Origin of the sequence: Fretibacterium sp. OH1220_COT-178 (assembly GCF_003860125.1) — a bacterium.
In the GTDB taxonomy this organism is placed as follows: domain Bacteria; phylum Synergistota; class Synergistia; order Synergistales; family Aminobacteriaceae; genus CAJPSE01.
This window is the reverse complement of the sequence record NZ_RQYL01000022.1, coordinates 1-56905: the sequence shown is the minus strand read 5'-3', so window position 1 is coordinate 56905 and position 56905 is coordinate 1. Positions and strand designations below refer to the sequence as shown.

The window sequence follows — 56905 nt, the reverse complement described above, 5'->3', positions numbered from 1 at the left end:
CGGAGGTCCTCTTCGTCAGCGCGGAGTGGCCCGCCTCGAGGATCGACCATTGGGAGGCCCTTTTGCGGGCCCGGGCCATAGAGAACCAGATGTTCGTCGTGGCCTGCAACCGATGCGGGACGACGGACGGCACCCGATTCGGCGGCCGCTCCATGATCCTGGGGCCGAAGGGAGAGACCCTCTTCCGCGCCGGCGAAGGGGAGGAGGCGGGCTTCGTCACCATCGATACGGACGAGGTGGCGAGGACCAGAAGTTTCCTTACGGTGTTCAAGGACAGGGCGCCGGAGGCGTACGGCGCTTTGACGACTCAAAAACAGGAAGGATGAGGACGGATGAAGAAGAGCACGTTGGCGGGATTTTTCGTTGTCATGTGGGCCGCTCTGTTGGGGAGCGCGGCGTTTGCGGCGCCGGTGAACATCAAGTTCGCTCATTCGGGCAGTCTGGAGCACCAGTACAACATCGGGGCGGAACATTTCAAGAAGCTGGTCGAGGAGGCCTCGGGCGGCGAGATGCAGATCACGATCTTCCCGCAGGGACAGCTTGGGGGAGAGCGTGAGCTGGCGGAGAGCGTCCGTATGGGGACGGTGGAGATAGGGGCCGTCGCCGCGAGCAACATGGCGGGCTTCGTCCCCGAGCTTCAGGTCTTCGGCATCCCCTTCCTGTTCCCGGGACGGGAGCAGGTCTACGCCGCTCTCGACGGTTCCATCGGGTCGGAGCTTGCGGAGTACATGCTGAAGAAGGGTTTTGCCAGCCTCTCCTTCTGGGAGGTCGGGTTCCGGAACATGACCAACAACGTCCGTCCCGTCAAGGTCCCCGCGGACATGAAGGACCTCAAGATCCGGGTGCAGGAGTCCAAGATATGGATCGAGTTCATGCGGCGCCTGGGCGCCGTCGCCACGCCCATCCCCTTTGGCGAGCTCTACACGGCGCTTCAGCAGAAGGTGACGGATGGGGAGGAAAACCCCATCGCCACGATCTACTCCATGAAGTTCTACGAGGTCCAGAAGTACATTTCCATGACGGGGCATACCTACGAGCCCGCACTGGTGATCGCCAACGCCAAGTGGCTGGAGGGCCTGGACCCGAAGCATCGGGAGATCCTGAAGGATGCCGCGGCGAAGACGGCGGCCTATCAGCGGGAGACCTTGGCCCAGCTGGAGAAGGAGCGCCTGGAGGCGATCCGGAAGACCGGCGTGGAGATCGAGGAGAACCCCGATAAAGCCGCGTTTGCCGAGGTGACGAAGGATCTTTACAAGGTCGTCTCCGATGTGGTCCCCGAGGCTCTGGTGCAGAGGATCAGGGACGAGGTCGCCAAAGCACGCTGAGATCTGGTCTTCATCTGGCACTGGGGGCCGGGAAACCGGCCCCCATTTTCGAGCGTCGCGTCCTTGCGGGGCGCGGCATGTCCACAGGAGCTGGTGAGGAGTGAGATCGATGCAGAAGTTGCGGCGGCTGTTCGCCGCCTTGTCGGGTTTTTGTCTGATGGTCGTCTTCGCCGTCACGCTGGGGCAGGTGGTTCAGCGCTACATATTCAACCTCCCCATGCCTTGGGCGACGGACATCATCCGGATTTTTTTCGCCTATTCGGTTTTCTTTGGCATGGCCGTCGGTGTCTTCAACAGAGCCCATCTCAACATCGACGTCCTGGTTCGGCTTTTTCCGGCCCCGCTCAAGCCATGCTTCGAGCTCCTCTCGAACGTCGTGGTCTTCGTCTTCCTGGGGGCGGTCTTTCTTTTCAGCATCCCCTTCGTGAAAGCCAACGCGGATCAAGTCACCCCCTATCTCCAGCTGTCCATGAGCTGGCTCTACGCGGTGATTCCCGTGACCGTCGGCTTCATGCTCCTGTTCCTGTTCGGCGACACCCTGCGGCTTCTGAGGTCGTTCTTCGTCCCAAGCCCGGGCTCCGAAGGACGGTGAGGCCGCCATGCTCTGGATAGCGGCGCTTTTTGGAGTCTTCCTTCTGGGGATCCCCATTTCCTTTTCCCTGGGCATCACCACTTTGGTCGGGCTGGCCGGGACCGGGCTTCCCCTCGAGGTGATCGTTCAGCGCATGTTCACCGGAATGGACAACTTCGCCTTCGTGGCCATCCCCCTCTTCATTCTGGCCGGAAACCTGATGGCGGTCGGAGGCATATCCAAACGCATCACCTCCTTCTCGGAATCGCTGGTCGGCCACTGGCCGGGCGGTCTGGGCATGGTCGCGATCGTCGCCTCCATGATCTTCGCCGCCGTTACGGGCTCTGCCATAGCGGCTACGGCGGCCATCGGGGCTCTTCTCATCTCCGAGATGATCGCCAAGGGGTATTCTCGTCCCTATGCCGCAGCCCTCGTTGCCACGTCAGGATCCATCGGGCCCATCATCCCTCCGAGCATCCCTCTGGTCGTCTACGGCGTCATCGTCAGCGGCTCCATAGCCAAACTTTTCATGGGCGGGGTCGTGCCGGGGATCCTGATGGGCGCGTTTCTCATGATTGCGAACTGGCTCATCAGCAAGCGCAGGGGCTACGTCGGGAGGGCGAAAAAGGCCGAATGGTCCGAGGTGCGGCAGGGGCTCAGGGATGCCCTCCTGGCTCTTTTCATGCCTGTGATCATCGTGGGAGGGATCGTCGGGGGCATTTTTACCCCAACGGAATCGGCATCCATCGCCGTGGCTTACGCGCTGCTCCTGGGTGGACTCGTCTATCGCGAGCTTTCCTGGAAAAAGATCGCCCAAGCCTTCACGGATGCGGCCGTCACCACCGGCATCATCCTGACCGTCCTGATGACGGCGAGCCTCTTCATCTGGTTCATGACCGTAAAGATGATCCCGCAGTCCATCACCCAGAGCCTCCTCTCGGTCATCGATACCCAGTGGGGCGCCCTCATGGCGATGAACGTCATCCTTCTCATTGCGGGGACGTTCATAGACACCACGAGCGCCATCACGATATTCGTCCCCCTGTTCCTGCCTCTGGTCAGGACCTTCGGCATCGATCTCGTGCATTTCGGGGTCATGGTCGCGGTCAACCTGACCATCGGAATGTGCACGCCGCCTTTGGGGGTCTGCCTCTTCGTCTCGTGCGAGATCGCGGAGACCAGCCTTGGGGAGATGTTCAAGGACCTGATCGTCATGCTCATCCCCCTCCTTGCCCTGCTGCTCATCATCACGTACATTCCGGCCACGGTCCTGTGGCTCCCCAATTTGTTGGGCCTGTGACCGGAACGGCTTTTCACGCATGAAGGAGCCGGCTCCCGAATCTGCGGGAGCCGGCTCCTTGGTTGCTGCGCAAAGAATATTTGCGGGTTAGAACAGCTTGTCCTTGGTCAGGACGGAGACGCCCGTGTCGACCATCTTGGGCGACAGCTCCTCGCCGGCCAGTGCCCTGGCCGCGGACTTCATGCCCTCGTATCCCATGACGACGGGGTTCTGGGCCATGGTGCAGAGCAGGTGCCCGTCCTTGATCAGGCCGAGGATCATGTCCGACTTGTCGAAGCCCACGCCGATGACCGCCCCGCCGGCCTCTTGGATCGCGTTGCCGACGCCGACGGTGGAACCCTCGTTGGCCCCGAACAGCCCCACGCAGCCCTGGGTGATGAAGTTGGCGGCCATGTCCTTGGCGCGTGCCGCGTCGCCGTCGCAGTACTGGGGCTCCAGCAACTTGAAGGCCGATCCCTCGAACGCGGCGCGGAAGCCCTTTTCGCGGGCCACGGTCGACGCGGTGGCCGCGTTGACGTTGATGATCCCGATGCTGCCCTCGGCCTTGCCGGCGGCCTTCAGGGCCTCGAGAAGCTGGGTCCCGGCCGTCTTGCCGGCCGCCTCGTTATCGGTCGCCAGCGTCTGGAGCCCGGGGAAGTCGGCGGGGGAGTCCACGTAGAGGATCTTGACGCCCTCCTTGGCCGCGGCCTCGAGCGCGGAGCTGATGGCGGTGGGGCCGTTCGCGGCGACCAGCAGCACCTCGGCGCCCCCGGCCACGGCGTTGTTGACGCACTCGATCTGCTTGGCGTCGTCCTTCACGTCCGGGGCCATCCAGGTGTAGTCGATCGTCCCCAGCTCCTCGACCGCCTTCTTGCATCCGGCGTCGACGTTGACCCAGTGCTGGTCCATCTGGTCCATGGTGATCAGGGTCACCTTGCGCTTGTCCGCGGCCAGGGCCGGAGCGGCCGCGAGACCGAAAAGCAGCGTGAAGCAGAGCAGCAAACCCGTAACTTTCCTCATGTACAACGCCTCCTCGAAAATTTTAGAATCGGCCGATCCCGTGGATGCGCACGGCGCCCCTTCGGCCTCGAGGGCACCGCAGGAATTCCGCAAAAAACGAACGCCCCGCGTTTTGGCGCCGCTCCCGGAGGAGAGGGCCGAAACTGCACCCCATCATAGCCGGAAGGGAGGGGGGGTAAAGCGTCGAAATGCGGAGGCGGGACTCTGTCATTCCTTCTGCTTTCCGCTCCGCCGCCTCTTGCCGCGGCTGCGGACCAGGACGTCCAGCAGCACGGAGACGACGACGATCGCCCCGATGGCGATGTTGCGGATGGCCACGGGAGCCCCCGCGAACTGGAGCCCGTTCTGGAGCACGCCCCAGATGGAGGCGCCGACCACGGTGCCCAGCAGCAGCCCCTGTCCGCCCAGCGTGCTGACGCCGCCGATGACGGAGGCCGCGACGGCGTAGAGCTCGTACATCGTCCCCGCGTCCATGGTCCCCATCCCGCTCGTGGCGCAGACGATCAGCCCCACGACGCAGGAGCAGAACGCGCTGACCAGGTAGGCCTTGGTGGTCGTGGAGACGACGTCCACGCCCGAAAGGCGCGCCGCCTCGACGTTGCTGCCCACGGCGTAGATGTGGCGGCCGGTCCGCGTCCGGCGCAGCAGGAAGTTGAAGACGAGCCAGAGCGCCGCGGCGATCCAGATGGTGTTGTAGACGCCGCCGGTGCGCCCGTAGTAGAAGAGGTCCCGGAACATCTGGGCGCCCTTGCCGATGGAGTCGGTGTTGTAGTTGTTGTTGACGATCTGCGCGATGCCGCGCGCCACGGTCATGGTCCCCAGAGTGGCGATGAAGGGCGGAAGCCTGAACTTCGCCACCAGCCAGCCGTTGGCGACCCCGACGGCCAGACAGGCAACGAGGGTGACCGCCACCGCGGCCCAGGGGTTCATCCCCTTGGTCATGAGGGTGGCGGAGATCATGCAGCTCATCCCGACCACGGAGCCGATCGAGAGGTCGATGTTGCCCGTGATGAGCACGTAGGACTGCCCGATGCCGATCAGCAGGATCGGCGCGATCTGGCGCAGCAGGTTGCTGACGTTCCGGCTGGAGAGGAAGACCGGGTTGAGCCCGCTGAACACCACGCAGAGCAGGATCAGGCCCAGCAGGGCCGTCCAGACCTGGCCCATGCCCCGGCCCGTCAGGGCCTGCAACAAAAAGGACTTACGCTGGTACAGCTCGTTTTCCGGCATCGTTCATCCCCCATTTGAAATTCAGGCCGTGAAGCGGGTGGCGCACTCCAGTATCCGCTCCTGCGTCGCCTCCTCCACCGGGAAGTCGCCGGTGATGCGTCCGCCGCACATCACCAGGACGCGGTCGGACACCCCCAGGACCTCCGGCATCTCGGAGGAGACGAACAGCACCCCGATCCCCCGCTGCTTCAGGTCGTTCATCAGGTTGTAGATCTCCGTCTTGGCCGCCACGTCGATGCCCCGGGTCGGCTCGTCGAACAGCACCACGCGGGAGTTGCGCGCCAGCCACTTGCCGATCACGACCTTCTGCTGGTTTCCGCCCGACAGGCTCTCCGCGGCCTGCTCCGGGCTCGCGAGCCGGACGCGCAGGGACCGCACCGTGTCGTCCGTCGTGCGGCGCTCCTTGCCTCGATCGACGACGCCCGAGCCTCCGGCCATGGCGTCCAGGTTGGGCAGGGCGATGTTCTCCCGGACGCTCAGGCGGGTGCACAGCCCGTCCTTCTTCCTGTCCTCCGGGGCCAGGACGATGCCCGCCTCGATGGCGTCGAGGGGCTTCTCGATCTTCACGGGCTCCCCGTCCAGCAGGATCTCCCCGCCGTCGCGCGGGTCGGCGCCGAAGATCGCGCGGGTCATCTCGGTTCGGCCCGCGCCCATCAGGCCGGCCACGCCGACGATCTCGCCCTCGTGGAGCTCGAAGCCGACGTCGCGCACCGCCCGGCCCGCGGAGAGCCCGCGGACCTCCAGGATCTTTTTGCCCTTCGGGCAGCGCACGCGCGGGAACTGCTCCGTGATCTCGCGCCCCACCATGTGGGCGATGAGCTCCGGCAAGGAGGTGTCCGCGAAATCGAGGGTCGTGATCCAACGGCCGTCGCGCAGCACCGTGACGCGGTCCACGATGTGCCTGAGCTCCTCCAGGCGGTGGGAGATGTAGACGATGCCCCGCCCGGATGCGCGCAGGGTGCGGATGATGGCGAACAGGTCGTCGATCTCACGCGAGGTGAGCGCGGAGGTGGGCTCGTCCATGATCAGGATGCGCGCGTCCTCGGACAGCGCCCGGGCGATCTCCACCATCTGCTGCTTGGAGACGGGGAGGTCCCCCACAGGGGTCGTGGGCGGGATGGCGATGTTGAGCCGTTCCAGGATCTCCGCGGCCCGGTCGTTCATCTCCCGGTCGGCGAGCCGGCCGCCCCGGACGACCTCGCGGCCCAGAAAGATGTTCTCCGCCACCGTCAGGTGCGTGCACAGGTTCAGCTCCTGGTGGATGATGGCGATCCCCAGCTCCTTGGCCCCCTTGGGGGTCAGGTCCCCGACCTCCCTGCCCAGCACGGTCATGCGCCCCTCGTCGCGCAGGTAGACGCCGCTCAGGATCTTCATGAGCGTGGACTTGCCCGCGCCGTTCTCGCCCAGGAGGGCATGGACCTCCCCCCCGCGCAGCTCGAACGAGACGTCGGCGAGCGCCGGCACGCCCGCGAAGCTCTTGGAGATATGCTCCAGCCGGACGATCGGTTCCGTCATGATTTCCACAGCTCCTCTCCCTCGTCGAGCCTCCTTTCGAAGAGGCTCATGGTGCGCTCGAAGGGCTCCGCCTCCGTCAGGTCCACGCCGGCACGCCTCAGGATGTTCAGGGAGTGGTCGCTGCCGCCGCTTTTCAGGAACGTCAGGTAGCGCTCCCGGGCCCCGTCCTCGCCCTTCAGGATGGAGTCCGCAAAGGCGCCCGCGGCCGTGAAGCCCGTCACGTACTTGTAGACGTAGAAGGCCGAGTAGAAGTGCGGGATCCGGGCCCACTCCGCGTGCAGGGCGGGGTCGATGGTCAGCTCCGGGCCGTAGTACCGGGCGTTGAGGTCCCCCCAGAGTTCGTTCATCCACTCCGGCGTCAGGGCGCCGCCCTCCTCGACCCGGGCGTGGGTGCGCCGCTCGAAGTCCGCGAACATGGCCTGACGGAAGAACGTCGTCCGGACCATGTCGTAGAAGTAGTTCAGAAGCCATTTCTTCTCCGACTCCGTCCCGCTCCGCTTCAGCAGGTGCCCCAGCAGCAGCGCCTCGTTGGTGGTGGAGGCCACCTCCGCCAGCAGGATCGTGTAGTCGGCGTAGACCTGGGGCTGGGCCGCGTGGGAGTACCACGAGTGCAGGGAGTGCCCCATCTCGTGGACCAGGGTGAAGACGTCGCGCAGGGTCCCGTTGTAGTTCAGCAGCACGTAGGGGTTCGTCCCGTAGGACCCCCAGGAGTAGGCGCCCTTGCGCTTGCCCTGGTTCTCTCGGACGTCGATCCATCGCTCCGAGAAGCCCCGCTTCAGGGCGGCGACGTAGTCCGGCCCCAGGGGCTCCAGGGCCCGGACCGCCAGGTCGCAGGCCTCCTCGTAGGGGATGTCGGCGAGGGGCTCCTCCGACAGCGGGACGTTCAGGTCGTAGTAGTGGAGCTCGTCGAGCCCCAGGGCGCGCCGGCGCAGGCCGACGCAGCGGTGCATGAGGGGCGCGAACCGGTCCGCGGTGCCCACCACGTTGTCGTAGACGCGCGTCGGGACGTTGTCGCCGAAGAGCGCCATGGCCAGGCTGTCCTCGTGGCGCCGGGCGCGGGCGTAGAACAGGTCGCCCTTCACGGAGCCCGAGTAGAGCGTGCCGATGGCGTTGCGGAACGAGGCGTAGGTCTCGTGGATGCCCAGGAAGGCGGCGCGGCGCACCGAGCGGTCCGGGGAACGGCTCAGACGGTAGTAGCGCTCCTCGGTCAGCTCGACCGTGTCCCCCTTCTCGTCGCGGACGTCGGGGAACTTCAGGTCCGCGTCCGTCAGCAGGGTGAAGGCGTTCTCCGGGACGGCGGAGAGCTCGCGCGTGCGGGCCAGGAGCTCCTCCTCGGAGGCGGAGAGCACGTGCTCCTTCTCCCGGAGGATCTCGGAGAGCAGAAAGTCGTAGAGCCGAAGGTCCTCGTCCTCGGCGATCCAGCGCCTGAGTTCGGCCTCGGGGATCGAGAGGACCTCGGGCCGGAAGAAGGCGCAGGCGGCGCCGTGGCGGGTCGCCAGGGTCTCGGCCCGGCCGGCCATCTCCATGTGGCGCGCGACGCGCAGGTCCTCGTGGCTCTTCATGTTGGCGTAGACGTAGAGCTTGCCGAGCTCCAGCGACACGGCCTCCTCGGCCCTCAGGTAGGACAGGAGCGCGGCCGGCCCCTCCCCCAGGCTCCCCGCGTGCTCCGCCAGGGCGTCGATCCGCGGGGACAGGTCGGCGAAGGCCGCCTCCCAGGCCTCGGGGGAGGGATAGATGGCCTCCAGGTTCCATCGGTCGCGCTCGGGGACCTCCGAGCGCTCAGGGACGGCCCCGGCGGGGCCCGCCGGGGCATTTGCATAGAGCAGGGGCTTCTTGTGGATCATCATCTGCACCTCGACCGGACTAAAGTGAGGCACGGAGTTCCGTTGTGGAAGGTCACCAGCCCTTCACGCACTCGAGGACGGAGTCGGGTATCCGGCCTCGTTCGAATTCCTCCATGCTTTCCTCTATTATATCCAAGGCCCGGTCCATCTCCTGGCGGGTGATGACCAGCGGCGGCTGGATGCGAAGCACGGACCCGCTGAAGAACGACAGCAGCAGCCCCTTTTCCCAGGCCCGGTAGCAGATCTTCGAGGCGGCGACGCGGTGGCGTTCCTTCGTGTCCCGGTCCGTCACCAAATCCACGCCTATGGAGAGGCCGATGCCCCTCACGTCCCCGATGAAGGCGTAGCGCTTCTGCATCTCCCGGAAACGCCCGAGGACGTGTTCTCCGAGCTCGGAGGCGTGCTCCAGCAGCCCCTCCTCGCGGATCACCTCGATGGTGGCCCGGCCGGCCTCGCAGCAGACGGGATTCCCGGCCGCGGTGAAGAGGTGCACGGGGGCCTCCATCCCCTCCATGAGCTCGGCCCGCGCGACGACCGCGCTCAGGGGAAGTCCCGAGGCGATGGCCTTGCCCAGGACCACCGCGTCGGGGACCACGCCGAAGTTCTCGATGCCGAACCACTTTCCGGTGCGCCCGAACCCCTGCTGCACCTCCTCCGAGATGAAGAGGATCCCGTGCCTGTCGCAGAGCGCGCGCAGGTCCTCCATGAACTTGACGGGGGGGACGATCAGGCCGGCGTCGCCCTGTATGGGCTCGATGATGAACGCGGCCACCTCGTCGGCCGGGATGGAGCTCTCGAACGCGATGCGGATCTGCTCCATGCAGTAGTCGGAGACCTGGTCCGGCGTCATCCCGGCCACGGGGGGACGGTAGGGGTCGGGATAGGGCACGTGAAAGATCTCGGGCAGCAGGGGACCGATCGACCGGGTCATCGGCAAGCTGATCGCCGACAGGGAGATGGCGCCGAACGTGCTCCCGTGGTAGGAACGGATGAAGGAGACGATCTTGGGACGCCCCGTGGCGACGCGGGCCATCTTGATGGCGCCGTCGTTGGCGTCCGAACCGCAGAGGCCGTAGAACACCCGCTTGGGATGGGGCCCGGGGGCGATGGACACGAGCTCCCTGGAGAGCCGGACCACGGGCTCCTGGTACATGTAGACGGGCGTGTAGAGGATCAGCTTCTCCGCCTGATCCCTGATGGCCTGGACGACCTTGGGATGGCAGTGCCCGGTGTTGACCGCCCCGGCGCTGGCCAGAAGGTCGATGTAGCTCCGCCCGTCGAGGTCCTCCACGACCGCGCCCTTGCCCCTGGCGATCGCCAGGGGGTAGTAGGGGATCTTCGCTCCGGGGGAGGAAAGGGCCTTTTCCTCCTCGATCAACTTCATGCTTCGCTTGTTTTCCTGCATCCGAATCCGTTCTCCTTTCGGTCGGCTCCGCCGGCACGGCCGAGTTTCAAAAAGGCGGGGACGCCCCCCGCCTTTTCGAATCTCCTCTCGGCTCTTCCGGGTGTGGGGTGTCTAGGGTCTGGGGATGCCGGACTCCTGGTAGATTCTGTCCATCAATTCCTTGCCGAGCAGCGGCTCCAGCTTGGGCCACACGGCCTTGCGCACGTGGGAGGCGATCCTGTCCAGTTCCTCGGGGGAGAGGATGACGATCTCCCAACCGTACTCGTCCTTCAGCTTCTGGCGGTACTTCTCGTCCTCGGCCGCCGCGCGCTCCCACTGGATGGCCGACTCCTCGAGGGCCGCCGTCTGAAGGATCTCCTGGTCCGCCTCGGACAGCTTGTTCCACAGGTCCAGGTTGATGGCGATCCACCAGGGCTCGAAGAAGTCGTTGTACTGGATCCAGACCTTGTTCACGTCCTTGAACTGCCACGCCTGGAAGGGGGGGCCTCCCATCTGTCCGTCGGCGATTCCGGTCTGGATGGCGCTGTAGGTCTCGGCGTAGGGGATCGGGGTGGCGATGTAGCCCATCGCCTCGTAGGTCATCTCGCAGGGCTTGATCGGCATGACGCGGACCTTCATGTTGTTGTGGACCTCCGGATCCGCGTAGCTGGCGGGCTTGCTCTTCAGGGAGACCCCCGCCATGCCCAGCGGAATGACCGCCAGGGCCTTGATGTTGTGGGCGGCCCAGAGGTCCTGGACGATCTTGTAGGCCCAGCCGTCCTTGCCGTAGACCTTCTTGGCCTCCTCGATGTCCTTCACCAGATAGGGGAAGTAGTAGGCCAGGTTCAGCTTGGGGTCGAAGTTGGCGTTCGCCTGGGCCATGTTCATCTCGAGGGACCCGCGCATCAGCATTTCGAAGGTCTCGGTCCAGTCCCCCAGAACTCCGCCGGAGAAGACGTCGATGTGGATGCGCCCGTTGGTGCGCTCGCTCACCTTGCGGGCGAATTCCTTGGCGCGCGTGTCGTAATCGCTGCCGACGGGGTGGACCTGGGCCAAGCGCCATTTGTACTCGGGCTCGGCCGCGGCGGGAACGGAGAAGAATGCCATGAGGACGGCGGCGGCGAGAAGCAGGACGAAAAGACGGCGACTGTTTTTCATGTGTTATCCCTCCTGACCGGATGAATGCGTAACGGTGCGGTGAGGCCCGCGGGGCGGCGACAAAAAGAAGCGTATGGGGACAAAAGCGTTTCCGTCGGATTCATCTCCCCCTTCGGCCCGGTTTCTCGCCCTAACGGATGCCCATCAGCAGCCTGGGCAGCCAAAGCGAGAGTTCGGGAAGGTACGTGGTCAACAGGATGACCGGGAGGTGTCCCACGATCATGAAGACCAGGGCGGGCTTGATGTAGGCGTTGATGGGCACGTTCCCGATCCGTCCGCCGAGGTAGAGGATGGGGGCGGTGGGAGGGGTGACGTTGCCGAGCCCCAGGTTGGTCCCCAGGATGGCGGCGAAATGGATGGGATGGACCCCGATCTTCAGCATCAGGGGCATGAGCAGCGGCGCCACGAGCATCGTCCCGCTGAGGTCGTCCATGAGCATCCCGATGATGATCAGAAAGATGTTGACCATGAAGAGGATGACGTACTTGTTGTCCGACAGGCCGATCAGGTACTCGGAGATCTTCATGGGGACCTGCTGCATGGTGTAGACCCGCCCCAGGATGGTCACGAAGAACAGCATGAGGCAGATGACGCCGCTGGTGGTCGCGGAGGCGCAGAAGGCCTTCCAGAGCGTCTTGAACTTGAGCTCGCGGTGGATCAGGAAGCCCACCAGGATGGAATAGGCCACGGCGACCGCGGCCGACTCGGTCGGGGTGGTGACGCCGCCGTAAATGCCCCCCAGGATGATCAGGGGCATCAGAAGGCTCCAAATCCCCTTTCTGAAGGCCAGACGGATCTCCCGGTTGCGCTCCGCCGCCGGGAGGGGCGGGTCGACCTGGATCGTCGGTATTTTCTTGCACATGAAGTAGTTGATCACGCAGAAAATGGTCATGAGCAGAAGGCCGGGAACGACCGTGGCCAGGAAGCACGCCGCCACGGACTGCTGGGTCACCCATCCGTAGAGGATCATGGGGACGCTCGGGGGGATCAGCTGCCCGAGGACGGAGGCGCAGCTCACCATGGCGGTGCTGTAGCTTCTGGGGTAGCCCAGCTGCTCGAGCCGCGGGATCATGATGCTGCCGATGCAGGCCACCGCGGAGGAGCAGGTGCCGGAGATCGCCCCGAAGATCGCGCAGGCCACGATGGTTGCGGCCCCCATCCCGCCCCGCATCCTTCCGAGCATGGAGTTGGCGAAGTTCGTGAGCCGTTCGGCTATGCCGGCGGAGCTCATCAGGGAGCCCGCCATGATGAAGAAGGGGATGGACAGCAGCGTCAGGGAGTTCAGCCCGCGGAACCCGACCGTGGCCAGGAAGGAGAAGTCGGGGAAGTAGATGACGCCCATGTAGAGCGCCGCCGCCATGAAGCAGAACGGAACGGGAATGCCGATGATGATGGTGCCGATCAGAATGACGAGGTCGATGACGATGTGCATGGCTACTCACACTCCTGCTCGCTCTGATAGAGTTCCGGGTTGAAGGGGCTGTAGCCCAGGACCTGCCTGACGTAGTCCAAAAACTCCACGAAGAAATAGAAAAGCATGAGAACTGCGCTGACCAAGAGGCTTGCCTGGGCGTAGACCATGGGGATGGACAGGGCCGGAGAGCGCTCCCAGGACTTCACCGACCAGCGGAGGTAGCTGAAGGTCCATTCCACGAACAAGGTGGCGAGCACGAGCAGGATCAGGGACGAAAGCGCCTTTGCCGCGGAGAGCCACCGTTCGTTCTTGATGAAGACGTTCAGCAGGTCGGCCTTGATGTGGCTCCGTTCGCGCGCGCCGTTGGCGGCCCCGATGAAATAGAGCCAGAAGCCGCACAGGCAGGCCAGTTCTTCGACGCCCATGAGGGGCATCATGAAGAAGTAGCGCAGGAGCACCTGAACCAGGATGAGTGCGACGATGGTGACCGAGGACAGCACCATGATGACGTTTTGCAGGCTTCCCATCAGGTTCCAGAGTGTGCGTGTCGGACGCATGGCAATTCGCCTCTTTCTCGAAAAGTATTTTTGATGAACGAGGTCCTTGGGTTGGCTTGCCGAACGGGAATCCAGTTTCTCAAAGGGAAAACCCTGATTTGGAATGTCTTTGCCGGGGGTCTGGATTGCCCGATTTTGTTTTGTCGAATAATATAGCCTTAAAGCAAAAGAAAATCAAGGTCGTCAATTGGTTTGTGGTCCAAAAGTCGGACGGTTTCGGCCGCGCGCCATGATTTGGCAGCCCCTGGGGGCAAATAACGGGGGATGGAAGTACAATAGACGGAGGCAAAAGAGGCGGCGTTCGCGAGGGAACGCACAGGGACGCGGGGGGCCGAAGGCCCCGCGGCACGATTTCGGAGGGAGGTTCCAGCCTGCAATGAAGGACGTGAACATCAGGGAAGAGGCCGGGAAGCTGAACGCGCAGCTCGTGGAGTGGCGCCGCCACCTGCACGCGCACCCGGAGTTGGGGTTCGACACCGTCGAGACGGCGGCCTTTGTGGTGGAGCGGCTCGGGGAGATGGGGGTGACGGAGATCCGGACGGGTGTCGCCAAAAACGGCGTTGCCGCGGTGATCCGGGGCGATCTGCCCGGAAAGGTTCTGGGGATGAGGGCGGACATGGACGCCCTTCCCGTTCGCGAGGAGACGGGCCTGCCGTTCGCCTCCACGGTGGACGGGCGCATGCACGCCTGCGGGCACGACGCCCATACCGCGATGCTCCTGGGGGCGGCCAGGCTGCTGACGGCGCACCGCGACAAGCTGAAGGGGGCCGTCAAGCTGATCTTCCAGCCCTCGGAGGAGACGGGGTCGGGCGCGCCCGCGATGATCGCGGACGGGGTGCTTGAGAACCCGAAGGTCGACGCCTTCATCGGGCTCCACACGGGCAACTTCTGGACCGGGGTCGACGCCGGCGAGATCGGCTACAGCAACGGCCCCCTGATGGCCGCGGCCGACATGTTCACCATCACGGTCACGGGCAAGGGCGGCCATGGAGCGACCCCGCACCGCACGATCGACCCCATCGCCATCGGCTGCCAGATCTACACGACGCTCCAGACCATCGTGAGCCGCGAGATCAGCCCTCTGGCCCCGGCCGTGCTGACGATCGGGACGTTCCAGAGCGGCTCGGCGGGCAACATCGTCCCGCCCGACTGCGTGATGAAGGGGACGCTGCGCGCGCTCACGGCCGAAACCCGCAAGGAGCTGCAGGACCGGATCCGCGGGATCGTCGAGGGGGTGGCCTCCGCCATGCGGGGCAGCGCGTCCGTGGAGTTCCACTACGGACCGCCCCCCACGACCAACGCGCCCGAGATGACGGCGAAGCTGCTGCGCGCGGCCGGAGCGGTGGTGGGCCCCGAACACGTCCGCGAGGTCGACGAGCCGACCATGGGCGGGGAGGACATGGCGTTCTTCCTGGAAAAGGCGCCGGGCGTGTTCTTCTTCCATCCCTCCACCTTCGGCGGCGGGCGCGACTACCCGCACCACCACCCGAAGTTCGACCTGAACGAGGACGTGCTCTGGACCGGTACGGGCACGATGGCGCAGTTCGCCCTGACCTGGCAGGACGATTGAGGCGGGCCGTTTTCGGCCCGGCTCAATCGGAAGGGAGGCTTGCAGAATGCAGTATTACGTCGTGGATGCCTTTGCGGACCGAGTCTTCGAGGGGAACCCCGCGGGGGTGTGCGTCCTGGAGGACTGGCCGGCCGATGCGCTCATGCAGAACATCGCCACGGAGAACAACCTCTCGGAGACGGCGTTTGCCGTGGGGGGCGGGGGGCGCTACCGGCTGCGCTGGTTCACCCCCGGAGGGGAGATCGACCTGTGCGGGCACGCCACTCTGGCGACGGCCTTCGTCATCGACCGATTCGTCGAGCCCGGGCGGGAGTCCCTGAGTTTCGAGACCGCGGGCGGCGAACTGACCGTCGCCCGGAAGGGGGATCTGTACGAACTGGACTTCCCCAGTCTCGTTCCGGAACCTCATGCCCCCACCGAAGCGATGGCCGAGGCTCTGGGCGTGGTGCCGACCGAGACGTACCTCAGGCGCGACCTGATGTTCCTCCTGCGGGACGAGGCGCAGGTGCGCGACCTGAAGCCGGACTTTTCGAGGCTGACCCGCCTTGCGGACGGGCTGGGCGTGATCGTTACGGCGCGCGGGTCGGAGTTCGACTTCGTCTCCCGGGCCTTCTTCCCTAAGCTGGGGGTGGACGAGGACCCGGTCTGCGGCTCCGCCCACTGCAACCTGATCCCGTTCTGGTCCGCTCGCCTGGGCAAGGAGACGATGGTCGCCCGGCAGCTGTCGCGGCGGGGCGGCACTCTGTACTGCAGGCTGGACGGGGAGCGGGTGAAGATGGCGGGCCGGGCGGCGCTCTATTCGCGGGCCGAATTGTTCGTGGAGCCCCTGCCGGCCGGCCCCCGATCCTGAGCCGGATTCTCCTCGATCCCCCGCTCGAGGCGGCGGACCGGCGCGCCGCGGGATCCCCCGGATCCCGCGGGAGCGGCCGGGGTCCGTCGTTCGGCGCAGCCCGGGGCCTCGGGACGACAGGCATCCGAATCTTCCTTTCTTGTGTGGTATAATCGCCACGTGGCATAAATGCCACATATTGATCGGGACGGCTTGTTGCGTTCCGGAGGGGGGAAGAGGATGCGGGAGGGAGCGAGGAGTATCCGGAGGATGGTGCGGGATTCTTACGGCACGGCCATAGAGCGCCGCGCCGCCGGTCGGGGTTCCGTGGCCGATACGGTGACGGACATGACGCGGGGCAACTACGATTCCGCGGCACTCGAGGGAACGGGGGAGGCGGCGGAGCATTCCTTCGGCTGTGGGAACCCCGTGGAGGCGGCGCGGCTCGTCCCCGGGGAGCGCGTTCTGGACCTGGGCTGTGGGGCGGGGCTGGACCTGATCCTGGCGGCGCGCGCCGTCGGAGAGCGGGGGCTGGTCTACGGGCTGGACATGACGCCCGGGATGCTGGCGCGGGCGAGGAGGAACCTCGAGCGCCTGGGGCTGAGGAACGTGGTGCTCCTGAGGGGGTGTATCGAGGAACTGCCGCTCTACGACGGCAGCGCGGACGTTCTGATCTCCAACTGCGTCATCAACCTCTCGCCGGACAAGGGCGCGGTCTTCTCTGAGGCCGCACGGGTCCTGGCCCCGGGCGGACGTTTCTGCGTCTCGGACGTCGTGCTGCTGAAGCCGGTTCCGGACAGGCTCAGGATGAGTCCCTCGGCCTGGAGCGGGTGACTGGCCGGCGCTCTTCCGTTGGAGGAGTACAAGGCGGGACTGGAGAGGGCGGGCTTTTTCGATGTGCGCGTCGTCCCGACGAAGCCTCACGAGGTGAACGCGGAGATCTTGAGTCAGGATGTGGGCGCGCTGAGCGAGGAGGAGTTGCTCGCCCTGAAGGGCTTGTCCTCGAGCGCCCTGATAACGGCGCTTCGACCCTGATGGAGTCCCGATCGCCGGGGCCGGCGGGATGGACGGAGGGCCGACGGAAGGGGGGAGCGGGATGGGATTGGCCGGGGAGGAGCGGGTGCGCCGCAAGGCGGAGATCCTGAAGGGGCTGGCGCATCCGGTGCGCATCGCCATCGCGGAGATGCTGGAGGAGCGGGAGCTCTGCGCCTGCGAGATCGCGGAGCATTTTTCCTGCGACCGGACGACCACCAGCAAGCACCTGGCGGTGATGCGTCAGCTCGGGATCCTGGAGGATCGCCGGGAGGGGCAGAACGTCTATTACCGACTGAAAATGGTCTGTCTGGCTCAGGCATTGCACTGCATCGACAGACAGGAAGCCGGCTCTTAGGGGGGTAGCCCCGAGGAGCCGGTTCTTCGTCTGATGTCCCTGCGGCGCTCCCTGGCCTGCCTCGAGGCGAGGGCGGAGCGTCCGACGGAGTATTCGTGCCCGGCACGGCCCGACAGGGGAGATGGGATCAGAGCAGCAGATAGAACAGCACGAACAGGAACCCCAGGCTGAAGGTCAGCAGGCTGTAGGCCAGGCTTGACGGAAGAAATGTCCTGAAGGAGACGGGGGAGTCCTTTTCGGCCGGCTTGGCAGGTCCTTCGCCTCTATTCCTGGAGGGGAGCGAAGGAGGCTTGGTTAAGATCCGGGCGAGCATCCAGGAGACGGGACCGTCAAGCAGGGAGCTTGTGGCCCTGGCGAACAATGCGCTGAGGAACGGCAGCCCGCGGGAGAAGCACCAGACGCCCAGGCCATCGCAGAGGAAGTCGGCCGACCGGGCGAACAGGGCGCCCAGGAACGTCAGGGGGCCGGTGAGTAAAGGGCGGTAGAGAAAGCGTTCCAGATCCAGCCACTTGGGCCAGAGGTCGACGTAGTAGCGTCGCCCCTCCGAGTCGCACCGCATCAGGCGGGCGTAGACGATCAGGAAATAAAAGGCGGCGCCCAGGGTCAGGGTCAGAACCGCGCCCTTCAGGTTGGACCAGGCGAAATAGTGAACGGGGTGGGCGTGGGGTGAGCCGTTCATGAACGAGGAGCCCATCGCCCCGATCGGGTCCATGAGGCGGTTGGGGAAAAACCCCAGCAGGGGGAGGATCGAGGCGGACAGGCACAGGACCGCTGCGCTCGGAACGCTCATGTAGGCGCGTTTCGAGTGCGTGTGACGCGGCGGCGGCTCGGTCAGGAACAGGGCCGTGAAGAGCTTGAGCATGTAGGCCACGGTCAGGGCGCCCGAGATCAGGAACAGCCATTCCACGATCTGGAACAGGAACACCTCGTTTTCCGGAGTGAAAAGGCCGGAGTGGAGAAGCTCGGAGAGGGCTCCGGTATGCTCGGGAGCGTGCAGCTGGTGGATGTGCTCGACGATGCTCTCGTGGATGAGCGTCTTGCCGACGTACCCGCTCCAGAGGGGCATTCCCGTCAGTCCCAGAGCGCCCATGGAGAAGACGTAGAGGAGCAGGGGCTTGCCGCGGCCGTAGCCCCGGATCTCGTTGAGGTTCAGCTTCCCGAGGTTCATGTGGATGACGCCAGCGGCCAGGAAGAGCACCAGCTTGACCAGCGAGTGGTTGACCATGTAGACCATGGAGCCCCGGACCGCCAGAGCGTTGTCCTCGCCGAGAAAGCACTGCATGGCGATGCCGGTGAGGATGAACCCGATCTGGGACATGGAGGAGCAGGCGAGGGTCCGCTTGATGTCCACCGAGAAGAGGGCAAGGACCGCACCGCCGACCATGGTGCAAATTCCGAGCGCGAGGAGCAGCAGCCCCCAGAGCGCGTTGTGGAGGAAGATGCCCGTGCTGAGCACGAGGATGCCGAACAGACCCGACTTTGTGAGGACGCCGGAGAGCAGGGCGCTGGACGGCGCGGGGGCCACGGGATGGGCCGTGGGCAGCCAGACGTGGAGGGGGAAGACGGCCGCCTTGGCCCCGAATCCCACGAAGATGAGGATTCCCGCGAGATAGAGCTCCGAGCGGTTGAGCATGCTGGCTGTAGCCACGGGAAGCAGGGCCATATCGAGCGTTCCGGTCTGAATATAGAGCAGGAAAAGCCCCAGGAGGGTAACCATTCCGCCGATGATGGTGATGGCCAGATAAGTCTCCGCGGCGCGCAGGGCGGCGCGGGTCTCGTCCTGGATCACCATGATGTAGGAGGTCAGGGACATGATTTCGAAGAAGATGAAGGTGGTGTAGAGGTTTGCGGAGAGGAAAACGCCCATGATGGCCCCGAGCGTCATGAGGACGAACAGGTGGTAGCGGTTCCGGTTCCGGTAGTGGGCCAGGTACTCCCGGGAGAAGATGGTGGTGGCCGTCCACATGAAGGCGATGACGACGGCGTAGACGAACCGGAAGCCGTCGAGCTTCAGGGAAAGGCCCAATGCACAGAAGCCCTCGATGCGCAGAAACGAGGCCTCCGGGTGTCCCAGGAAGTACCCGCAGTGACAGACCGCAGCGAGCTCCACGAGTGCCACGACGTCGGCGACGTAATCGCGGAGCCGTTTGCTGGCGCGCCCGGAGAGGAAGGAGATGAATCCTCCCAACATCGGCCAGACGATCAGGAACAGCAGGATATGGTTTCCAGTCATGAGACCACCTCGATCATGAAATGGGGCTGTGCCCCGCCCCCAGAGGGGGAGTCTTACAGCAATCCGGCGGCGATCCGTCCGAAGAAGCGGAGCACGGATTCCGAATACAAGCCGTACAGTATGGCCGCGATGGCCAGGGTGAACATCGGTCCCGTCATCAGGATGTTTGGGTCCTCGACCCCCTTGTTGGCTGCGTCGAAGTCGAAGTTGCGGCCGGGCATGGTGGCGATGCCCAGCACGGAGAAGATGTAGAGCACCGTCAGCAGCGCGGAGAGCATCAGGGCGGCGATGCCGATGTAGCCGTAGGGAGCGGTGGCGGCCGCGGTTCCGATCTGCCACTTGCCCACGAATCCCGCCAGGGGCGGCAGGCCGGCGAGGGCCATTCCCGATACCGCGAGGCAGAAGAGCGTTTTGGGCATCCCCACCCCTATGCCGCGCATGTCGTACAGATACTCCCGGTGTGTCTTGTACAGGATCGCGCCCGCGCAGAAGAAGAGGTTGATCTTCATCAGCGCGTGCCCGGCCATGTGGGTCAGGCTTCCCACCAGGCCCTCGGGCGTCAGCAGAATTGCTCCCAGAAGAATGTAGGAAAGCTGGGCGACGGTGGAGTAGGCGAAGCGCAGCTTCAGGTGCTGTGAGGCCAAGGCTTTCGCGGACCCGTAGACGATCGTGAAGCAAACCAGCGCCAGAGCGGCGGTCTGGGCCCAGCTTCCGAGCAGAAGGCCGGGGCCGAAGACGAAGTGGGTCAGGCGGATGATCGCAAAGACGCCGCCCTTCACGACCGCAACGGCATGGAGCAGCGCCGTGACCGGCGTGGGAGCTACGGACGCAGCCGGAAGCCATCCGTGGAACGGGAAGACCGCGGCCTTGACGCCGAACCCCAGGAAGCCCAGAAAGTAGAGAGTGAGCAGCGTGTTGCGGGGCACGGCCAGGACCGTGTCGTCGAGGTTTCCCCCCATCGCGAAAGGGGCTCCGGCTCCGTGCAGCGCTGTAAAAACCAAAACGACGAAGGCGCAGGAGGCCCCCCCCACGGAGTAGGTCAGGTACTTTTTCCCTGCGGCCCGAGCCCGGTCGTCCATGGCGTGCATCACGAGCGGCAGCGTGGTCAGGGTCATGAGCTCGTAGAAAAAGTAGAGGGTCAGGAGGTTTGCCGAGAAGGCGATACCGAGCACCACGCCGTAGGTCAGGGTGAACCAGGCAAAGAAGGCTTTTTCTCGTCCTTCGTGCTTCATGTACTCGAGGGCGTAGAGCGTCGTCGGCACCCAGAGCAGAGCCACGATCACGGCAAAAGTCGCCCCCAGGCCGTCAAGGTGCAGAGCGAACGACAGCCGAGGGGAGAGGCGAAGGAGGGTCAAGGTGTCCGCAGGGGCGTTCCGGACGATCAGCAGTGTGAACAGCGTGTTCGCCGTCGCGACGGTCCCTGCGACGAGCGCGAGCCGCGTTCGGGACCGGGGCCTCATTGAGGCCAGGCCCAAAGCGGCGATGAACGGAATCAGGATGGGAAGGAGGAGAAACAAGGCTGTCATTGGACTTGTCCTCTAACTTTAGAAGATGGTTGCTGTGAACCGCTGGAAGTATCGCAGCAGAGGGCCTGCGAACATGCCCGTCGCCAAGGTGGCGGCGCTGAAGAGGATCAGAGGAATCTGCATCTTGAGAGGCGGTCTGGGAGGCATCGGCTTGCTGTAGTCATAGTCCTTGCCGGGGAAAAAAGCGCTGGTGACGATGGGCAGCAGATAGCCCGCCGTGAGTATTGCGCTGATCAGCAGGACGATCACCCCGATCAGTCCCATTCGCCCGAGCCCGGGGTGGAGCGCCCCGACCGCAAGGTACCATTTGCTGACAAAACCTCCGGTGGGGGGGACGCCGATCAGGGACATGGAGGCCAGGGTAAAGCAGGTAAGGGTGACGGGCAGCTCCTTTCCCACGCCCCTGAGCTGGTCGACGTAATGATAGTTCGAGTTGGGCAGCCTGAAATAGATGACGACCCCAGCGCCCAGGAACAGGCAGCTTTTGGCGAAGGCGTGAGCCACAAGCTGCAGCAGCGCTCCGGCCACGCCCTCCGGGGTAAGCAGCATCAGGCCGAAGAGGATGTAGGACACTTGGCTGACGGACGAGTAGGCGATTCGTTTTTTCAGGTGCTTCTCCATGTAGGCCAGCATGGACCCCATAAAGATGGTGAGGAGCGAGAGGCAGATCAGCGTCGTCTGTACCCAGGTGCCGCGTAGAAACCGAGGGCCGGCCATGAAATAAATGATCCGTGCGGTGGCGACGACCCCCGCCTTGGTGATGAGCCCGGACAGTACCGCGCTCGCGGGCGTCGGGGCGACGGGATGCGCCGTCGGGAGCCAGGCGTGCATGGGAAAGAGTCCTGCCTTCGCCCCAAATCCGATGAGGGTCAGCAAGGTGGCCGTCAGCATCAGGTTCTCGTGTCCGGCGAGCTTGGCCGCATCCAGGACGCCGCCTGGGGTGAAGTCCGTCGAGACGCCGTACTGATGAAAGAAGAAAAATCCCGTGAGAGCCAGGCAGGCGCCCGTGATGGAGTAGAAAAGGTACTTCATGGCGGCGCGTATGGCCTCCTTCCTCTGGGAGTGCATTACCAGCGGCAGGGTCGCGAAGGTCAGCAGCTCGTAGAAGAGGTAGAGCGTCAGGAAATTCGCCGCGCAGGCAATGCCGATCAGGATGCCGAGCGTTATCAGAAAGAAGGCGAAAAATCGCTCCTCCGGCGGGCGATGCTTCAGATAGCCGAAGGCGTAGAAGGTCACCGGAGGCCAGATCACGGATACCAGGACGGCGAAGGTGCGGGACAGCACGTCCATGCGGAACATCAGCGCCAAGGAGCCCGTGGCACGCCACAAAGTCAGGGTGCCGTCGCCGGCCCAGAACACAGCGGTAAGGACCATCAGGGTGTTCGCAAGGGTGACGAATGTCACGACGCGGTGCCCGCGCTTCTCCGTTCTGGGGCGAAACAGCAGGAAAGCCATCCCCGAGAGGAGAGGAAGAACGATCGGAAAAATCATAAACAGGGACATGTTCATCAACGGCTCACCTCCCTAGAGATAGGGGCCCCCGGACCGACCCGACGGTCCAAGAGCCAAACGGATGTTTTTCAAAGGACCTTTCCTCTGAAAGGCCCTTAAGCCTTTGGGGCGGACCGCCTGGTGAGGAAAATCCGCTCCGTCGGGGAGCAATATGGGGATCAGCCCAGGACCGACAGCCCCCGTTCGATTACCCGCATGACCGGGTTGTAGAACAGGCCGAGAAAGAAATTCAAAGCCAGAAAAGCCGTCATTGCAACGCTGTAGGAGAGAGAATGGGCTGGCTTCGGCGCGCGGAGGGAAGGGGCGGCCTGTGCCTGCGGCGTCAGGATGGTGATTGCCGCCGGGACGTAGTAGAGTGCGTTCAGCAGGGTGCTTAAGGCCAGAGCCAGCAGCCCTTGAAGAATGGCGGGACTCTCGAACGAGGCCAGCGCCAGACTCAGCTTTGAGGCAAAACCAGCAAAGGTCGGGATGCCGATCATCGAGCAGACCCCGGAGATCAGGCCCACGCCGGCCCAGCGGTTTCGGTAGAACGCGCCCTTCAAAGCGTGGAGTTCCTTGTTGTGCATGGAGGCGCTGATCAGCCCCCCCGCTGCGGTGAAGAGCATCGGCTTGACGATGGCGTGGACGATGATGTGCAGACAGGCCGCGGCGACGCCGACGGCGGTGTTCAGCCCTATTCCCAGGAAGATGTAGCCGACCTGCGCCACGGAGGACCAGGCGATCATGCGCTTCAGGTTCGTTTGGCGCAGGGCGTTCAGCGATCCCATGATCATGGCAGCCAGGCCGAAGATCAACAGCACGCTGTCTATATGCAGAAGCCGGACGGCGTCCGTTCCAAATACCCGATAGAAGATCTTGACGATCAGAAAGATGTGCCCCTTCAGCACCAGCCCGGACAGAATGGCGCTCGACGCGTTTGTTGCGTTTCCGTGTGCGTCGGGGAGCCAGGAGCCGAAGGGGTAGAGCGCGCTCTTGATGGCCAGTCCGACCGTCATCAGGACCAGGGAGACGGTGAGGGAACGGGTGTGGCGCCCGGCCGAGATGAGCTCCGCTATGGAGGCGTGCATGTGCTGCATCAGCAGGTGTCCCGTCAGATCGTAGATCAGGCAGATGGAGATGAGGACCAGCCCGGAACCGACCAGGCTCATCACCAGGTAGCGCAGCGCGGCCCGGATCGTCTCGCTGCAGTCCTTTGCTGCAACGATGGCGCAGGCGGCGATGGTGTTGATCTCGATGAAGACGTAGGCCGTGAAGATGTCGTTGGTGTAGACAAGCGCCAGCAGGGAGCTCAGCAGCAGGTTGATCATGACGAAGTAGAGGTACCGGCGTTCTTTCGAGATGTCCTCCTCGGTGGAGCCGGTGTTGCCCAGCAGGGACAGCCCCATGGAGACGCAGAATACCAAGGCCAATAGAGCCTCGAGAGGCCCTGCACGCAGCTCGTTGCCCCACGGTGCGGGAAAATGCCCCATCATGAATGTGAAGCTCCGGCCCGTGGCGGCCAGGTCGGCCAGAAGGTGTGCGGACATCGCGCCGACCAGGAGGATGACGGCCAAGGTCATCCGCTCTGCAGCGCGCGACGCCCTCGGGAGCAGGGGGGCGGCAATTGCCGCAAGCAAGGCTAAAAAAATGCTGAAAAATGGGACATTGTAGGCAAGGGCACCGACCATTTCGGTCATGACCGCCCCTCCTCCCGACGCCGTTCGGCCCGCATCCGGGCGAACGCCTCGTCGATGTTCAAGGTCCCGTAGGCCTCGTACAGGCGCAGCGTCAGGGAGAGCGCGAAGGCGGTGACGCTCGGAATGGGGTTGACGTAGGCTTCGGCCGCCGTGACGCCGTTTTGGATGATCGGCGCGGCGCGCCCCGCCACGTAGCCCTTGGCGGCCAGAAAAAGGTAGACTGCGGTGTCCATGATATTGAGACCGATGATCTTCTTGATCAGGTTCCTCTGGAGCAGCAGATTGGTCAGACCGATGCCCGAAAGGATTACGGCGACAGCCTCGTAATGATTGACGATCAGCCCTTCCGTCATCATCTCAGATCTCCCCCTCGCTGAAGAGCGCGTAGAAGCCGTAGAGCGTCCCGGCGACGATGAGCCCGACACAGACGTTGAGCGGAAGAATCAGGCCTCCACTCAGGATGGCGCCGGGCGTGCCGGTAGGGATGCCCGACTCCAGGTGGTTGGCCCCAGTGAAAAAGGAATAGCCTTTGACCAGCGCGTAGACGAGGAGCGAGCTGCAGAGCGACAGGGAGAACGTCCGGGCGGAGAAGAAGCACCGAACTCGCTCGAATCCGTAGGCATTCGCGCAGAGGATCAGGGCGGTACTCAGGACGGCCCCGCCCGAAAAACCTCCCCCGGGCGAGAGGTGTCCGTTCACGACGATTGCGATCCCCAGAAGAAGGATGACCGGTATCGCCAGGGCGGCGACGCCGCGCAGGATGGAGTCGTCCTCGTGCCGCTCGTGCCGCCGTTTTATGGCCGGCTTCGCGGCGGTTTTTCCGCCGCCTGCGCTCAGCAGCGTGAGAACTCCGATCGCGGCGGTGAACAGCACTGCGGACTCTCCGAACGTGTCGAAGGCGCGATAGTCCAGAATCATGCCGGCGACGATGTTTATGGCGCCGGTCTCCTCGAGGCCGCACTCCACGTAGCGTTGGGCCACGATGTTGTTTCCGGGGTTTCCGGGGTTTCCGAACCGGGGCAGTTCCGATACGGTGGCCAGAAGCAGTCCGACGAGAACGACGCACACGAGTACGCTCATGGTCGAGTAAAACATGGAAAACAGGCGCAGGCCGTGATATTCCACCCACTCGTTGTAACGTTCCCTCAAGCCTCTTTCATAATGACGGAAAGAGCGAACGGGAACTGTTTTGCCGAATGAGGGGTCGGGGGACTCGGAAGGCATGACCTCGTCCTCGGGACAGGGGCCGTTGCCCTCCACCCAGTCGACAAAACGTTTCCAGAACATTTTCAAGGCGTCATTCATCGGAGCGCCCCTCCCCAGCCTCCGAACGCTTCCGGCGCAGGGCCCCCACACGCTCGAGCGTCAGAAAGAACAACACGCTGGTGACCCCGGCTCCGACTGCGGCCTCGGTGACGGCCAAGTCCGGCGCCTGAAGAAGGACCCACAGTACCGCCATGACCAGGCTGTAGGCCATGAAGATGATGACGGAGTTCAGGAGGTTGCGCGAGACCGACACGGCCAGGGCGCAGACAACCAGAAAGGACAGCAGGAGCCATTCGATCGTTTCCATGGTTCAATCCCTCGCTTTCCGGGGCAGTGCATTCCGATTGCAAAGCCATTCGCATTCTTCGTCGTTTTTGTTCTTCCTGGCTTCACACAAACTTTCGTCCCCCGGCGGTATTGGGTATGCTTGACGGAAGAGGCCGGTCGGTTCGCACGGAGTCCCCTTCGGGGAACTCCCCTTGCTGTTGAAACCGTGAAGCGGCGGGCACGGCCGGCCAAGTCCTTCGGCTTTCTTCTTGCGGCTCGATCGATGTTATGTGGAGTGCCCGGGTTCGACAACGCAGGGCAGCGGTTTGCTGTCTCACTTGCCGCCTGAAAAGGTTTCGGAAATGGAATCGGACGCCCCTGAGGATTCGCCTGAGGAACCGTCAGGGGGATCGAGGTCGTCGATATCCAGAAGGTCGCACGTCTCACGGATTCGTTCGTTTGTGGCCACCTCGGCTCGAGCGACGAGGTGGCTCGCCACGGGGTTGGTCAGCCACAGGAATGCGATGACGAGCGCCAGCTTGAGCGAGAACGCTCCCAGTCCGCTGAGGACAATAAGGCCGGAGAGCACCAGAAGGGCTCCCAGCGTATCGCATTTTGCGGCGACGTGGATTCGGTTCAAAACCGTGTCGAAGCGAAAGATTCCAAACGTCGCGATGCCCAGGACGAACAGGCCGCTGAGAATCAGAACGGAGGATATGGCGAGGCGAATCATGGAGTCCTCCCGCCCCCCTCAGGCCGTCCCGTTCGGGTTTGTCGGTCGAGAAATGCCCGCGCCAGGACCACAACGGACAAAAAACTGATGATGGCGTAAATGAGGCAGATGTCGACCAGGTATTGTTCGCCGACATGAAACGACAGCATGGAGATCAATACGATGACCTTGGTGCTCACGATGTTGACGGCGATGATACGGTCGGTGAACCGTGGCCCCAGGACCGCCCGGAGAAGACAGAAAAAGATGGTGACGGACAGAAAGACGGAGCCTCCGAGGAGAAGCAGGCGGCTCAGGACAGCAACGTCAGGCATCGGTCCCGCCTCCTTCCATGCGGCGCAACTGCCGGACGAATACGGATTCGGCCAGGCCGTGTGCCATGTCTCGATCCAGGGCGTGGACCAGGAGCACGTCTCCCTCGAGGGAAACGGTGAGTGTGCCGGGGGTCAGGGTGATGGAGTTTGCCAGCGCCACGCGGGCGGCGTCGGTCCTGAGGTCGGTGCGAAAACGCACCAGACAGGGCTCCACATGGATAACGGGGGACAGGACCAGCCTGATGACCTGCAGATTGGCCTTGAAGATCTCAACGAGCAGGGTGAGAAGGTAGAGCAGGCCGCGCGGCAGGAGGTGCAGTACGGAGGAAAAGGACACGGGGCGGGCAGCCAAGACCCGCTGCGAGAATCGTTGAAGCACCATGGAGACGACGATTCCCAGGACCACGGTTTCCACCGTGACCCTGCCGTTCACTGTCAGCCAGATCAAAAAGTACACTAAAGCCATGATCGTCCCTCTTTTCCGAGTCTGGATCCGTCCCGACCCGCTCGAAAGACTGGTTTGTAGGGTCGCGGTGCCGGCCGAAGTCGGGCCAGGCATTTATTCTAACAGGTGTTTTCAGGAGAGAAGCGTATCGTTTCAAGTTTGCACCGAATCGGCGCTGCGCATATTTGCCGGAAAAATTTGCTCCCGAAGAATTCGCCTGCTCCGGGCTTGTTCTGAAGACGCTTTCATACATACCACAAAACGAAGGATTTTCCTATGGGGATTGAGCTGAAGGGTCACGAAAGGCGGATTTGTTGTAACGAATGGTACGGGCGTAAAGCCGCGTCCCATTCCGGCCGCTTTCAGACAGCAGGCAAGGAAGCGGCGAAGAGACGATTGGGAAAGGATATCAGGCGGGTTCCCCGAGACGCAGCAGGACCGAAACGGAAAAGATGCTGGGGTCGTGTTGGATGTCCAGAGTTCCGTGGTGGCGTTCGACCACGTCTTTGACGTTGAAGAGACCCAGGCCGCTGATCTTGCGGTTCTTTTTGAGGGACTCGTAGCGCTCGTGGTTCTGGCGCAGCACCCCGTTGTAGGTGTTCCGGACGGAGAGGAGAAGATTGCTCCCTTTGAGTCCGCCGCGGATGGAGATCGACCGCGGCGTCTTTTCCTCCTCAATGCGCCGACAGGCCTCGATGGCGTTGTCCAGGAGGTTCCCCAGCAGGATGCAAAGGTCCAGGTCGTCCATGGGGAGGGAGGAGGGCAGTTCGATACGGGCGTTCAGGGAGATGCCGGCCGAGCGTATCTCGTCGTATTTTGCGCCGAGGAGGATGTCGGCGACGCTGTTCTCGCAGAACTTGTGGTGCCGCGCCGAGACGATGCGGCTGTAGAGTCCGGATGCATATTCGTAGGCGGAGCCGTAACTGCCCTTCTCGATCATGGACTTGATGCAGAGCATGTGGTTCTGGATGTCGTGGCGGATGGCCTGAATCTCCTTTTGATGAGCTCCCATCTGTGTGTAGTAGCGGGACTGCATTTCGAGCTGCTGGCGGAGCATCTCGGTCCGATAGTAATGCGTGTTGCTCTGTTGGGCCTTGTTGATGAAGAAGAAGAGAAAGAGCGTGGTGCAGAGCAGCAGCAGCGCGGCTTCGACGTAAATATGGAGGCTGTCTGCGACCGCTCCGTGGTTCCAGAAGAGCCAGAGCACCAGGAGGCTGTTGGCGACAGTGACGATGCAGAGGAGGGAGTTGCTCAGCCAGTTGAGCCGCCGGTTCCGGATGTTGCGCAGCTGGGTGATGATGAAGGCCGCAGCTGCGACGAAGCAGCAGGAAAGAATCTGGTCGAAAGGTCCCATCACCAGGCGGAACGGGATGTCGGGAAGACGACTTTGCGAGAGGGCCGAGGTCAGGGCCACCGCCAGGACCTTGCAGACGTAGTTGAGCAGGACGAAAGCGAAGGCGGCTGCGCCGCGGATCTGGTTGCTTCCGTGGTAGAAGAGGAAGACGGTCGAGAGGGCGAAGGCCGCGTACAGCGGGGCGGTGGAGAACAGTGGGCACTGCAGGGCGTAGGAGGCGAATTGGAACAGGTAATAGATAACCATCCCTCCGGCATAGACTACGCTGTGGCGCTCGTTGCGCCGCAGGAGTGCCCGGAAGAACATATGAAAAATGAAGGTTTCTCCGGCGGAGAGTACCAGGTATGCGGTCAGATCCTGAAGGCTCATGTTCGAAGGTCCGGTGTCAGAGCGCGTCCAGTCCGTGACGCAGAACCGCCGTCTGGGCGGTCTTTCCGTACTGCCTTCCCAAGGGTATCGAGGAGCCGTTGTCCAGGCGGACGGTCTCCTTATAGATGCATTCGACGTGGCTCAGGTTGGTGACGTAGCTCTTGTGGACGCGCACAAACCCGTGTTTCTCCAGTTTTTCCGCTATCTCGCCGATACGCCCGGTGAAGCTGTATTCCCCCTTGACCGTGTGGAGCACGACCGTTCGCCTGAAGGATTCGAAGTAAAGGATGGATTCGTTGGGGACTTTCACGAGGCCGGAGCTGCACGTGAAGGTGAAGTAACGCTTCGGGGAGTCCCGCAGCCTCAGCAGGTGGGCGGCACTGAGCAGGAAGTCCTCCTTGTCCACGGGCTTGAGCAGGTAGCGGTAGGCCTGTACGGTGTAGCCCTCCAGGGCGTACTCCGCCGTGGCCGTGACGAAGAGCAGAGGGACCTCCGAGTCCAGCTTGCGGATCTCGCGTGCCGTGTCCAGGCCGTTGATGTTGTCCATACGCATATCCAGCACGACGAGGTTGAAACGCTCACCGCCCTGATAGGCCTGAAGCAATTTGCGTCCGCAGGAGAAAGGCATGATCCCCACATTGATGCTTTGGGTGCGCAGCTCCTTCAAGTAGCCGCCGAGCAGTTCCAGATCGCAGGAGTTATCATCGCAGATCGCAACGTAATGCACCGTAGATCCCCCCTCAGTCTCTCGGTTTGCGGTCGTGCGGTTGGAGCCCCCGTCAGGTGCAGTATATCATTAAATTGGGTGGGATCCGGCAGGACCGTACCGTAGTTTCGATGCACCGAAACCGTTGTTGATGACAAATCGCTGGACTTCTCGCGGCGCCGTATTAAATTGATGTCGATTGAGGCCATGAGTTTCTGGCCTTGGCCGTGCAGTCAATCTCTGAAAGGGGGCATGCGGGAATGTCGCAGTCGGAACATGCGCCGGGAATGAAGAAAACGCTTACCAACTGGAACTTTTTTACCATAGGTTTTGGGGCCATCATCGGGACAGGATGGGTGCTCCTGGTCGGGGACTGGATGGTCATCGGGGGAGGGCCGGTTGCCGCCATGATAGCCTTTGCCATCGGTGCGGTGTTTCTGCTGCCGATCGGCGCGGTATTTGGGGAGCTGACGGCGGCCATCCCGATCTCCGGGGGGATCGTCGAGTACGTGGACCGTACCTTCGGGCCCACGATGTCCCATATCACCGGCTGGTTCCTCGCCCTGGGCAACGGCATCCTGTGTCCGTGGGAGGCCATCGCCATCTCCACGCTGGTCTCCGACATGTTCGGCGACTTCTTCCCCATCCTGAGGTCGGTAAAGCTCTATACGATCCTCGGGGCGGACGTCTACCTCTTTCCGACCCTCATCGCCCTGATGTTCGCCTCTTACGTGGTGATGATGAACCTCAGAGGGGCCTCCTCGGCGGCCAAGCTTCAGGCGTTTCTCGCCAAAGCCCTGCTTTGCGGCATGCTGCTCGCCATGGGGATCTCCTTCGTCAAGGGCGGTCCGTCGAACGCTCTGCCGGTCTTCACCCAGGTCCAGGGCGCGATGACGAGCACCAGGGTGGTGAGCCTCTGGGCCGGCGTCCTGGCCGTGCTCGTCATGACGCCGTTCTTCTACGCCGGGTTCGACACCGTTCCGCAGCAGGCCGAGGAGGCGGCGGAGGGGCTGGACTGGAACAAGTTCGGCAAGGTCATCAGCATGGCGCTGCTCGCGTCCGGCGTGTTCTACATGGTCTGCATCTACTCGTTCGGGACGATCATCCCGTGGACCGAGTTCGTGAAGAGTCCCGTCCCCGCGCTCTCGTGCCTGCGCAACATCAACATGTGGCTCTACATAGCGATGCTCTGCATTGGTACGCTTGGACCCATGGGGCCGATGAACTCCTTCTTCGGTGCCACCACGCGCATCATGTTGGCCATGGGGCGCAAGGGGCAGCTGCCGGCCGCCTTCCAAAAACTGGACCCCAAGACGGGAATTCCCAAGACGGCCTGCGTGCTGATGGCCGTCTTCACCCTGGCGGGGCCGTTTCTCGGCAAAAAAATGTTGGTCCCGCTGACGAACGTCTCCGCCCTGTCCTTCATCTTCGCTTGTATGATGGTCAGCTTGGCGTGCCTCAAGATGCGCTTCAGTGAGCCCGACCTGCCCAGGCCCTACAAGGTGCCTGGAGGCAAACTGGGAATTCTGGCGGCCTGCGGCGCCGGCGGCATCATCGTCCTTCTGATGGTGGTCCCCTACAGTCCTGCGGCGCTCAATTCGGTGGAATGGAGCATCGTTGCGGGCTGGGTCGCTCTGGGGCTGATCCTGAGGCTTCTGTGTGGTCGAAGAGCTGCTTGAGGGAAAAACGGTTGGGTATCGGACACCGCGCTTTGGATGCTGCTGTCGACAATTCAATTCGCTAACTAAGACTCGAGGAGGGATTGTGTCATGGCTAAGACGGCGTTTGTGGGAGCGTTGCTGATCGATGGTACGGGAGTTCAGCCCGTAAAGGATTCCCTGGTTTTGGTGGACGACCGCAGGATCGAGTACGCGGGGCCGAAGAAGGAGGTCGGAGGGGACTACAAGAAGATCGACGTGTCGGGTAAGACGATCATGCCGGGATTGGTCGACGCCCACCTGCACTTCTCCGGAAACCTCACCGACGACGACAGCGACTGGGTGCTCGAGAACGTCGTCCAGAAGACGGTCGTGGCGGTGCAGCAGGCGCACGAGTGCCTCGAGCGCGGGCTCACCACGGTGGGCGAGATCTCCCGATCCGGGCTTCAGATCCGCGACATGATCGAGGCGGGCGTCATGACGGGGCCGCGTGTAGTGGGGACCGGTCTGGGATTCTGCCGCACCTGCGGCCATGGCGACAGCCACAAGTTGCCGTCCTACTACAACGACGAGTCCCATCCCTGGGCCGAGCGTGTGGACGGTCCCTGGGACCTGCGCAAGGCCGTCCGCAGGCGCCTGCGCGACAATCCTGACGCGATCAAGATCTGGTCCACGGGCGGCGGCATCTGGCGCTGGGACCAGAAGCTGGATCAGCACTACACGTTCGAGGAGATTCAGGCGGTGGTGGACGAGTGCGCCATGGTGCACATCCCCGTGTGGTCCCACGCAGAGGGGTACGGCGGCGCGCTGGACTCGGCCAAGGCGGGCGTTCACCTGATCATCCACGGTCAGACCCTCAACGACGAGTGCCTGGACATCATGGCGAAGAAGGGCATCTACTTCTGTCCCACGATCCAGTTCCTGAACGAGTGGTTCAAGACCTACGCCCCGCCCTACATTCCCGAGGTCCACGACAAGTACGAGGGCGCCACGGTGGCGGAGAAGGAGCTCAACCGCGTCTATGCCAACCTGCGTAAGGCCAAGGAGAAGGGCATCGGCCTGACGATCGGATCGGACTCCTTCTGCTCCAGCCTGACCCCCTACGGCATCACGGCGCTGGGCGAGATGTACTCCTTCGTCGAGAAGGCGGGGATCTCCGAGATGGACACCCTGATGGCCGCCACCAAGATCGGGGCCGAGATGCTGAAGGTGGGGGACGTCACCGGTACGCTCGAGGCCGGAAAGTTCGCCGACCTGCTGGTGCTCTCCGGCAACCCGCTGGAGAACATCCGCAACGTGGCGGTGGAGAAGATGGAGGTCATCATGAAGGAGGGCGCTTTCGTCAAGTGTTGTGCAGGAAAGTAGCCGGATCCGGATAAAATTCGGCAGGGGTCGATAAAAGGACAGGGGCTGCGCCGTTATCGGTGCAGCCCCTGCTGTATGCTGCGGGTGTTCGACAAGGTCCTTCAGAGGAGGCGGGCTGTGATGGAGATGAAGAGAGATTGGACAATTGAGGACGTTCTGAAAAACAATACGGAAATGGCCTTGATCCGGGCGACTCTCACCTGTGCGGACCAGGAGAGTCATACAGCTGCCGACCATATCCATCCCTGGGGTTTTGAGGACGACTGGGCGCCCATCAGGGCACTTTTGACCATGGCCGGCCTCTCCCTGCCCCCGGCACCGGGCCGTAAAAAACTCCACCAACCCAGCAAAGGCGAGTTCGAACTGACGGAACGGTATCTTGCGGAGTACGGACTCAAGGTCTGACTGGCGAATGGGCGGATCCTTCTGCTAAAATGTCGGGGATACAAGCCGTCTTTTGTGAAAAATCCACACGGAGGTGGTCGCCCGTGCGCTGCGCCGGCGGGAGCATTGGGGGGAGGAGCGCGCTACCCCTCTGCATCCTCCAGGTCCAGAAGGACTATTCCGACGAGGAACATCCCCTGACCTCCGGGGCGATCATCCAAAAGCTCGAGGCCGATTACGGCCTGAGTGCGGCACGCAACGCAGTGGGGCGGAACATCTCGCTGCTGTGCGAGCTGGGCTGGGACATCAGCACCTACGAGGAGAACGGTCGGGGCGCGTATCTGCGGACTCGGGAGTTCTCGGACGTCGAGCTGCGGGTCCTCATCGACAGCGTGCTGTCCTCCAAGTACATCCCGCAGGAGGAAGCCGGCATCCTGATCCAAAAGCTGGCCGACCTGGTCAACCGCCACTTCAGAGGACGCCTCCGTCACGTCCACTCCCTGCCCCTCTGGCCCCACCATCGAAACCGGGCGTTCTTCGAGAACCTGGAGCGCATCGAGGCGGCCATAGAAAACCGAAAACAGCTCCGTTTCGTCCTGAACTCCATCGGAGTCAACGGGGAACTGTCACCCCGGGGCGATCGCCCCTATGTCGTGCACCCCTTCGCCATGATCTGCACCAACGGCCAATATTACCTGGTCGGCTGCTACGGCGGCTACGACAACCTCACCCATTACCGGATCGACCGCATGACGGACGTCACGGTTCTGGACGACGGCGCCCGTCCCATCGGAAGCCTTCCGGGCTATCGGGACGGCAAGAGCTTCGACGCGGCGCTCTACGCCCAGGAACACCACTTCATGTTCGGGGGAAAACCCGTGACGGTGGTGCTGAGGATGTCCCGCTCCTGCGCGGGCGACGTGCTGGACGCCTTCGGGAGCCGGGCCGCCATGCGCGTGCTCGATGATGACCGGATGGAGGTTCGCGTCACCGCTGCCCTGGAGGGGATGCGCTTCTTTGCCCTGCAGTTCGGCAACCACTGTGAGGTGGTCTCCCCGCGTAAACTGCGGGAACAGGTCGTGGATGATATCAAAAAGATGGCCGAACGCTACGGCCTCTGATGCGAAACGGCGAAACGATGCGGCATTGATGACGGAGGGATACGGATTGACCCGCTGCCTGACGAAATCCCGCTTCAAGCTCGCTCTGGAGTGTCCCGCCAAGCTCTTTTACACGGGCAAGCCCGAGTACGCCAACCAAAGCCTGGACGACAGTTTTCTTCTCGCCCTGGCGGAGGGAGGCTTTCAGGTGGGGGAGCTGGCGAAACGCTCCTTTCCGGGTGGATATGAGATCGATACTCTGGACACCGAGCAGGCTCTGGCTCGGACCCACGAGCATCTGCGGAAGGAGCAGGTGACGCTCTACGAGGCCGCCTTTGCCGTCGACAATTTCTTTATCCGCGCCGATATTCTGGTGAAGAAGGGGGAACGCCTCGACCTCTACGAGGTGAAGGCCAAGTCCTTCGATTCGTACGGGAGCTCTCCTTTTCTGGGAAAACAGGGCGGGATCACATCCTCCTGGAGACCCTATCTTTACGACGTTGCCTTTCAGAAATACGTCGTCTGTCGAGCATTGCCGCAATATACGGTGCGAGCCCATCTGACGATGGCGGACAAATCCGCGCTCTGCCCGCGGGACGGATTGAACCAGAAATTCCGGGTCGTGCGGGGCCAGGACGGCCGGAAGTCCGTTGTGACCGATCCCGGCCTGAGCGATGCGGACCTGTTCCCCTCCATCCTTTGTCATGTAAACGTGGACGACCTGTGCGACAAAATATATGCGCAGGCGGACAAAGAAATGACGTTTGAGGCCATGGTGGATTTTTATGCCCATCACTACGCCTCCGACATCAAAATTTCCGTTCCCGTATCGACAGCCTGCGCGGGCTGCGAGTTTCAGGCCACGCCCGAGGAGGAAGCCGCAGGACTGAAGAATGGGAAAAAAGAGTGTTGGCGGGACTGCCTGGGGTGGAAGGCAAAGGACTTTGAGACCGAGACCGTGCTGAACATCTGGAATTTCAGACGAAAATCCGACTTGCTCAAGGCCGGCAAGGTGAGGATGACCGACCTTGGAAAGGAGGACGTGGCCCCGCACCCCGACGGAAAGCCGGGACTTTCGCCCAGTGAGCGCCAGTGGATGCAGGTGGAGAAGCACCGAAACGGTGACCGATCCGCTTGGATCGACCGGGAGAACCTCCGTCGGGAGATGGCTGGCTGGTGTTTTCCCCTCCATTTTATCGACTTCGAAACGACCATGGTCGCTATCCCCTTCAACGCCGGACGGCGTCCCTACGAGGGGATAGCCTTCCAATTTTCGCATCATGCGGTCCATCGGGACGGAACGGTGGAGCACTGCGGGGAGTATCTGAATACGGAGCGCGGTATCTTTCCCAACTACGCATTCCTGAGGCGGCTTCGAGAGGAGCTGGATCGGGACTCCGGGACCATCTTTCGTTACTCCAACCACGAGAATACATTCTTGAACCTGATCCACAACCAGCTTCTTGCGGACGCCTCGATTCCGGACAGGGAGGAGCTTTGTGCCTTCATCCGATCGATCACCCATTCCGTGAAGAATGCTGTAAAGCCCTGGGAGGGCGAACGCGACATGGTGGACCTGTGGGAACTGGTCAAACGCTATTACTACGACCCGGCGACCGGGGGCTCCAACTCCATCAAGCAGGTTCTGCCCGCCATCCTGAACCGGTCGCGCTTCCTTCAGGAGAAGTATTCCCGGCCGATCTACGGGGCCGCGGGCGGAATACGAAGCCTGAACTTCAAGGATTGGCGTTGGGTGGAGATGGAGAATGGGATTGTCCTGGATCCCTACAGGCGTCTGCCGCGGATGTTTCGGGATGCTTCGGACAAGGACCTTCGCCTGTTGAGCGACGACGACGAACTGCGCGACGGAGGGGCGGCCCTGACCGCCTACGCGCGGATGCAGTTTGAGGAAATGGGCGACTACGAGCGTGGCGAGATTCGCAGCGCTCTGCTGAAGTATTGCGAGCTGGACACCCTGGCGATGGTGATGCTCTACGAGGGATGGAGGGATTTGCTGGGAGAGGAGGCGTGACGCAGTCCTCATGGCAGTGCGGCTGTTGAGTTTTCGAGGGAGAACGCAGGAATAATCTTGGACTGGAAATTGTAAAGGGGATCAGTCATGAAGGTGCACTATTTTCAACGCTATCACCAAAAAGAAAATGTGGCTACGGCGAATACGCTGCTCCTGATTTCAAGGCTTTACGATCTTTCACCCAGAATATTTTTTAATTTTTTCAGGACTCTTGGTTTCTTTCAAAACGAGGACCTTGAATTATCTCTGGCTTTGCAGAAAAAGGATAAAAAAAGCATACCAGACGCCGTTATTTCTCAACCCGGCTTCAAAATCCTTATAGAGACAAAACGCGGTGATCACTTTGATTTAAAACAGCTGGAGAACCATTTAGACGGGTTTGAAAATGAAAGATACAAATATAAACGGCTGTTGACTCTATCCTCAGGGCCAATGCCAGATAACGAGAAAAGAGAGTTGGAAACTCTAATCAGGAATTGTAATGCACAACTCAATACAAACTGTAAAGATCAAAATAAAGAATTTGTTGAACACAAACACATTCTGTTTGACGATTTGATAGAAGCTGCTTTCGAGGTTGTCGACGAAAAAGATCCTCTTATAACAGAAATAATTAACGACTATCAAGAGTATTGCTATGATAGCGAACTTATTTCAGACGCTGAGAACAGGATGCGTGCGCATACTTCAGGCAGCAGCATGGAACTCAATAAAGAACTGAATCTGTACTACAACGGAGCAGATAAAGGCTGGAAAGGGCAAAGCTACATAGGCCTTTATGCCAATAAGGCCGTTCGGGCCATAGGCAAAATCGAGAAGATCGTGGTCGTGGAATCGCGGAACGGCTCCTTGGAGAAATTGGCGTTCCAACCTGAAAAACCTGAATATCGACCAACGGATGAGGAGAAGAATCGTATTCGAAAAGCTATCGATAGAGCCAAGACATTGGGGCATAATCTTCTGGCCTCACCTCAAAGGTTTTTCTTGGTCGATAACTTCTATGAGACGGATTTTAAAGCAATAGACAGTTGGATTCAACGCGAAAAGATTTTTAAATTAACAGATTTTCTTGGAAAACCTCTGCCAGAGAGCACGGAAAAAATTGCCGAACTGCTCAAACAAAAGACCTGGAGTAAATTGGGTTCTTAAAGCTGCGCTTTCTCTTTCGGTGAGGTTTATTACCCCCCTGCCCCAGTATCGGTGCGGGGGGTTCTGTATACTCCCTCTCGTCAAAAATCATGGGAGGGTGATGGGCATGGTGCACTCAAGGAACAAGGCCGAAGGGGGCGGAGTTTGGGACAGACGCGAGTGGACGGCGGAGGAAACGCAGCCGGGCAATAAGGATGGGAAGGAAGTTTTTCCGGTTCCTCCCAATGAATTTGCCCTGCTCTGCCATTACGGAGCGCTCGAGGAGGTCGTAGAACAGATCAAAAAGGGCGCGGACGTCAACGCCCATGGCGTCCTCCTGTACCAAAATAACAAGAATATGCGTTTCCTCACCACCCCCCTTGTTCGAGGCGGTAGTCCACAATACTCCCGAGGTCGTGTCGGCACTGCTTGAAGCCGGTGCTAAGGTCAACATCCAGAACCTGAGCGCCATGACACCCCTGGCATTGGCGGCTTCACGCGGCACCGATCTTGAGACGGTCAAGCTGCTGCTCCAATTTGGAGCGGACATCGAGGAAATGAGTCCTCTGTGGCATGCCATCGATTACGCGAGGGAAAACACAGCGCTTGAGGGCACGGATGTCCTTCAGATGCTCGAACGTTCCAGTCCCATTTAAGCAACTTCCCCCCCTTTTTTCCGAAAAATGAAGACCGATAGGGTTCTCCATGTACTGATATCGGTGCATGGGGACCCGTATACTTCCTCCTATCGAGAATAATGGGAGGATGATGACGATGCTGTTCTATAAGATCGAGATGGAGAGCGACAGGGCATTGGAGAGCAGCGAGCAAAAGATGAGGAAAACCAGGGCCAGGATCAAGGAAGGGACTGTGGAGGCCAACGAGAGATTCAGGGGAGAGATGAACTTTTTCGTGTCCGAGATCCAGGACCGGAAGGTCTCTATCGGGGCTGCGGTGTTTGTGGAGGCCAGTACCGCGGAGTGGTTCGACCTGATGAGGGGGTTGGCTCACTTCTGCAGGAAGATAGAGCTCCAGGGCAGGATTACCGACTTCGAGGAGACCACTATAAGGGAGTTCTCCAGGATGTTGTATGGCGCCGACAGGAGGGATTACATCGAGGACGATGACGGGTACAAGTCAGACCTCGACATGGATTTTATCGATGGCTGTCGCTGCAGCGAATGCAGCGAGATGCTGATTCCCGAGCCACTCACGAAGAGAGCGGCCCTCACCGAAGCGAGCCGCCTGCTCTGCGGTGCCTCCTTCAGGCCGGAGATCGAGCGGATCTTCGACCCTCGTGCCCCAAAGAACTTCGTGGGAAACCCGGTTCATTACGTCCTGGCCTCGGACGACCCTAAAGTCCGCCACTCCATGCGGGAACTACTGCTGGGGGCCCTGCTCCAAAGGCGTCGCCTGCTGGGCAAACGGTACTGTGTCCTGAACCTGAGCCCCGACAGCAGCTATTACGCAAGGAAACTGAACGACATCTATCAGTCCCAAAAGGGGTGTGCTCTGGTGCTGTCCCTTACGGGAGAGTTTGCAGAAGAGTCGCAGTATGCCAGCGCCTCTTTCGAGTTTGTCGCATCCCTGGGCGAGAAGGTGGCCGAATTTCGCCGCGACACCCTCACCATCCTGGAGATGCGGCGGTCGGACGAGCGGCTGTACCATCGACTGATGGAGGAGCTCCCCAATATCACCTTTGTCAGGTTGGACGAGGAGATCGTCTTCAATCGTGCGGCCCGGGGATACCTGAGGCGGCTGGCCGGAAAGAACGGCGTCAAGGACTGCACGTCCCTCCTCAAGGCCCTGCCCCGGCCGGACTCCGGCCACCTCACCACCGGCCTCAACACGCTGTTCGATAAATGGTACGACAGCTATCTCAAAACCGAGCTCCACGTCCAGTACCGCAACCTGGCCACCGAGGGCACCAAGAGGGTGTCCAAACCCAAGGGGGACGCCTACAGGGACCTGATGGAGATGGCGGGGCTCCGGCCCGTCAAGGAGGTCATCCTGCAGGCCGTTCGGTTCCACAAAGCTCAAAAGCTGTTTGCGGATCGGGGGATCGGCACCAAAAGGCCGTCGATGCACATGGTCTTCGCCGGGAACCCCGGCACGGCCAAGACGACCGTCGCCCGCCTCATGGCGCAGATCATGAAGGACAACGGGCTGCTCTCCGTGGGAGGCCTGGTGGAGGTCGGCCGGGCCGACCTGGTGGGCAAGTACGTGGGTTGGACCGCGCAGATCGTCAAGAAGAAGTTCAGGGAGGCCAAGGGCTCGGTCCTCTTCATCGACGAGGCGTACTCCCTGGTGGACGAGCGCGGGGGGCTCTACGGGGACGAGGCCATCAACACGATCGTCCAGGAGATGGAGAACGCCCGGGACGACACGGTGGTGGTCTTCGCCGGGTACCCGGACCGCATGAGGGAGTTCGTGGAGCGCAATCCGGGGCTGAAGAGCCGTGTGGCCTTCCACGTCGATTTCCCCGACTACACGCCGGACGAGCTCCTGGAGATCTTCGGCCTCATCCTGAAGAAGAGGGGCCGCAGGGCCGGGCCGGAGACCCTGGAGCGAGCTCGGGTTCTTCTGGAGAGGGCGGCGGGTGAACCGGACTTCGGCAACGGACGTTTTGTTCGAAACCTGGTGGAGCGGGCCGAGATGCGCCAGGCCGATCGCCTGCTCGATCTTCCTCCGGATTCCGTCACGGACCTGGCGATCCAAACCTTCCTGCCCGAGGACCTGGAGGCTCCGGAAAGGGTTGAGGAGGCCAAATCCCCAAAACTTGGCTTTGCGTAGGGGGGAGCCTTGCAGTACGCCCAAGCGGGCCTGTCCGGAAAATTACTCCGGGCCCGCCTCATTTTTGCAACATTCACCCGGTACTTCGTCGGCCCAAAACGGATATAATTAAGAAGTGACTCGACGACACGGAGGGGAATTTTTTCATGGGACGATCGTTCGCAAAACTCGCTGCGCTGCTGATGGGGACGCTTTTTTGCGTCGTGCCGGCTCAGGCGGCGCCGCTTTTTCTCTACACCTCTCAGCCCGACCAGGACGTCCGGGTCCTGCTCGAGGCCTTCGGGAAGCTGCATCCGGAGGTCGAGGTCCGCGTGTTCCGGTCGGGCACGGAGGAGGTCCTCAGCAAGGTTCTGGCGGAGCGGATGACCGGCGAGGTGCAGGCCGACGTCCTGCTGCTCGCCGATGCCATCTCGTTCGAACGCCTGAAGGCCGAGGGCGTCCTCGAGCCCTACCGCTCCCCCGAGGCCGAGGGGCTGCCCGATGCCTTCAGGGACCCCGACGGGGCCTACTGCGGGACGAAGATGCTCGCCACCGTCCTGGTCTTCAACACGGCGGCGGGCGGAACGGTCGAACCCTCCTGGAGGGCGCTCCTCGCGGCGGAGAACGCCGACAGGGCCATCATGGCCAGCCCGCTCTACTCGGGGGCGGCGGCCTATCAGCTGGGCGTCCTGACCCGGTCGGAAGGCTTCGGCTGGAGCTTCTACGAGGCCCTGAAGCGGAACGGCGTCGCGGTGGGCAAGGGCAACGGGAGCATCATCACCGCGGTGGCGGGCGGGGAGAGGTTCTTCGGCCCCGTCGTCGACTACATGGCGCGCCGCGCCAAGGCCAAGGGCTCGCCGGTCGACTACGTCTATCCCGAGGAGGGGTCCCCCATCATCACGGAGCCGGTCGGCATCGTCGCCAAGGACGGGCCCCGGGACGATGCGAGGCGCTTTGTGGACTTCGTCCTGTCCGAGAGGGGGCAGGCGCTGTTCTCCGAGATGGGCTACGTGCCCGTGCGAAAGGGGGTCCCCGTCCCCGAAGGGCTGCATGGGATCGACCGGGTGAGGATTTTGAGTGCGGACGTCGCCGTTCTGACGGGGGAGCGCGAACATGACAAAAGCCGGTTCTCGGAGCTTTTCGGACACTGAGCCCGGGGCCGTATCGGGGAAGCACATGGTGCAGGAGGGGCGGGGTCCGTTGGGGCCGCGGCGTTTCATCGGGGGATGGAACGCCGTTTTTCTGGTGGCCGTCTTCTTTTTCTTCGTGCTGCCCTTCTTGCGCCTTGCCCTGCTGAGCCTGTGGGTCGACGGGCGGCTCAGCCCGGGCCTCTACGCGGAGCTCCTGGCCTCGGCCCGGGTGCGCTCGGGCATCCTCAACACCGTCGGCATCGTGGGGGCCTCGACGTTGCTGGCCTCGGCCCTCGGACTCCTCCAGGCCTGGCTCATCGCCCACACCGACATCCGAGGCAAGAGGCTTCTGGAGGGGCTTTTCGTCATGCCCTTCGTCATCCCGTCCTATATCACCTCCCTGGCCTGGGCGCGCTTCACCGGCCCCGGCGGCTTCCTGGCCCAGATCACGGGCTGGAACGTGCCCTCGGCCTACAGCTGGTGGGGGATCGTCGCGGTGATGGGGATCTGCCACGCTCCCCTGGCCTTTTTGTTCTGCCTCAACGCGCTGCGTAAGGTCCCGCGCGAGGCCGAATGGGCGGCCCGCTGCTCCGGAGCCGGTCCGTGGAGGACCTTCTGGGCGGCCACCGTTCCCTGTGCCCTGCCCGGCATCGTGGGCGGGGCCATGACCGTGGTCCTCGCGGGGCTCGACAACTTCGGGATCCCCGCCTTTCTGGGGGCACGGAGGAACATCAACGTCCTCAGCACCCTTATCTATCAGGAGGTCGTCGGCTTCGGCCCCTCGGCCTTCGGCCGCGCCGCGGCCCTCTCCGTGGTGCTGGGCGGGATCGCCCTCCTGAGCTGTGCCGTCCTGTGGCGTCTTCTGCGCGGTGGCGGAGTCCTGGAGAGCGTCACGGCCGACAGGCAGCCCCGCTGCGAGCTTGGCCGTCTCCGTCCGTGGGTCGAGGGGGCCCTCTGGGGGTTCGTCGCCGTCACCTCGCTGCTGCCGCTCCTCTCCATGCTGGCGGCGTCCCTGCTGAAAGCCTGGGGGCTGCCCCTCGAGGCGGCGAACCTCTCCCTGCAGAATTTCGCCTTTCTCCTCGGCAGCCCGAAGGCCCTCGGGGCCCTGGGGAACAGTTTTCGGCTGGCCCTGTTCACCGGGGGGAGCGCGCTCGTCATCGGTTCCTACGTCGCGTGGGGCAGGGTGCGGCGTCCGGGGCTCACGTTCCGGTTCGCCGAGGCCGCCTTTTCGCTGCCCTTCGTCCTGCCCGGAACCGTCTTCGCCCTCGCCATGATCCTGGCCTGGATGGAGCCTTTGCCGGGCTGGCGCCCCGGGATCTACGGCACGGGCACCCTTCTGGCCATCGCCTACGTCGTGCGTTTCAGCGTCCTGCAGCTCCGCGCCAGCGCCAGCGCGCTGCAGCAGGTGGACCGGTCCGTGGAGGAGGCCGCCTGGGTGTGCGGGGCGGGCCGTTGGGCCTGCTGGCGACGGGTTATCGTCCCCCTGATCTCCTCCGGGCTCCTTGCCGGCTTCTTCATGACGACGGCCCATGCGCTGACGGAGCTCACCGTCTCCTCGGTCCTCGGGGCCCTGGGGGCCGAGACGGTGGGCATGGTGGTCCTGAACTTCGAGCAGGCGGGGGACGTCACGCTCTCCTGCGCCTTTTCGGTCCTCGTCCTCGGGCTGCTCGCCATCCTCCTTCTCGCCGGACTGGCGCTGCGCCGGTGGGTCAATCGATACGAAAGGCAGGGCGACGCCCTATGAGCGTTTTCGTCTCCATCACGAAGCTGGAGAAGCATTTCGGACCCTTCGGAGCCCTGAACGGCGTCGATGCGGTCTTTCCGGCGGGGAGCTTCACCGCCGTATTGGGCCCCTCGGGCTGCGGCAAGACGACGCTGCTGCGCCTGCTGGCGGGCTTCGAAAAACCGACTTCGGGCACGGTGCTCTTCGACGGCAGGGTGGTCTCGTCGGCGGCTTTCCGGCTGCCGCCCGAGTCCCGCGGGGTCGGGATGGTCTTTCAGTCCTTCGCCCTGTGGCCCCACATGACGGTGGCGGAGCACGTCCTCTTCGCCCTGAAGCACCGGGGGCGGAGGAGCGACCGGGACGAGGCCATGAGGATCCTCCGGACCATGGGGCTCGACGCCCTGGCGGACCGGCACCCGGCCCATCTCTCCGGAGGACAGCGCCAGCGCGTGTCCCTCGCCCGGGCCGTCGCCGGAGACCCCGGCATCCTGCTGATGGACGAGCCGCTCTCGGCCCTGGACGCGGAGCTTCGGATCGAGATGCGTCAGGAGATCGCCTCTCTGCACCGAAAGCACGGCGCGACCTTTGTCTACGTCACCCACGATCAGGAGGAGGCCATGGCCCTGGCCGACAGGGTCGTGGTGATGAACGGCGGGAGGATCGAGCAGGTCGGGACCCCCGCGGAGGTCTATACGACGCCGACGTCGCCCTTCGTGGCCCGGTTTGTCTCGAAGGCCAACCTGATTCGGGGGCGCTGGGAGGACCGGCTTTTCTACCCCGAAGGGGCCGAGGGCGGGGCCTCCTGGGCCTGGATGGGGCAGGGGAGCGCCGCCGTGTGGCGGGACGAGGGCGTCTATCCCATCCGTCCGGAGCGGGTCTCGTTGTCCGAGGACGGCAGGGGGCTGCCCGCGGAGGTCGAGGACGTCCAGTATCAGGGGCGCGAGCTGCACTGCACCCTCCGCTTCGGGGAGACGATTTTGAGGGCCTATCGCCCGTCGGACAGTCCCGTGGCCTCCGGCGTCCGGGTCTGGGTGAACCCGGCGTAGCCCTCGGGCTCCGCCGAAAGGGGCGTCTTTTGGGAGACGAGTGGGAGACGAGGCCGGCGAGGCCGGCAAAAAGGGCATCCTCCAAGGAACCATGAGGATGCCCTTTCGAAATCGAGCGTCTTTCGAAACTTCTGGTGCGGAGGAGGGGACTTGAACCCCTACGCCACAAGGACACCAGATCCTAAGTCTGGCGCGTCTGCCGTTCCGCCACCCCCGCACGCCCTCGTGAACCCCGATATTTTATCACGAGACCCCGGAGAGGAGGGAGCTGGTCAATAATAGGAGACGTAGGCCGGACCCTCGACCGGAAGCGAGTCCAGCAGGAAATAGCTGCGGTCCCTGATCTCCACGATGTAAACCTGACGGTAGCGGGGGCGTTGGTGTTCGGGGGTCAGCTCCAGCTTCTGGTTGCCGAAGGTGACGAACTCCACCCTGCGCAGCCGGTCCAGCAGGGCTTTGGGGTCCGGGTGTTCCATCGATTCCGGAAGGGCGTCGAGTCCCTGGACCAACCATTGGGCAAGGGCGTCGGCCCGGCCGGCGGCGACGGCGTCCGTCACCCGGAGGGCCCGCGTGTTCCAGAGGCGGCGCTTGAGGTCCAGAAAACCGCCCTTCTGGTCCAGAAGCAGGTTCTGGTCGGCGAAGATCATGCCCCGGAAGGAGAGGAAGGAATCGTCCGGCCTGCCGCAGTGCCACAGGCGCCAGGGGGTGAGCGCGTGCATGAAGGAGCGCCAAAGCTCCTTGACCGCCATGCCGCCCATGAAGGAGATCAGCACGCCCTGTCCGGAGCTCCGGACCTCCTCCCCGACGAGCGCGAAGGTGTCGGAGACCGAGGCGTCCACCCAGTAGGGCATGGGCATGAAGCCGGCGTCGTCCAGAAGGGTCTGGCAGAGTTTGGCCTCGCGTTCCTGATGGACCGTGAAGCGGCTTCCCATGAGGACCAAATGCTCCTGAGGGGTCATGATCCTGGCCGCGTAGGCGGCGAAGGCCTTGCTTCGGTAATCGCGGAAGAGATCGAGGGCGAAGACGAAGGGCAGAGGACGTCCGTCCGGAGCGGGGGGCAGGTCCTCCCCGCCCGCCAGCAGAAGGGGGACGCCGAGCGACGCCATTTTCCCGGCCAGGCCGCGGTCGACCTCGGGGGAGGCGAAGCTCATTACGGCTGCCGTGCGCCTGTCGACCGAGAGAGGGGCGGAGGCGACGGAGTCCTCGTCCATCGGCGGAAGGTACACGAACCGGAGGTCGTGCCCTCCGGCACCGGTGCCGCTGTCCGCGATCTCCTCCTCGTGCCAGGATAGGGCGGCCCGAATGGAACGCCCCGACTCGCTCTCCCATCCGCCCTGCGGGGGGACGACGAGGACGTTCCAGACCCAGTTCGGCTCCCGCTGCGCGCAGGACGCCTCCCTCACGAAGGCTTTTCCCGAAAAAAGCGGGAGGAGAAAAGCCGCGACCAGCACCCCCGAAAGCCACCTCAGATTTTGCATGGACTCCGCTGCCCCCTTGGATTTGTCTCGCCCTTGCCCATCTTGTCCATTATAAACGACCGCGGGCGGCCCCGTGGGTCAGAGCAGACGTTGACCTGTGGCGCCTCCCACGGAGAAATCGGGGGACAGGATGTGGTCGATCAGGGTGCTTATGCCGTGCTCCGTCGCGCGCGGGATCACGAGGTCCGCCTCCCGGAGCAGGGTCTCGTGGGCGTTGACGGGCGAGGCTGCGATGTCCGCCCGGCGCAGGAGCTCCAGGTCGTTTCTGTGGTCCCCCGCGGCGACGATCACCTCCGGCCTGGAGGGAAGCTCCGCCAGGAGGCGATCCAGAGCGGTCCCCTTGGAGGTCCCCAGGGGCTGGATGTCCATGAACTGCGTGCCGCCGGGGCACACCTCCGCCTCGTGGCCGAACCGCTCCCTCAGATCCCTTTCCACCTCGGGCATGATCTCGGAATCCATCCACAGGCAGATGCGGAACACGGGTTCGGTCACCACGGGCTCCGTCACGAGGCGGATGGGGCCGACGCCCGCAAAGAACCGCCGCGTCTCCGCGTCCTTCTCCCGGCAGCCGATGTGTTCGTCACCGGAGATCTGGAGCTCCAGGGGAAGCGTCCAGACGTATTCCAGGACGCGGCGTGCCAGGTCCCTGTCCATCAGGCGGCTGTAGAGGGGACGACCGCCGGGCTCCACGATGCGGCCCCCGTTGTACAGGATCGAGGGGCGGGTCACGCCGATCGCCTCCATGTGTCTCCGGGCCGCGCTGTAGGTCCGCCCGGTGGCGACCATCAGGTCCCATCCCGCGCTTCGGAGCCGGGCGCAGGCGTTCATGACCTCCTCCGAGACCACCTCGCCGACCGACAGCGTGTCGTCGATGTCCGTGATGAACAGTTTCATGTTGTGTTTCGAGCCGCCTTTCTCGTCCTTGGGATGCGCCGAACCGGCGCAAAAACAGGACAAAAGGCTGCGCTCCAATTCGCGCAGCCTTTTGGGAACGATGCCGATAGCCTCGTTATTTCTTCTTGGGGGTTGTGGCGGCGGCGCTGCCCTTGGCCAGCTGCTGGATGACGTCCTCCGTGATGTCCACTCCGCCGATCAGGACGACGGACTTGTTCAGCACGAGGGTCAGCTTCTTGTTCCCCGCCACCTGACGAACGGCCTGCTGACAGTCCCTGAAAATGGGGTCCATGATCTTCTGTTCCTCGCGGGCCAGCTCCATCCGCTTGGTCTGGACGATCTGCGCCTTCTTCGCGGGGTCGGACTCCTTGTCGGCCGCGGCCTTCGCCTCGTTCTCCTTCTGGCGGGAGATCGTGGCCATCTGTGCCTTGGCGTCGTTCATCTTGGGGTGCTTATTGGTCACCTCGAACATGTCGATGACAGCGACGGACTCCACGGCCGCGCTCGCGGCCGACCCTGCGGCGAACACAACGAGGGCCGCCATCACACTCAGAAGCAGAAAATTTCTGGAAAACACTATAAATCCCTCCTCACGAGCTCGAGAACGGAACATCGTTCCCATGCGATTACCGGGCATGATAGCACCGATGAAAGGCGGCTTGAACGTCAGGATTACTCATTGTTCGCCGCGGACGGGCGGACGTTCCTCGTCCGGACGGACGGAGTCGTCCTCGCCCAGGTACTCCCCCTCCTGGACCGCCACCACCTCGAGTTCGATGCGGCCGCAGTTCTCGAGACTACAGGGAACGTTTTTGGGGACGAACACGCCCTCCCCCTCGTGGACGAAGCGCTCCTCGTCCCCGACCCGCACCCGGGCCGTGCCGCGCACGACGATCCAGTGCTCCACCCGATGGCAGTGGGACTGCAGCGGCAGCCCCTTGCCGGGAATGACGACCATGCGCTTGACCTTGAAGCGCTCGGCCTCGCACAGCACGCGGTAGGCGCCCCAGGGCCTGGCGCATTCGGAGATCTGGCTGACCTCGCGGCGCCCCTCGGCCTTCAGGCCCCGGACGACGTCGCGCACCCCCTGAGAGGCCCCGCGCCGCGTCACGAAGAGGGCGTCGGGGGAGTCGACCACGACGATGTCCTCCACGTCGTTCAGCACCGTCAGGCGGTTTCTGGAGTCCACGAAGCAGTTGGAGGCGTTGCGCAGCGTCACGTCGCCGATGGCCGCGTTGTTGCGCTCGTCGCGGTCGGAGACCTCGTGCAGCGCGTCCCAGGAGCCCACGTCGGACCAGCCCGCATCCAGGGGGACCACCGCCACCCTCCGGGCCCGCTCCATGACGGCGTAGTCGAAGGAGATGGGCTCGATTCCCTCGAACTCGCCGTGCAGCGCGGCGGCGCCCCTCCCCGCCAGGGAGAACAGGGGCGGGGACGTCCGCTCGAGCTCCCGGTAGAGGCTCCCCAGGGTGAAGACGAACACGCCGCCGTTCCAGAGGTAGGCGCCGCTTCTCAGGTACTCCTCGGCGGTCGCCGCGTCGGGCTTCTCCACGAAGGCCTCGACCTCGAACCAGGGGCCGCGTGCCGCCCCCCGTCGGATGTACCCGAAGCCGGTATCGGGCCGGTCGGGTACGATGCCCAGCGTCGCCAGGCATCCGGCCCGTGCGGCCTCCACCGCGCGCTCGAGGGCCTCGGAGAAGGCGTCGGGGTTCCGGACGATATGGTCGCTCGGCGTGACGACGACGACGTCGTCCTCTCCCGCGCCCGAGTCCCGAAGCGCCTCGCATCCCAGCAGGATGGCCGGCGCCGTGTTGCGCATCGTCGGCTCCAGGACGATGAAGTCCTCGGGGGTGTGCGCGACCTCCCGGGCCTGGTGAGCCACCAGGGATTCCCACTGGGCTCCGGTCACCGCCCGCAGTCGCTCCGGGGGCAGGATGCGCAGCATCCGCACGATCGTCTCCTGAAACAGCGTCCGCGCTCCGCACAGAGCCAGGAACTGCTTCGGCAGGTCCTCCCGGGACCGGGGCCACAGCCTGGTCCCGCTTCCCCCAGTCAGGATCAACCCGTAAAGTTCGGACATCCTCATCGCTCCCGTCCGCAGCAAAGTTGTTTTTTGGCGTCGGCCGGAACGGCTGGCGCCCCCTAGAGTTTACCTTATCCGGGAGGACGGGAATGGTATAATTGGCGGAGGCGAGCGGTACGACGGCCGCTTGTCGCGCTTCTTTACGCCTCCCCGGAATGCCTCGCCTCTTCTCTCGGACACAATTCGGTTTCATGCAAGGACGGAGGGCACGGAATCATGAAGGTGACGCTGAACGGCTCCAACCTGACTCTCGACCATCTGTGGCGGATTGCCTGCGAGGGGGCGGAGGTGGAGATCTCCTCCGACGGCCTCGAGCGGCTCGAGGCCTCGAGGCGGCTGGTCTACGACCTGGCGGAGAGCGACGTTCCCGTATATGGATTCAACACCGGCGTGGGCTGGAACAAGGACCGGCACATCGCCTCGGAGTATTTCAAGGCCTACAACGAGAACCTCGTGCACTCGCACACCCTGGGCGTCGGGCCCGAGGCCTCGGAGGCCGAGGTGCGGGCGGCGATGGCGATCCGCCTGAATTGCCTGCTGAACGGCAATACGGGCATTCAGCCCGCTATCGCACGGCGCTACGCCGACTTCCTGAACCACCGTCTGCACCCGGTCATTCCGGAGCGCGGCTCGATCGGGGAGGGGGACATCACGGAGCTCTCCCACATCGGGCTGGCGATGATCGGCGAGGGGGACGTGGTCTACCGGGGCGAACGCATGTCCTCCGCGGAGGCCCACCGAAGGGCCGGCCTCGAGACCGTGGTCCTGGGGCCGAAGGACGGTCTGGCGATCGTGAGCAGCAACGCCTTTGCGGCGGCCCAGGGCGCGCTGGTCCTGGCGGACCTTTTCGAGCTCGCGGATCAGGCGGACCTGATCTATGCCGTCTCGCTGGAGGGACTTAACGGGAACGTCTCCCCCCTGAACGAGAGGAGCAACGCCCTGCGCAAGCTGCCGGGGCAGATCGCCAGCACCGCCAATGTGCGCCGGTTCGTGGCGGGGAGCTTCATCGAGGACCCCGACCCCGACCGTCCGGTTCAGGACCCGGTGAGCTTCCGGGCCGGCGCCTACGTCCACGGCTCCCTGAGGGACGCCATGGAGTACGTGCATCGCTACCTGCTCATCCAGATGAACACCTCCGACGACAACCCCTGCATGCTGCTCGAGGAGCGGCGCATCATCTCCTGCTCCAACTTCGAGGTCACGACGCTGGCCGTGGGGTTCGAGATGCTGGCCATCATGCTGAGCCACGTCTCGCGGACGTCCTGCTACCGCTCGATCCGCCTTTCCAACCCCGTGCTGACGAAGCTGCCCCGGTTCCTGACCCCCGAGGAGATCCACGTCCATGCGTTCGGGGCGCTCCAGAAGACCTTCACGGCCCTCGATGCGGAGATCCGCCATCTCTCCAACCCGTCCTCCGCGGACTATTTCTCCCTGGCGGGGGGAATGGAGGACCATGCGACGAACATGCCCCACGTCGTGCAGCGCCTGCGTCGGATCGTCGACAACCTCAAGTACGTCCTGGGCATGGAGATGATCCATGCCGCCCAGGCCCTGACCCTGAGGCTCAACGGAAATCCGGAACTGAGGCTGGGCCGCGGAACGGCCGCGGCCTACGAGGAGTTCCGCAGGACGGTGCCCTGGTACGACCGGGACCGGAACCTGTCGGCGGACATTCAGTCGGCCTACGAGGTGGTGAGGAGCGGCCGGATGCTCGAGGCCGCACGTCGGGCCCTGGACTGAGTTCGGAAGGGAATGCGGCCGTTTTTTCGAGGTGGGGACACCCCCCGGACCGGGGGGCGTAAAACAGGATTCGGGAGGTCATGGCATGGAGAACCAACGGAACGACGGCAACGCGGCGCGGGTCCCGGAGGAGAACGTCGGCAGGCGGATCCGCTGGTCGGTGTTCATCCCGGCCTATTTCGTCGTCGGCGGGGCGGCCCTTCTGGGGCTGCTGAGCAAGGAGGCCCTGACCAAGGGGGCCAACGAATTCTTCTTCTGGTCCCTGGACAGCTTCGGCTGGCTCTACCAGATCTCGATCATGGCGTGTGTGGTCCTGGTGGCGGTGGTGTTCTTCTCGCGGCTTGGGAATCTGCGGCTGGGCGGCCGGGAGGCAAAGCCGAAGTACGGCTTTTGGACCTGGTTCGCCATGACCCTGACGGGCGGCGTGGCGACGGGCATCGTCACCTGGGGGGTCAACGAGCCCCTCATCTACTACGGCAATGTGTGGGGCGAGCTCAACCAGATCGGGATCGAGCCCAACACGCATAAGGCCGCCATCTTCGCCATGGCGCGCAGCTTCTACAACTGGACGTTCGTCCCCTACGCCATCTACGCGCTCTGCGGCCTGCTCGTGGCCTACATCTACTACAACAAGAGGGACAGGCTGCACGTTACGACGACGCTCAAGCCGATCTTCGGGGAGCGCGTGACCCGAGGCTGGTTCGCCGCGGCGATCGACACGCTCTCGATGCTGGCCCTTGCCATCGGCCTGACGACGGGCCTGACCATGTGCATCACCCTGGTCATGGGGGGGCTCAAGAGCGGCTACGGCATTCAGGGAGAGCTCCCGCTCTTCGTCGCCATCGGCGCCCTGCTGATCGTCTCCTTCACCTTTTCCTCCTACATCGGCATGGACCGTGGGCTCAAAGCACTGGGGAACCTCAACGCCTGGTTCTACTACGGGCTCCTGGCCCTGCTGCTCTTCACGGGGCCCTTCGTCTACATCATGCGCCTCTTCACGGCCGGCCTCGCGGAGTGGCTCCACAACTTCTGGCACTGGGGCCTCGACCCCATCGACATCGGCGGCGAGGCGCTCGTCCGGTCCTGGACGCTCTTCGACTGGGCCTTCTGGGTCGGCTACGCCCCCGTCACGGGGATCTTCCTCGCCATGATCTCCTACGGCCGCACGGTGCGCGAGTACATGATCGTCAACTGGATCCTGCCGTCGGCCTTCGGTCTCGTCTGGTTCGGCATCTGGGGCGGAAGTGCGCTCCACATGCAGTCCACGGGCGGAGCGGACCTGGTCGGGGCCATCAACAGCGGCGGCGCCATCATGGCGCTCTGGGAGTTCCTGAAGCACCTGCCCTTCGGCCTCGGGGCCATCGTGGTGCCGGTCAACATCTTCGTGATCCTGATCTCCTTCATCACGAATGCGGACGCGACCCTGACCAACATCGGCTCCATGTGCGTGAAGGACGTCCCGATCGGGACGGAGCCCCCCGCGAAGCTGAAGGCCCTGTGGGGCATCTCCGTCGGCACCGTGGCCATCATCATGGCGGCATACGGCGGGGGAGCTCAGGGGGTGGACGGCGTCAAGGCGCTGGCCGCGGCCGCGGGGTTCGTGGTCCTCTTCATTTTTGCGCTTCAGATCGTCGCCTTCATCCGGACGTTCTTTGTGGACAGGATCGTGGAATAGTCTTGCGGTAAAACTGAAAAAATCAAGAGGAGGAGTTTTTCGTCATGTCTTTCAATCTGCTGCGCGTTTCGTCTCTCTTGCTTCTCGTCCTGTGCCTGGCCGGCGCGGTCCCCGCGGCTGGGGCGGGTGAACTCAACGCCTACACCATCATGCCGGAGAAGTACGCCTCCCAGGTCTTCGAGGCCTTCACGGCGGCGACGGGGATCAAGGTGAACTTCATGCGATTCTCCTCCGGAGAGGCCCTGGCCCGCGTGGTCGCGGAGAAGGGCAATCCCCAGGCCGACGTCATCCTGGGCGGGCCGGCCGACACCTACGAGGCCGGCGTCAAGGAGGGCGTGTTCGAGGCCCGCAAGCCGGCCAACGCGGACGGCATACCGGCGAAGTACCGCTCTCCCGAGGACTACTGGACGGGCGTCGGCATCATCCCTCTGGTCTTTCTGACGAACACGGACTTTCTGAAGGAGAAGGGGCTGGAGGCCCCCCGTTCCTGGGAGGACCTGCTGAACCCCGCGTATAAGAACGGCCTGCAGATGGCCGACGCCCGCACCTCCGGGACCGCCACGGAGCGGATTTACAGCCTCGTGAAGATCATGGGCGAGGACAAGGCCTTCGAGTATCAGAGGAAGCTGCATCAGAACGTCCAGATGTACACCAAGAGCGGTGCGGGCGGGGCGCTTCCCGTGGCGTCGGGGCAGGCGGCGTCCGGGATCTTCTACGTCGTGGATGCGCTGGATATCCAGCAGCAGGGCTATCCCGTGGTCCTGAGCTACCCGTCCGAGGGCGTCTCCTACGGTGTCGAGGCCGTGGGTATGCTGAAGGGCGCCAAGCACCCCGAGGAGGCCGCGAAGTTCGTCGACTGGGCCACCTCCAAGGACTTCGCCCAGCTGCTCGTGGACAAGAAGATCAACTACATCCCCACCCGGACCGACGTGACGGTCGACAACCCCGCGCTGGACGTCTCGAAGGTCGTGCTGATCGAGACCGACGTGGCCTGGAAGGGAGCCAGCCGCAAGGGGTTCGTGGACCGCTGGATCAACGAGGTCATCAAGTAGGCCGGCGACGATGGGACGCCTCCCGGACTCTCCGGGCGTCGGGCGGGGCACCCCTCTCCTGAGGGACCCCGCCCTTCTTCCGGCTCTGATCGCCGTCTGGATCGCGCTGGGGATCTTCGTGCTCTACCCCCTGTTTCGGCTCCTCGCCCAGGTCTTCTGGGCCGAGGGGGGCCTCACGCTCGCGTCCCTGTCCGCCGCCCTGGGGGACGGGTACGATCGGCAGGCCTTCGTCAACAGCCTGTGGCTCGCCGGGTGGGTGGCCGTTTCGGGCACCTTTCTGGGCTACCTTTTCGCCTTCACCGTCACGCGGACCCGGCTGCCCTTGTGGGCCAAGGGCCTGATCGGGGCGGTGACGACCCTGCCCCTCATCTCCCCGCCCTTCACGGGCAGCATCGCGCTGACCCTGGCCCTGGGGCCCAACGGGACCCTGGTCAAGCTGCTCGGTTTGGGGTCCTTCAACTTTTACGGCTTCTGGGGCACCTGGATCTCGGAGACGCTCACCTACTTTCCCGTGGCCTTCCTGACCCTGACGGCCGTGCTCTCGGCGCTCGACCCCAACCTGGAGAACGCGGCCCTCTCCCTGGGGGCCTCCGGGGGGCGGGTGTTCCGCACGGTCACGCTGCCGCTCTCCATCCCCGGGATCGCCAACGCGGCCCTGCTGCTCTTCGCCAGTTCCCTGGCGGACTTCGCCACCCCTCTGGTGCTGGCGGGACACGGATTCCCCGTCCTGCCGACCCAGGCCTACCTCCAGATCACCGGGCTCTACGACCTCAGCCGGGGCGCGGCGCTCTCCTTCCTGCTGCTCGTCCCCGCCGTGACGGTCTACCTTCTGCAGCGCCTTTGGGTGGGGCGGAAGAACTACGTCACCGTCAGCGGCAAGTCCGGCGGCAGGGGCGAGTTCGTCCGGCTGGGCCCCGCGGCGGAGGGCGGCGTCCTCCTCGCCTGTTTCCTGGTCGTCGCCTTCATCCTCTACCTCTACTCCATCATCTTCTGGGGCTCGGCGGTCAAGGTCTGGGGCGTGGACAACACCCTGACGTGGGACAACTTCCGCTACGTCCTCACCCACGGCAAGAAGGCGGTGACCGATACCCTGATCATCGCGGGGGTCGCCACGCCGCTGGGCGGCCTTCTGGCCGTCCTCATCGGCTATCTCGTCCAGAGGAAGAAGTTCTTCGGCGTCCGCTTTCTGGAGTTCTCCTCCATGCTGAACTACGCTCTGCCCGGGACGGTGGTGGGCATCGCCTACGTCATCGCCTTCAACGGGCCGCCCATCGTCCTGACGGGCACGATGACCGTGCTGGTCGCGGCCTATCTCTTCCGCTATCAGGCGGCGGGCATCCGCGCGGTGGTCGCGTCGCTGCACCAGATCGACCCCTCGCTCGACGAGGCCTCGGCCAGTCTGGGGGCGGGCGCGGTGCGGACGTTCTTCCGGGTGACCGTACCGCTCGTCGTCCCCGCAGTGCTCATGGGCATGCGCTACCTCTTCATCCACTGCATGACTGCCATCAGCGCCACCATTTTTCTGGTGTCCATGCGCTGGAGCCTGCTGACCACGCGGATCCTGGAGTGCATGACGGAGCTCCAGTTCGCCCAGGCCTGCGCCTTCTCCGTCGTGCTGATCCTGCTCGTGTTCGCCGCCACGGCGGTGCTGACGGGCCTGACCCGCCTCATGACGAGGCGCATCTCCGGAGGAGGGAGCTTGACCCATGGCCGTTAGCCTCGAAATCAGGGACGTATCCAAGATCTTCTGGAAGGACGGAGAGCCCGTACGGGCGGTGGATGGCGTCTCGATCGCCGTCGCGCCCGGCGAGATGGTGACCTTTCTGGGGCCGTCCGGCTGCGGCAAGACCACCACGCTGCGCATGGTCGCGGGCTTCGAGACGCCGAGCGCCGGCGCGATCCTGATCGGGGGACGCGACGTGACCGGCGTCCCCGTCAATCGCAGGGGCATCGGCTTCGTCTTTCAGAGCTACGCCCTCTTCCCGCACATGAGCGTCTTCGAGAACGTGGCCTACGGGCTGCGCGTCAAGCGGCTGTCCGAGCCCGAGATCCGGCGCAGGGTGACGGAGGGGCTGGAGCTCGTCGGCCTTGCGGGGGCCGAACGCCGCCTCCCCAGCCAGCTCTCGGGCGGGGAGCAGCAGCGCGTGGCGCTGGCGCGCGTCCTGGTGCTCCGGCCGGAGGTCCTCCTGATGGACGAACCCCTGTCGAACCTCGACGCCAAGCTGCGCATCCACATGCGCACCGAGATCCGAAAGATCCAGAGGAGCCTCGACATCACATGCCTCTACGTCACGCACGATCAGAGCGAGGCCCTGACCCTCTCGGACCGGATCATGGTGATGAACGGGGGCCGGGTCGAGCAGATCGGTGCGCCGCACGAAATCTATGCGGAGCCCCAGTCCGTGTTCGTGGCGGACTTCATCGGCCAGGCAAACGTCCTGCCCTGCAGGGTCCTGGGGACGGAGAACGGGGTTTTCTCCGTCGACGTCTTCGGCCACGTCGCGTCCGTCCGGGGAGCCAGGGGCTGTGCCCTCTCGGCGGGAAGCGAGGCCATGCTGGTGATCCGGCCCGAGAAGCTCGTCCCGGGGCTCGCCTCCGGTTCGGACGGGATCACGGGCACCGTGGCCGCGGCCACGTTTCTGGGGTCGCACATGGAGTACGAGGTCGCCCTGCCGGGGGGCCGCAGCGCTCTCTCCTTCGACCCCTTCCTTCCCGGCAAGCGGATCTGGAGCGAGGGCGAGTCCGTAACGCTGGGCTTCGATTCCGCGGCGGCGGTGTTGCTCCCCTGAGCGGAAGGGTCCGGGGCCTTTTCCCCGGACCGCCGGACATGGCCGCGCGAATTTCCCGAGAACCGACATACAGGAGGCTGCAGCGATGATACGATTCGACAGCGATTATCTGGAGGGGTGCCATCCCCGGATCCTGGAGCGCCTGGCCGGGACGAACCTGGAACAGACGCCGGGCTACGGGCTCGACCCTCACTGCGAGCGCGCCGCGGAGCTGATTCGAGGTGCGTGCGCGGCCCCGGAGGCCGAGGTGCATTTTCTCGTCGGCGGAACCCAGACCAACACCACCGTCATCAAGTCCCTCCTGAGCCCCTGCGAGGGGGTCCTGTGCGCGGATACGGGACACATCAACGTCCATGAGGCGGGGGCGATCGAGGCCACGGGGCACAAGGTGTGGGCGCTCCCGAGCGGGGACGGGACCCTGAACGCGGAGCGGGTCCGAGAGGCGCTCGAGGAGTTCGGCGCGGATCCCACCCGCGAGCACAGGGTCCAGCCGGGGATGGTCTACATCTCCCACCCGACCGAGAACGGAACGCTGTATGGGAAGGAACAGCTCGAGGCGCTGAGCGCGGTCTGCCGCTCGTACGGGCTTCCCCTGTTCCTGGACGGGGCGCGGCTGGGCTATGGGGTCATGGCCGAGGGGGCGGAGCTCTCGGTGCCCGATGTCGCCCGGCTCTGCGACGTCTTCTACATAGGGGGCACGAAGGTCGGCGCTCTGTTCGGCGAGGCGGTCGTGATACCGAGCCCCGGGCGCATCCGGCAGTTCCGAACGCTCGTCAAGCAACAGGGCGGCCTGCTCGCCAAGGGGCGGCTGCTGGGCATCCAGTTCGAGGTCCTGTTCGAGGACGGGTTGTATTTCGAGCTGGCGCGGCATGCGGATCGCCAGGCGATGCGCCTCCGGGAGGCGTTTTTGGAGAAGGGAGTCCCGTTCCTCTACGAGTCCGTGACCAACCAGCAGTTTCCGATCCTGCCGGATGGGGACATCGACCGGCTCCTGAGGGACTTTTCCTTCGAACTGTGGCAGAGGATGGGGAGCGGCCGGTCCGCGGTGCGGTTCTGCACCAGCTGGGCCACGCGCCCGGAAAATGTGGACGCGCTGATCGAGGCGATTCGTAAACTGTAGGCTCCCTTCATGCCGATTTTCTGCAAAGGGGGGCTTTACAAATCCGAAACCCTGAGGTAATATACACGAGCTCCGAGTTGCGGGCCGGTTCGACCGGTCCCGGTGTCGGGGCGGAAACCGGCGTTGATAAAACGTTGGTTTTGTTTTTTGCAACTTGACAAATTTACAGGCGAGCCATAGAGGGAAGAGAGAAGTAGGCTGCGATGCCGTTTGTATTGGGTGTTGCAGAGAGAGCGAGCGGGAGCGATC

51 protein-coding genes and 1 tRNA gene (1 of these 52 cut by a window edge) are annotated in these 56905 nt (G+C 63.5%); 26 read left to right on the top strand and 26 right to left on the bottom strand.

What is annotated here, in order from left to right; genetic code table 11:
* The 4 genes from EII26_RS09595 to EII26_RS09580 form a co-directional block, all read left to right on the top strand.
* On the top strand, nucleotides 1-326 hold the 3' end of the coding sequence (locus tag EII26_RS09595) for a carbon-nitrogen family hydrolase (RefSeq protein ID WP_124888939.1). It extends 493 nt beyond the left edge of the window; the window shows 326 of its 819 coding nt (coding positions 494-819); its start codon lies beyond the left edge, outside the window; the stop codon is at nucleotides 324-326.
* Nucleotides 327-332: 6 nt separating this feature from the next.
* Nucleotides 333-1325, top strand: coding sequence for a TRAP transporter substrate-binding protein (locus EII26_RS09590; RefSeq protein WP_124888938.1), 993 nt, complete (start codon nucleotides 333-335; stop codon nucleotides 1323-1325).
* Between the two features lie 109 nt (nucleotides 1326-1434).
* The gene (locus tag EII26_RS09585; protein WP_124888937.1) at nucleotides 1435-1917 is read left to right on the top strand and encodes a TRAP transporter small permease; all 483 of its coding nucleotides are present in this window, start codon (nucleotides 1435-1437) and stop codon (nucleotides 1915-1917) included.
* Nucleotides 1918-1924: 7 nt separating this feature from the next.
* Nucleotides 1925-3196 (top strand): TRAP transporter large permease, encoded by a 1272-nt coding sequence (locus EII26_RS09580; protein WP_124888936.1) that lies wholly within the window; start codon nucleotides 1925-1927, stop codon nucleotides 3194-3196.
* An 87-nt stretch (nucleotides 3197-3283) separates the two neighbouring features.
* Here EII26_RS09580 and EII26_RS09575 read toward each other — a convergent pair whose 3' ends face one another.
* The 8 genes from EII26_RS09575 to EII26_RS09540 all read right to left on the bottom strand — a co-directional run bounded on the left by EII26_RS09575 (nucleotide 3284) and on the right by EII26_RS09540 (nucleotide 13297).
* Entirely contained in the window at nucleotides 3284-4195 is a 912-nt protein-coding gene (locus EII26_RS09575) for an ABC transporter substrate-binding protein (RefSeq protein WP_124888935.1), read from the bottom strand.
* Between the two features lie 207 nt (nucleotides 4196-4402).
* Nucleotides 4403-5425, bottom strand: a complete 1023-nt coding sequence (locus tag EII26_RS09570) for an ABC transporter permease (protein WP_124888934.1) — start codon at nucleotides 5423-5425, stop codon at nucleotides 4403-4405.
* Nucleotides 5426-5446: 21 nt separating this feature from the next.
* Nucleotides 5447-6940, bottom strand: coding sequence for a sugar ABC transporter ATP-binding protein (locus tag EII26_RS09565; RefSeq protein WP_124888933.1), 1494 nt, complete (start codon nucleotides 6938-6940; stop codon nucleotides 5447-5449).
* Complete coding sequence (gene pepF, locus EII26_RS09560) at nucleotides 6937-8784, bottom strand: oligoendopeptidase F (RefSeq protein WP_233572694.1); 1848 nt, start codon at nucleotides 8782-8784, stop codon at nucleotides 6937-6939. Before pepF ends, EII26_RS09565 begins: the two co-directional genes overlap by 4 nt.
* Nucleotides 8785-8836: 52 nt before the next feature.
* Nucleotides 8837-10168 carry an aspartate aminotransferase family protein gene (locus EII26_RS09555; RefSeq protein ID WP_233572693.1) on the bottom strand — a complete coding sequence of 444 codons (1332 nt, stop codon included), beginning with the start codon at nucleotides 10166-10168 and terminating at the stop codon, nucleotides 8837-8839.
* Nucleotides 10169-10300: 132 nt separating this feature from the next.
* Nucleotides 10301-11326 carry a TRAP transporter substrate-binding protein DctP gene (gene dctP / locus EII26_RS09550; RefSeq protein WP_124888931.1) on the bottom strand — a complete coding sequence of 342 codons (1026 nt, stop codon included), beginning with the start codon at nucleotides 11324-11326 and terminating at the stop codon, nucleotides 10301-10303.
* Nucleotides 11327-11456: 130 nt separating this feature from the next.
* Complete coding sequence (locus tag EII26_RS09545) at nucleotides 11457-12758, bottom strand: TRAP transporter large permease (protein WP_124888930.1); 1302 nt, start codon at nucleotides 12756-12758, stop codon at nucleotides 11457-11459.
* Between the two features lie 2 nt (nucleotides 12759-12760).
* Nucleotides 12761-13297, bottom strand: coding sequence for a TRAP transporter small permease (locus EII26_RS09540; RefSeq protein ID WP_124888929.1), 537 nt, complete (start codon nucleotides 13295-13297; stop codon nucleotides 12761-12763).
* A gap of 376 nt (nucleotides 13298-13673) precedes the next feature.
* Here EII26_RS09540 and EII26_RS09535 point away from each other — a divergent pair, with 376 nt between their 5' ends.
* The 5 genes from EII26_RS09535 to EII26_RS09515 all read left to right on the top strand — a co-directional run bounded on the left by EII26_RS09535 (nucleotide 13674) and on the right by EII26_RS09515 (nucleotide 17086).
* Nucleotides 13674-14867, top strand: coding sequence for a M20 metallopeptidase family protein (locus EII26_RS09535; protein WP_124888928.1), 1194 nt, complete (start codon nucleotides 13674-13676; stop codon nucleotides 14865-14867).
* Between the two features lie 46 nt (nucleotides 14868-14913).
* Nucleotides 14914-15717, top strand: coding sequence for a PhzF family phenazine biosynthesis protein (locus EII26_RS09530; protein ID WP_124888927.1), 804 nt, complete (start codon nucleotides 14914-14916; stop codon nucleotides 15715-15717).
* Between the two features lie 249 nt (nucleotides 15718-15966).
* Complete coding sequence (locus EII26_RS09525; protein ID WP_233572692.1) at nucleotides 15967-16530, top strand: methyltransferase domain-containing protein; 564 nt, start codon at nucleotides 15967-15969, stop codon at nucleotides 16528-16530.
* Nucleotides 16531-16548: 18 nt separating this feature from the next.
* Complete coding sequence (locus EII26_RS09520) at nucleotides 16549-16731, top strand: hypothetical protein (RefSeq protein WP_124888925.1); 183 nt, start codon at nucleotides 16549-16551, stop codon at nucleotides 16729-16731.
* Nucleotides 16732-16792: 61 nt separating this feature from the next.
* The gene (locus EII26_RS09515; RefSeq protein ID WP_124888924.1) at nucleotides 16793-17086 is read left to right on the top strand and encodes an ArsR/SmtB family transcription factor; all 294 of its coding nucleotides are present in this window, start codon (nucleotides 16793-16795) and stop codon (nucleotides 17084-17086) included.
* Between the two features lie 127 nt (nucleotides 17087-17213).
* On the opposite strand, the gene EII26_RS09510 is transcribed toward EII26_RS09515, so the two are convergent.
* The 12 genes from EII26_RS09510 to EII26_RS09455 form a co-directional block, all read right to left on the bottom strand.
* The gene (locus EII26_RS09510) at nucleotides 17214-19319 is read right to left on the bottom strand and encodes a complex I subunit 5 family protein (protein ID WP_199735161.1); all 2106 of its coding nucleotides are present in this window, start codon (nucleotides 19317-19319) and stop codon (nucleotides 17214-17216) included.
* 53 nt (nucleotides 19320-19372) lie between these two features.
* On the bottom strand, nucleotides 19373-20845 hold the full coding sequence (locus tag EII26_RS09505; RefSeq protein WP_124888923.1) for a complex I subunit 5 family protein: 1473 nt from the start codon (nucleotides 20843-20845) through the stop codon (nucleotides 19373-19375).
* An 18-nt stretch (nucleotides 20846-20863) separates the two neighbouring features.
* The gene (locus EII26_RS09500) at nucleotides 20864-22354 is read right to left on the bottom strand and encodes a complex I subunit 5 family protein (protein ID WP_124888922.1); all 1491 of its coding nucleotides are present in this window, start codon (nucleotides 22352-22354) and stop codon (nucleotides 20864-20866) included.
* Nucleotides 22355-22515: 161 nt separating this feature from the next.
* Nucleotides 22516-24033 (bottom strand): complex I subunit 5 family protein, encoded by a 1518-nt coding sequence (locus tag EII26_RS09495; protein WP_199735160.1) that lies wholly within the window; start codon nucleotides 24031-24033, stop codon nucleotides 22516-22518.
* Complete coding sequence (locus EII26_RS09490; protein WP_233572691.1) at nucleotides 24030-24389, bottom strand: cation:proton antiporter subunit C; 360 nt, start codon at nucleotides 24387-24389, stop codon at nucleotides 24030-24032. Before EII26_RS09490 ends, EII26_RS09495 begins: the two co-directional genes overlap by 4 nt.
* Before the next feature lies 1 nt (nucleotide 24390).
* Complete coding sequence (gene mbhE, locus EII26_RS09485) at nucleotides 24391-25338, bottom strand: hydrogen gas-evolving membrane-bound hydrogenase subunit E (RefSeq protein WP_124888921.1); 948 nt, start codon at nucleotides 25336-25338, stop codon at nucleotides 24391-24393.
* Nucleotides 25331-25606 (bottom strand): hydrogenase subunit MbhD domain-containing protein, encoded by a 276-nt coding sequence (locus EII26_RS09480; RefSeq protein WP_124888920.1) that lies wholly within the window; start codon nucleotides 25604-25606, stop codon nucleotides 25331-25333. The genes mbhE and EII26_RS09480 overlap by 8 nt, the downstream gene beginning before the upstream one ends.
* Before the next feature lie 294 nt (nucleotides 25607-25900).
* Nucleotides 25901-26299 (bottom strand): cation:proton antiporter, encoded by a 399-nt coding sequence (locus EII26_RS09475; protein ID WP_124888919.1) that lies wholly within the window; start codon nucleotides 26297-26299, stop codon nucleotides 25901-25903.
* Nucleotides 26296-26613, bottom strand: a complete 318-nt coding sequence (locus EII26_RS09470; RefSeq protein WP_124888918.1) for a monovalent cation/H+ antiporter complex subunit F — start codon at nucleotides 26611-26613, stop codon at nucleotides 26296-26298. The genes EII26_RS09475 and EII26_RS09470 overlap by 4 nt, the downstream gene beginning before the upstream one ends.
* Nucleotides 26606-27061 (bottom strand): Na+/H+ antiporter subunit E, encoded by a 456-nt coding sequence (locus EII26_RS09465; protein WP_158612251.1) that lies wholly within the window; start codon nucleotides 27059-27061, stop codon nucleotides 26606-26608. Before EII26_RS09465 ends, EII26_RS09470 begins: the two co-directional genes overlap by 8 nt.
* A 406-nt stretch (nucleotides 27062-27467) precedes the next feature.
* Nucleotides 27468-28781: a sensor histidine kinase gene (locus EII26_RS09460; protein WP_124888916.1), complete on the bottom strand. Its 1314-nt coding sequence runs from the start codon at nucleotides 28779-28781 to the stop codon at nucleotides 27468-27470.
* 16 nt (nucleotides 28782-28797) lie between these two features.
* Nucleotides 28798-29508 carry a LytR/AlgR family response regulator transcription factor gene (locus EII26_RS09455; RefSeq protein ID WP_124888915.1) on the bottom strand — a complete coding sequence of 237 codons (711 nt, stop codon included), beginning with the start codon at nucleotides 29506-29508 and terminating at the stop codon, nucleotides 28798-28800.
* 239 nt (nucleotides 29509-29747) lie between these two features.
* Here EII26_RS09455 and EII26_RS09450 point away from each other — a divergent pair, with 239 nt between their 5' ends.
* The 6 genes from EII26_RS09450 to EII26_RS09425 all read left to right on the top strand — a co-directional run bounded on the left by EII26_RS09450 (nucleotide 29748) and on the right by EII26_RS09425 (nucleotide 37175).
* Nucleotides 29748-31166 carry an APC family permease gene (locus EII26_RS09450; protein ID WP_124888914.1) on the top strand — a complete coding sequence of 473 codons (1419 nt, stop codon included), beginning with the start codon at nucleotides 29748-29750 and terminating at the stop codon, nucleotides 31164-31166.
* 90 nt (nucleotides 31167-31256) lie between these two features.
* Nucleotides 31257-32510, top strand: coding sequence for a metal-dependent hydrolase family protein (locus EII26_RS09445; protein ID WP_124888913.1), 1254 nt, complete (start codon nucleotides 31257-31259; stop codon nucleotides 32508-32510).
* 120 nt (nucleotides 32511-32630) lie between these two features.
* Complete coding sequence (locus EII26_RS09440) at nucleotides 32631-32915, top strand: hypothetical protein (RefSeq protein WP_124888912.1); 285 nt, start codon at nucleotides 32631-32633, stop codon at nucleotides 32913-32915.
* Between the two features lie 83 nt (nucleotides 32916-32998).
* Nucleotides 32999-34015 carry a helix-turn-helix transcriptional regulator gene (locus tag EII26_RS09435; protein ID WP_158612250.1) on the top strand — a complete coding sequence of 339 codons (1017 nt, stop codon included), beginning with the start codon at nucleotides 32999-33001 and terminating at the stop codon, nucleotides 34013-34015.
* Between the two features lie 28 nt (nucleotides 34016-34043).
* Complete coding sequence (locus tag EII26_RS09430; protein ID WP_124888910.1) at nucleotides 34044-36026, top strand: DUF2779 domain-containing protein; 1983 nt, start codon at nucleotides 34044-34046, stop codon at nucleotides 36024-36026.
* A gap of 87 nt (nucleotides 36027-36113) precedes the next feature.
* Nucleotides 36114-37175 carry a hypothetical protein gene (locus EII26_RS09425; protein ID WP_124888909.1) on the top strand — a complete coding sequence of 354 codons (1062 nt, stop codon included), beginning with the start codon at nucleotides 36114-36116 and terminating at the stop codon, nucleotides 37173-37175.
* A 115-nt stretch (nucleotides 37176-37290) separates the two neighbouring features.
* Here the strand turns inward: EII26_RS09425 and EII26_RS09420 are convergent, their stop codons facing one another.
* A complete protein-coding gene (locus EII26_RS09420; protein WP_124888908.1) occupies nucleotides 37291-37482 on the bottom strand; it encodes a hypothetical protein in 192 nt (63 codons plus the stop codon).
* Nucleotides 37483-37534: 52 nt separating this feature from the next.
* On the opposite strand from EII26_RS09420, the gene EII26_RS09415 reads away from it, so the two are divergent.
* The 5 genes from EII26_RS09415 to EII26_RS09395 all read left to right on the top strand — a co-directional run bounded on the left by EII26_RS09415 (nucleotide 37535) and on the right by EII26_RS09395 (nucleotide 43825).
* Nucleotides 37535-37810, top strand: a complete 276-nt coding sequence (locus EII26_RS09415; protein ID WP_158612249.1) for an ankyrin repeat domain-containing protein — start codon at nucleotides 37535-37537, stop codon at nucleotides 37808-37810.
* Nucleotides 37811-37928: 118 nt separating this feature from the next.
* Nucleotides 37929-39947 (top strand): AAA family ATPase, encoded by a 2019-nt coding sequence (locus tag EII26_RS09410; protein WP_158612248.1) that lies wholly within the window; start codon nucleotides 37929-37931, stop codon nucleotides 39945-39947.
* Nucleotides 39948-40093: 146 nt separating this feature from the next.
* Complete coding sequence (locus tag EII26_RS09405) at nucleotides 40094-41077, top strand: ABC transporter substrate-binding protein (RefSeq protein ID WP_124888905.1); 984 nt, start codon at nucleotides 40094-40096, stop codon at nucleotides 41075-41077.
* A gap of 49 nt (nucleotides 41078-41126) precedes the next feature.
* A complete protein-coding gene (locus EII26_RS09400; protein ID WP_158612247.1) occupies nucleotides 41127-42800 on the top strand; it encodes an ABC transporter permease in 1674 nt (557 codons plus the stop codon).
* Nucleotides 42797-43825 (top strand): ABC transporter ATP-binding protein, encoded by a 1029-nt coding sequence (locus EII26_RS09395; protein ID WP_124888903.1) that lies wholly within the window; start codon nucleotides 42797-42799, stop codon nucleotides 43823-43825. Before EII26_RS09400 ends, EII26_RS09395 begins: the two co-directional genes overlap by 4 nt.
* A 132-nt stretch (nucleotides 43826-43957) precedes the next feature.
* Here the strand turns inward: EII26_RS09395 and EII26_RS09390 are convergent.
* From EII26_RS09390 to EII26_RS09370, 5 genes are all read right to left on the bottom strand, one after another.
* Nucleotides 43958-44042: transfer RNA gene (locus EII26_RS09390), tRNA-Leu, on the bottom strand.
* 55 nt (nucleotides 44043-44097) lie between these two features.
* Nucleotides 44098-45303 (bottom strand): hypothetical protein, encoded by a 1206-nt coding sequence (locus EII26_RS09385; RefSeq protein ID WP_124888902.1) that lies wholly within the window; start codon nucleotides 45301-45303, stop codon nucleotides 44098-44100.
* Nucleotides 45304-45381: 78 nt separating this feature from the next.
* Nucleotides 45382-46197, bottom strand: coding sequence for an HAD family hydrolase (locus tag EII26_RS09380; protein WP_124888901.1), 816 nt, complete (start codon nucleotides 46195-46197; stop codon nucleotides 45382-45384).
* A gap of 115 nt (nucleotides 46198-46312) precedes the next feature.
* Nucleotides 46313-46774, bottom strand: a complete 462-nt coding sequence (locus tag EII26_RS09375; protein ID WP_158612246.1) for an OmpH family outer membrane protein — start codon at nucleotides 46772-46774, stop codon at nucleotides 46313-46315.
* A gap of 99 nt (nucleotides 46775-46873) precedes the next feature.
* Entirely contained in the window at nucleotides 46874-48277 is a 1404-nt protein-coding gene (locus EII26_RS09370; protein WP_158612245.1) for a mannose-1-phosphate guanylyltransferase/mannose-6-phosphate isomerase, read from the bottom strand.
* Nucleotides 48278-48496: 219 nt separating this feature from the next.
* On the opposite strand from EII26_RS09370, the gene EII26_RS09365 reads away from it, so the two are divergent.
* From EII26_RS09365 to EII26_RS09340, 6 genes are all read left to right on the top strand, one after another.
* Nucleotides 48497-50020, top strand: a complete 1524-nt coding sequence (locus EII26_RS09365; RefSeq protein WP_124888898.1) for an HAL/PAL/TAL family ammonia-lyase — start codon at nucleotides 48497-48499, stop codon at nucleotides 50018-50020.
* Between the two features lie 85 nt (nucleotides 50021-50105).
* Entirely contained in the window at nucleotides 50106-51695 is a 1590-nt protein-coding gene (locus EII26_RS09360) for a BCCT family transporter (protein ID WP_124888897.1), read from the top strand.
* Nucleotides 51696-51739: 44 nt separating this feature from the next.
* Nucleotides 51740-52747, top strand: a complete 1008-nt coding sequence (locus EII26_RS09355; RefSeq protein WP_124888896.1) for an ABC transporter substrate-binding protein — start codon at nucleotides 51740-51742, stop codon at nucleotides 52745-52747.
* Nucleotides 52748-52757: 10 nt separating this feature from the next.
* Nucleotides 52758-54464 (top strand): ABC transporter permease, encoded by a 1707-nt coding sequence (locus EII26_RS09350; RefSeq protein ID WP_124888895.1) that lies wholly within the window; start codon nucleotides 52758-52760, stop codon nucleotides 54462-54464.
* Entirely contained in the window at nucleotides 54454-55536 is a 1083-nt protein-coding gene (locus EII26_RS09345; RefSeq protein ID WP_124888894.1) for an ABC transporter ATP-binding protein, read from the top strand. The genes EII26_RS09350 and EII26_RS09345 overlap by 11 nt, the downstream gene beginning before the upstream one ends.
* 85 nt (nucleotides 55537-55621) lie before the next feature.
* Nucleotides 55622-56656 (top strand): threonine aldolase family protein, encoded by a 1035-nt coding sequence (locus EII26_RS09340; RefSeq protein WP_124888893.1) that lies wholly within the window; start codon nucleotides 55622-55624, stop codon nucleotides 56654-56656.
* Nucleotides 56657-56905 lie beyond the last annotated feature (249 nt).

Excerpts from the sequence above, each read along its gene's own strand:
- EII26_RS09590 (WP_124888938.1), top strand. The coding sequence starts at position 333 with ATGAAGAAGAGCACGTTGGCGGGATTTTTCGTTGTCATGTGGGCCGCT.
- EII26_RS09585 (WP_124888937.1), top strand. The coding sequence starts at position 1,435 with ATGCAGAAGTTGCGGCGGCTGTTCGCCGCCTTGTCGGGTTTTTGTCTG.
- EII26_RS09580 (WP_124888936.1), top strand. The coding sequence starts at position 1,925 with ATGCTCTGGATAGCGGCGCTTTTTGGAGTCTTCCTTCTGGGGATCCCC.
- EII26_RS09575 (WP_124888935.1), bottom strand. The coding sequence starts at position 4,195 with ATGAGGAAAGTTACGGGTTTGCTGCTCTGCTTCACGCTGCTTTTCGGT.
- EII26_RS09570 (WP_124888934.1), bottom strand. The coding sequence starts at position 5,425 with ATGCCGGAAAACGAGCTGTACCAGCGTAAGTCCTTTTTGTTGCAGGCC.
- EII26_RS09565 (WP_124888933.1), bottom strand. The coding sequence starts at position 6,940 with ATGACGGAACCGATCGTCCGGCTGGAGCATATCTCCAAGAGCTTCGCG.
- pepF (WP_233572694.1), bottom strand. The coding sequence starts at position 8,784 with ATGATCCACAAGAAGCCCCTGCTCTATGCAAATGCCCCGGCGGGCCCC.
- EII26_RS09555 (WP_233572693.1), bottom strand. The coding sequence starts at position 10,168 with ATGAAGTTGATCGAGGAGGAAAAGGCCCTTTCCTCCCCCGGAGCGAAG.
- dctP (WP_124888931.1), bottom strand. The coding sequence starts at position 11,326 with ATGAAAAACAGTCGCCGTCTTTTCGTCCTGCTTCTCGCCGCCGCCGTC.
- EII26_RS09545 (WP_124888930.1), bottom strand. The coding sequence starts at position 12,758 with ATGCACATCGTCATCGACCTCGTCATTCTGATCGGCACCATCATCATC.
- EII26_RS09540 (WP_124888929.1), bottom strand. The coding sequence starts at position 13,297 with ATGCGTCCGACACGCACACTCTGGAACCTGATGGGAAGCCTGCAAAAC.
- EII26_RS09535 (WP_124888928.1), top strand. The coding sequence starts at position 13,674 with ATGAAGGACGTGAACATCAGGGAAGAGGCCGGGAAGCTGAACGCGCAG.
- EII26_RS09530 (WP_124888927.1), top strand. The coding sequence starts at position 14,914 with ATGCAGTATTACGTCGTGGATGCCTTTGCGGACCGAGTCTTCGAGGGG.
- EII26_RS09525 (WP_233572692.1), top strand. The coding sequence starts at position 15,967 with ATGGTGCGGGATTCTTACGGCACGGCCATAGAGCGCCGCGCCGCCGGT.
- EII26_RS09515 (WP_124888924.1), top strand. The coding sequence starts at position 16,793 with ATGGGATTGGCCGGGGAGGAGCGGGTGCGCCGCAAGGCGGAGATCCTG.
- EII26_RS09510 (WP_199735161.1), bottom strand. The coding sequence starts at position 19,319 with ATGACTGGAAACCATATCCTGCTGTTCCTGATCGTCTGGCCGATGTTG.
- EII26_RS09505 (WP_124888923.1), bottom strand. The coding sequence starts at position 20,845 with ATGACAGCCTTGTTTCTCCTCCTTCCCATCCTGATTCCGTTCATCGCC.
- EII26_RS09500 (WP_124888922.1), bottom strand. The coding sequence starts at position 22,354 with ATGAACATGTCCCTGTTTATGATTTTTCCGATCGTTCTTCCTCTCCTC.
- EII26_RS09495 (WP_199735160.1), bottom strand. The coding sequence starts at position 24,033 with ATGACCGAAATGGTCGGTGCCCTTGCCTACAATGTCCCATTTTTCAGC.
- EII26_RS09490 (WP_233572691.1), bottom strand. The coding sequence starts at position 24,389 with ATGATGACGGAAGGGCTGATCGTCAATCATTACGAGGCTGTCGCCGTA.
- mbhE (WP_124888921.1), bottom strand. The coding sequence starts at position 25,338 with ATGAATGACGCCTTGAAAATGTTCTGGAAACGTTTTGTCGACTGGGTG.
- EII26_RS09480 (WP_124888920.1), bottom strand. The coding sequence starts at position 25,606 with ATGGAAACGATCGAATGGCTCCTGCTGTCCTTTCTGGTTGTCTGCGCC.
- EII26_RS09475 (WP_124888919.1), bottom strand. The coding sequence starts at position 26,299 with ATGATTCGCCTCGCCATATCCTCCGTTCTGATTCTCAGCGGCCTGTTC.
- EII26_RS09470 (WP_124888918.1), bottom strand. The coding sequence starts at position 26,613 with ATGCCTGACGTTGCTGTCCTGAGCCGCCTGCTTCTCCTCGGAGGCTCC.
- EII26_RS09460 (WP_124888916.1), bottom strand. The coding sequence starts at position 28,781 with ATGAGCCTTCAGGATCTGACCGCATACCTGGTACTCTCCGCCGGAGAA.
- EII26_RS09450 (WP_124888914.1), top strand. The coding sequence starts at position 29,748 with ATGTCGCAGTCGGAACATGCGCCGGGAATGAAGAAAACGCTTACCAAC.
- EII26_RS09445 (WP_124888913.1), top strand. The coding sequence starts at position 31,257 with ATGGCTAAGACGGCGTTTGTGGGAGCGTTGCTGATCGATGGTACGGGA.
- EII26_RS09440 (WP_124888912.1), top strand. The coding sequence starts at position 32,631 with ATGGAGATGAAGAGAGATTGGACAATTGAGGACGTTCTGAAAAACAAT.
- EII26_RS09430 (WP_124888910.1), top strand. The coding sequence starts at position 34,044 with ATGACGGAGGGATACGGATTGACCCGCTGCCTGACGAAATCCCGCTTC.
- EII26_RS09425 (WP_124888909.1), top strand. The coding sequence starts at position 36,114 with ATGAAGGTGCACTATTTTCAACGCTATCACCAAAAAGAAAATGTGGCT.
- EII26_RS09420 (WP_124888908.1), bottom strand. The coding sequence starts at position 37,482 with ATGGGCGTTGACGTCCGCGCCCTTTTTGATCTGTTCTACGACCTCCTC.
- EII26_RS09410 (WP_158612248.1), top strand. The coding sequence starts at position 37,929 with ATGCTGTTCTATAAGATCGAGATGGAGAGCGACAGGGCATTGGAGAGC.
- EII26_RS09405 (WP_124888905.1), top strand. The coding sequence starts at position 40,094 with ATGGGACGATCGTTCGCAAAACTCGCTGCGCTGCTGATGGGGACGCTT.
- EII26_RS09395 (WP_124888903.1), top strand. The coding sequence starts at position 42,797 with ATGAGCGTTTTCGTCTCCATCACGAAGCTGGAGAAGCATTTCGGACCC.
- EII26_RS09385 (WP_124888902.1), bottom strand. The coding sequence starts at position 45,303 with ATGCAAAATCTGAGGTGGCTTTCGGGGGTGCTGGTCGCGGCTTTTCTC.
- EII26_RS09380 (WP_124888901.1), bottom strand. The coding sequence starts at position 46,197 with ATGAAACTGTTCATCACGGACATCGACGACACGCTGTCGGTCGGCGAG.
- EII26_RS09370 (WP_158612245.1), bottom strand. The coding sequence starts at position 48,277 with ATGTCCGAACTTTACGGGTTGATCCTGACTGGGGGAAGCGGGACCAGG.
- EII26_RS09365 (WP_124888898.1), top strand. The coding sequence starts at position 48,497 with ATGAAGGTGACGCTGAACGGCTCCAACCTGACTCTCGACCATCTGTGG.
- EII26_RS09360 (WP_124888897.1), top strand. The coding sequence starts at position 50,106 with ATGGAGAACCAACGGAACGACGGCAACGCGGCGCGGGTCCCGGAGGAG.
- EII26_RS09355 (WP_124888896.1), top strand. The coding sequence starts at position 51,740 with ATGTCTTTCAATCTGCTGCGCGTTTCGTCTCTCTTGCTTCTCGTCCTG.
- EII26_RS09350 (WP_124888895.1), top strand. The coding sequence starts at position 52,758 with ATGGGACGCCTCCCGGACTCTCCGGGCGTCGGGCGGGGCACCCCTCTC.
- EII26_RS09345 (WP_124888894.1), top strand. The coding sequence starts at position 54,454 with ATGGCCGTTAGCCTCGAAATCAGGGACGTATCCAAGATCTTCTGGAAG.
- EII26_RS09340 (WP_124888893.1), top strand. The coding sequence starts at position 55,622 with ATGATACGATTCGACAGCGATTATCTGGAGGGGTGCCATCCCCGGATC.